We start from the raw sequence: 57,671 nt of genomic DNA on the forward strand, positions 1-57,671 counted from the left end.
AGCTCCATCGGTAGCTAATTTAAACCATTTTTTATTTCTTCTTTTCGATAGCCAAGGAGATATTATTCCAGCAGCTGCTTTTGTAGCCTGTCCATTTTCGCTATCAAAAAGATAAACACAAAGATTTTGATATTTACTTAAATAATAAGCAACAGTTGATCCAACAATTCCTCCACCGATAATTGCAATTTTTTTCATCTAATTCTCCAAACTCTAATTCCACTTTGGTTTTCCAAAATATTGAAAGTAATCTGTTCTAATTCTTCCATTATATAATTTTCTTTTTTTATTAGCTTTTTGATCATAATAATTTTCAAAATTTAATTCACTAGTTAAAAAGTATTTAGACCAAGTTTTCATTGGTTTAAATTTTTTCCCTAGATCTGAATATAAACTATTTACAGATTTTTCATTATCTAATCTAATTCCATACGGTGGATTAGAGACAACTACTCCATTAATTAACTCAGTTTGAAAATCTTGTACAGAAACTTGTTTAAAATTGATATCATGTAATAATCCAGCCTCTTGAGCATTTAATTTAGCATACTTTATCATTGTTTCATTAATATCAGAAGCAAAAATTTTAAACTCCGAATCATAATCTGCTTTAGAATCTGCTTCATCTCTTAATTTTTGAACTAAATCATCATCTACCCATTCCCATTTTTCAAAAGAAAAATCACGATTAAATCCTGGCGCTATATTTCTAGCAATCATTGCGGCTTCAATTGGTATAGTTCCAGAACCACACATTGGATCTAAAAAAGGCATATCAATAGGATTCCAATTAGTCAGTTTTATTAGAGCAGCAGCCATATTTTCTTTTAATGGTGCCTCTCCTTTTGCTACTCGATAACCTCTTTTAAAGAGACTATCACCAGTTGTATCTAAAGTCATTGTAACTTGATTTTTGTTAATCCTTGTCTCAAGATCAAATTTTGCTCCTGTTTCTTGTAATCTACCACGTTTATGATAAAAATCTGACATTTTTTGAACAATTGCTTTTTTAGTTATTTTTTGAATATCTGGTACACTATGCAAATCAGAATTTTTTGATCTTCCATTAACTGGAAACTCTGAATCAATAGATAATAATTCTTGCCAATCAATTGAATATACATTATCAAATAATTCTGTAAAAGATGTTGCTTCAAATTGATTAATAATAATTAAAATTCGATCAGCGGTTCTCAACCATAAATTAGTTTTTATAATATCTTCAATAGTTCCATTGAAATAAATAATTCCATTATCATTTTTTACTTCATAACCCATATTCTTTAATTCTTTGCTTACAATTGATTCAATTCCTGCAGCACAAGTTGCTGCTAGTTTAAAAGTTTTTAACATACATTCTTCCTTTCTATAAAAAAAGAGTGGGAAAAATCCCACTCAATCCTGAAAGTGTAGGCTCCTGTAAGCCATGTTTTGTGCTTATTATAAATTTCAGGAAATTATATAATAAGTAGTAATCATCTATCTCAAGAAGTAATAACTTCTTCCCTCACAATCAGTTCAATTCCCTATGTGAAGCTCCCCTACCAAAGTTTGGGTTTCCCGCTCGTGGGGTTTACCGCGTTCCATCGTTAAAATTTCTTTTAAACGTTCGTTTCTGTGGCACTTTTAAGGAATACTATAACTTGGTTAAAACTTTAGTTAATTTTTCCGCCGTAACTAATTTAAAATTAATCCCCCGGCTTATTTTTTCGCCGAGCACGAACACTACAAACATCTCAGTTTGTGCGAGAGTGGACTTTCCTCAGTTAATTAAAATTAACCGCGATTACTCAGAACCTACACAATTAAACACATTAATAATTATTATCTTGAGGACCAAAAACTCTTCTTTCAAGATTTGATAAACGTTTCAAAATATCCATGTTAGCTTCAACTTTCTCATTTCTTTCTGATGGATTATTCCTATACATAGGCTTTTTATCATCAACAACTTGAGTATTACTAGAACTATTTAATTTTGATGTTAAAACTTTATTATCTTCTTCAAGTTGATTAATTTGTTTTTCAAATTCATTATAATCTTTGATTATATCATCTAAAAAACTATCAACTTCAGATGGATCATATCCACGCATTTTTTGAACAAATTCCTTTTGTAGAATATCATTCGTCGTAAAATTAATATTTTCCATTAAGTATTACACCTCTTTTAAATTAGTTATTAGCTAACAATATAACCTTATTATACCAGAATAGTAAAAATATTGTAAAGTTAATTTATTTAGTTAGATTATTTTAAATAAATCATTAATTATTCATCTTCTTTGTTTATTCTTTTTTGTTCTTGAATTTGATTTGCAGCTTCTTGCAATATATCCATATCAATTAATTCATAAGAATAGACATTTGTTTCTTCGTATTTTTTTATTTTTTTAAGATCATAATTAGTTTTCCCCTCAAATTCAGGATCATATAACAATAATGCTTCATCTGAGTGTTCAATCATAAATTTTTGATAATTTTTTAACTGAACTGGTGAATTATATATTTTTTTAGATACTTCTGTTGAAAAATCTGCATAAGAAATTATTTTTTTGACTTTTGTTCTATTTTCTTCATTCCAGTTCTTATTAAATTCTAAAAAAGGAATGAAAACAGCTATTTTGAAATCATTAGGATATTTTTTTTTCAAATCATTAGCTATTTCTATAGTCCACTGTTCAACTCCAAATTGAATTCCTGTTATTATCCAATCAACCCCTGTTTCAATTTTTTGAATTAATGATTCTTTTAAAACTGACTTAATAACTTCGACTTTTTCATCATCTTCTTTAAAAATTCCTAACTCATAAGATCTATATCCAGTCACCCATAATTTACTCAAACAATTTCATCTCCAGTTAAAATTTAAATTACTTTGATGTTATAATATGTATCTAATTGTTACAATATATTTTATAAAAAATAAAAGAGGTACTACAATGGTGAACTATCCAAATGGATCACCCAACATTAAAAATAATGAAAGCATGATTTCATTGAAAAAAAACAAAATTTCCTATGGCGATCGAGGAATGAAATTAGAGAATGAAATTAATCAAAGCAATGAATTTTATTTAATTAAAGAAGAAGCAGTAATACATAAAAAACCTACACCAATTCAAATTGTTAAAGTAGATTATCCTAAAAGAAGTGCTGCAGTTATAAAGGAAGCCTATTTCCAAAAGTCTTCAACTACTGATTATAATGGTATTTATAAAGGATTTTATTTGGATTTTGATGCTAAAGAAACAAATAATATAAAATCATTTCCTTTAAAAAATTTCCATGAACATCAAATTAATCATATGAGAATGTGTGATAATCAGGGTGGAATTGTTTTTACAATTATTAAGTTTGTAAAAAGTAATGAATTATTTCTTTTAGAATTCAAATATTTAAAGCAATTTTGGGATAGAATGAATAATAATGGGAAGAAGTCTATCTCCAAATCTGAACTTCAAAAATATGGATTTCAAATAGATTATAAATTAAATCCACTAATACCCTATTTAGAAATAATTAAAGAAATTATTCAAAAGGAGAAATTAAATGAGTAAAAATAATAAAACTAGAATGCAAAGAAATAATAGAAGTAAAAAAAAGGATAGTAAAATTAAAAAGTTTTTTAAAGTAATTTTTTCGTTAATTGCAATTCTAATAATTTTTGGAGCAGGACTATTTACTTATTATGCATCATCAGCCCCATCAATTTCACAATCTGTCCTATCGAGTGATAATTCTACAAAAATATATGATTCAAAGGGAAGATTAATTTCTAGATTAGGAGCACAAAACAGAGATTATATATCTTCAGAAGATATTCCGGATGGATTAAAACAAGCTATTGTTTCTACTGAGGATCGTACTTTTTATAAAAACCATGGAATATCACCTAAAAGAATTATAGGTGCAGCATTTTCTAATTTAACTGGATCATCTCTTGGGTTACAAGGTGGTAGTACATTGACTCAACAGTTAGTTAAATTATCTGTTTTCTCTACTTCTTCATCAGATCAAACATTAAAACGTAAAGCACAAGAAGCTTGGTTAGCACTAAAAGTTGATAATAAATACAGCAAGGATCAAATTTTAGAATTCTATATAAATAAGGTTTATATGGGAAATAATATTTATGGTATGGAAACTGCTTCTCAATATTATTATGGAAAAACATTAAAAAAATTAAGTTTAAATGAATTAGCACTACTTGCTGGAATGCCACAATCACCTACGAGATACAATCCATACGAATATCCAAAATATGCAAAAGCACGTAGAGATCAAGTATTGGATTCTATGGTAAAAACTAAATCTATTTCTCAAGAAACTGCTGATAAATATAAATCCTTTAATATAAAATCAGGTTTAATTAAAAATCATAGTAAAACATTAACATCAGCAAAAAATGAAAAATATGTAGATTCGTATCTTAAAGAAGTTGTTCAAGAGCTTAAAAGTAAAGGATACAAATTAAATAGTGGTTTAAAAGTTAAAACTAATTTAAATTTGAATTTACAAAAACAGATGTATAAACTAGCTAATAATTCTAATAGTGGAATTACCTTTCCAAGTAATACCTTCCAAATTGGTGCTACTATGGTAAATTCTAATAATGGAAAAATTGTTTCAATGCTTGGAAATCGTAAAACAAAGATTTCATTTGGATTAAATCGAGCAGTACAAAAAGACAGATCAAATGGATCAACAATGAAACCATTAATGGACTATGCACCAGCAATTGAATATTTAAAATATCCGACATATCAAATGATGAAAGATACCCCTTTCACTTATCCAGGTACTAATAAAAAATTAATGGATTTTGATAATTCATATCAAGGTGATATTACAATGCGTTCAGCTTTAATCCAATCTAGAAATATACCAGCAATTAGAACTTTACAAAATGTTGGAATTGGAAAAGCGACGAACTTCCTAAGTGGTTTAGGAATGAATTTCGACAATACATTATCATTACAAAATGGAATTGGTGGTTATGTTTCATCAGAACAACAAGCGGCAGCATATGCTGCATTTGCAAACGGTGGTACTTATTATAAACCTTACATGATTAATAAAGTTGAATCTGCAAATGGTAGTGTAAAAACTTATAGTCCAAATGGTCATCGTGCAATGTCTGAATCCACAGCTTTTATGATTACCGATATGCTAAAAGGTGTAATGACTAATCCAAAAGGATCTGGAACTAGTGCAAAGATTAATGGATTACATGAAGCAGGAAAAACGGGTACAACACAATATCCAAATAGTTATTTAAGCAAGGTTCCAAATGGATCTTCAATGGATTCTTGGTTCTCTGGATATACAAAAAATTATTCATTATCTGTTTGGACTGGTTATGATCAACCTTTTAAATCTGGAAATTATATTAGTTCATCTCAAACAGCGATTGCTCAAGAATATTATAAATATATGATGCAATATGCTTCAATTAATAAAGTAAATTCCGACTGGCAAATTCCTTCAGGAGTATCAAGTACAACTATTAATGGAACTAAAGAATACTTTATTCCTGGATATGCTGGAGAATACTTTAGATCTGATAGTTATTCCAATTCATCAACACAAAATAATAGTTCAAGAAATACAACACAATCTTCAACAAATAATTATCCAAAAGAATCTAGCTCATCATCTTCACAATCTAGTGATAATTCATCAAGTGAATCAAGTAGTTTAATTAATGAAGATGATAATGATTCTAAAAATGATACACAACAGTCAACAAGTAGTAATGTAGATCAATCAAGTAGTAATGAATAAAAAAAGGAAATTCAAAATTTTGAATTTCCTTTTTTATTCATCTAACCTTGTAATTGGTATATCAATAATTTCATTTTCTTTTTGTTGACTAATGTTATTTTTTCTTTTCATCTCATCAACTTGTTGAGGAGATGTAATGTTTCTTTTACTCCAATTCAATAAAATACGATCCATATACTTTAAATTATATACTTGATTTAATACAGACTCTCTCAATGCAAGTTGAATTAAATCGTAGTTATATTGGTCAATATCAATCCATTGATTAATTGTTTCTATTTCAATTTGTGATAAGTTACGTCCAAATTCACTTTCAATAGATTTAAATACTGATTTTCTATCATTTAAATTATCACTATATTGATCATCTGTAGTATTTACTTCCTGTTGGCTTTTAGAATTAATTTTTTTTAGTAATTTTATAAAAGTTAAGTCAAGATTGAAAGAATCATTATAATTTTCTGTTTCTATTTTAATTAATTTTTTTTCAATTAAATCATGCAAAATATTAGATATTTGATCTTCCTTCATGCCAGTCAAGGTAGATATATCCTTAGGAAGTGGCATTGATATACCTTTATTCTTTAAATAAATAATTTCTAAAAATACTACCAATTCATTATTTGTCATTCCTATTTTATGATAATTAGTTAGAAGTATATTAGAAATAACTGTATTTCCATATTGATTTTGTAATCTAATAATTTCGCTTTCTTCCAATAATAATACCTCTTTTCTAAAGATTATTGATGGAGTTTAAAATTGATCCATTATGAAAATCAATAACCACATAATTTAATTTATCGTTACTATTTATAAAAGTACTTATCCAAACAGTTTTATTATTAAAAATTGAAATTTCATTTTTTAATATTTTTTTAACTTTATACTTAGAAGCTAATACTTGTTTTATTTGTTTATTATTAATTCCATTTTTAGTTTCTTCAACTCTTGTATTTCCATTATCTTTATCAATAATTACAAAAATTTGTTTATCTTTATTATTAATTCCTTCTACTGAATAGTAGGTGTGATATAAATTAGAAGAATAGAAACTTTGATAATCTTTTAAACCTGCTTTACTTTTAGCAATTGAAATTGCTTCATTTTTAGCATTGTTTTGAGGAGCTTTTGCTTTATGCAAATAAAAGCCCAAAATTAATATTAAAAATATAAACAATGTAACTAGTATATATGTATACCTTTTTGTTTTATTTTTCTTTGGACGATAAGATCTATACATTTTTTGAATTCTCCTTATTTTTTTTATTAAAAAAGCACTCTACTTCATTCTCAATATCTTTTGTATTAATATCTTTAACAAACATTGTTTTGGGCAATGAATTTAAAATCATTTTCCCATATTTTTTTGTAATTACTCGATTATCTAATAAAATGACTGTTCCAAAATCAGAATCATCTCTAATTAATCTTCCAATTCCCTGCTTTAATCTAATGATTGCTTTAGGTAGTGAAAGATTATAAAAAGGATTTTTTTTATTTTTTTTAATTAAATTAAATTGAGCAGAAATAAATGGATTATTAGGAGAATCAAAAGGTAATCGAGGAATTATAATATTTTTTAATGTGCCCTTAGGAATATTAAATCCCTCCCAGAACCTATTTGATCCAAATAAAATTGCATCCTTATTTTCTAAAAAACGATTCAATAATTTATAATTACTTCCATTTGAACTTGGAGTTATTAAATTTTCAGACTTTAATAATTGATTTTCAAAAATATAATTTGTGACTTTCTCAATTAACTTTAAAGAATTAAATAGAACAATTGTAGGATATTGATTTTTATTATGAATATTTGCAATATTAGTTGCTAAATATTCAATATACTTCTCATTAGATTCTAATTTATTTTCAGGAGAATCATTAGCAACAAATAATTTCATTTTGTCAGAATAGTCGTATCCATCATTTAATTTAAGCATTCTAGAAGTATCACGATTTAAATCTAATTGATCAAATATAAATTGAGATTTTTTTGATGTAAACATTGTAGCACTTGTAAAAGTAATATTTTCATAATATTTATAAATATTATTTTGAATTATGTCTTTTAAACTAATACTTCCTCCAACTAAATCTAAATGTGATAAATCAAATTTTTCTGATTTAGATTGTAGCCAAAATATATTATTTTCTGGATTATTAATAATTGAAAACTTTATTTTATCTAAAGATTGTAATTCATTCATAAAATCTTTTGTATGTTCGATAAATTGTTTAATTATAAATATTTCTTTTTTACTCCATTTATTTTGTTCATGTTTTATTTTATTATTCAGTTTTAAAAAATCAACAAATATTTTTTTGAAAGATAAATCAATTTTATTAAAATTAGAAGTATTATTAGATAATTGATTTTTTGTTTCATTTGTATCAAGAATGATTTTATCAGAAGAATTTTTTCTAATATTAATCGTATTTAAAATACTATTAATCATGTCTTCATAAGTTTTTCTAATATTATTAGCATTATAAATTATTTTATTAACCAGATTTAAATCATCATCATCTAATATAACATTTTTAAGATGATGTTCATGATGTTGAAAAATATCATTATTCATTCGACCATTAATTGATTTCAAATTATTTAAATTTTTAGCTTTTCTTCCTTGTTCTAAAATAACATTATTTAATTGATGAGCTTCATCAATTATCAAATAAGGTTTTTTATCAAAATATTCGCTTAATTTTTTTGAATTTGAATATAAATAACTATGATTTAAAATAACAAAATCAGCATATTTTAATTCTTGTCTTTTTCTAAAATTATAATCATATTCATCAAAGTAATTACTTATTTTTTTATTTTTTACATTAAAACTTTTAATTTCATCCAAAAAAGGAACATTTTTAGGTAATTTTAATTCAGAAAAATCACCTGTTTCTGTTGATAAAATCCATATTAAAATTTGAGCTTTTAAAAATTGTTTTTGTTGAGATTTTTCAATTATTTTTAAGCTTTCTTGAAACCTATTTAAATCTAAATAATGATTTATTCCTTTTTGGATACTAACATTTATATCAAATGGTAATAATTTCTGATAATAATTCCTAATATAATCACTAATTTGACTCTGTAAAGTTATATTTGAAGTGCTAATTATAACTTTACGGTTTGTATTTAATGCAGTTGTTAATGGTAATAAGTACCCTAATGTTTTACCAATTCCAGTTGGAGCCTCAATAATTAAATTTTTTGGATTATCAGAATTTAAATTACGATCAATAGAATTCATCATTTTTATTTGTGATTCTCTCCAACTAAATGAATCATCAAAAAACTTTTCTTTTTGTTTTTTAGTTTTTGGAAATTTAAAATTTTTATTTTCTATATAAATCTTTTTATTATCATTTAATTTTTTGAGAGCTAAATTATTTTTAATAATTAAGTCATTTTTTAAGTTTCCAGGATTATTTTTTTGATCTTTAAAAATCATTTTAATGAATCGTTCTGTTTCCATCGGTAAATGAAGGTCTAATTTTAATAATTGTTCTAATGTTATTAAAGGTACTTCTTCAATTTTATTAATAATTTCAATGAAAATACTTGCTGTAGCCTTAGCATCACTTTCAGAAGAATGAGGATGAAAATGATTAATTCCAAAATTTTCGCTCAATTTTTTTAATTGATAACTTTCAAAAGTTGGGAAAAAGATTTGTGATAAGCTAACTGTATCAATTGCTTCATTTTCTAATTTAGGATATCCAAACCTTTCTAACTCTGCATTTAAAAAAGGAAAATCAAAATTAACATTATGAGCAACAAAAATGCAATTCTTAAGTAATTTATATATTTCAGCTGCTAATGAATCAAAAGATGGTGCATTTTGAATTTTTTCATTAGTTATCCCTGTTAATTTTGTAATATCATCAGAAATATTTTGATCACAATAAACAAAAGTAGAGTAATTATCAATTATTTGTTTGTTTTGAATAAAAGTACAACTAAATTGAATAATTGAATCACCATTGTTTACATCAGTTCCGGTTGTTTCCATGTCTACAACTGCAAATTTGGATTGCTTATTCATACATTTTTCACCAATCTTCATTAATTCGTTCATTTTCTAAACATAATGATACTACAAAATGAATGATTTTAATAATTTTTTTAATTAAAATGAAAAATTAAAAAATTAGTCACTTAATATGATAAAATTAAGTTTTAGAAAGTGAGCGATTTATGATGACAAATTTTGCAATTGGTGAAAGTCATGCAAAAATTATTTTATTTGGTGAACATAGTGCAGTGTATGGAAAAGGTGCAATTACATTACCAATATTTAAACTTAAAGTTAGCGTTAAATTAACTACTAATTTGAAAAATAATGAAATTGAAAGTGATATTTATAACGGATCTTTAATCAATGCCCCATTAGAATTTAATGGAATCAAATCACTTATTTTTCACATGTTTAAAATAAATAATCTAGAAAACTATTTTATTAATATAAAATTTGAAAATAATATTCCAATTGGAAGAGGATTAGGATCTTCAGCAGCAGTATCTTGTGCAATAATTAAAGCTTTTTATAAATTCTTTAATCTTGACTTAACACATTCTAAATTAATTTCATTAATTAATATTTCAGAACAAATAATTCATGGAAACCCAAGTGGTATTGATGCTCAAACTGTTACTTCTGAATCCCCTATCTTTTTTGAAAATAATGAAATTAAAAAAGTTCCCTTTAATTTTGATGGAGATATTATCATTACTGATACTGAAAAAGTTGGCAGTACTAAAGAAGCTGTTTCAATAGTTAGAAAATTAATTGATAAAAATCCCGAAGAATACGAATTAATTAATCAACTTGGTAATATTGTCAAAAATGCAAAAAAATCAATTGATAATAAAAATATTGAAAATATTGGAAATTTAATGAACAAGTCACAAAATATTTTAAGTTATTTTGGTATTTCCACGAATGAAATTAATGACATAATTAAAATATCAAACTACAATGGTGCTTTGGGTTCTAAAATAACAGGAAGTGGTCTTGGCGGCTGTGTTATCTCTTTAAGCAAAGATTCATTCACAACAAAAAAAATTATTAAATCACTACAAAATAATGGATATAAAAAGAACTGGATTCAACCATTAAAAGATTTCGAAATGGAGTAAATAATGGATAATAATATTATAGGAAAATCAAAAGTTAGAGCATTTACAAATATTGCTTTAGTTAAATATTGGGGTAAGAAAAACGAAGGACTTATTTTACCTCAAAATGGTAGTATTTCTTTAACCTTAGATCATTTTTATTCTGAAACAGAAGTAATCTTTGATTCATCACTTAAAAAAGATGAGATTTATTTTAATAATGAAAGAGTTGAAGATAATAAAATAGTTAATTTTTTAAATATTTTAAGAAATAAAGCAGATAATGATAATTTTTGTATAGTAAAAACTGTAAACACTGTACCTACATCTGCTGGATTAGCCTCATCATCATCTGGTTTTGCTGCACTAGCTGCTGCAAGTAGTAAAGCAATTGGAATGAATTTATCAAATATGGAAATATCTAAATTAGCTAGAAGAGGTTCTGGATCAGCAACAAGATCTATTTACGGTGGACTAGTTGAATGGATTCCTGGCACTAATGATAAAAATTCATATGCACAACCTTTATCTTATGATAAAAAATTAGATTTAAATTTAATCACTGTTATTTTAAACCGTAACGAAAAAAAGATTTCAAGTAGATATGGTATGAAATCTTCAGTTGAAACTTCTCCTTATTATGATGTATGGATAAAACAAGCCAATGAAGATTTAAAAAATATGAAAATGGCAATTAAAAAAAATGATTTTACAAGTTTAGGAAGAATTACTGAAACTAATGCTATGAGAATGCATTCTTTAACCCTCAGTGCAGATCCATCATTTACCTACTTTAATGAAGACACATTAAAAACTATAAACTTAGTTAAGGACTTGAGAGAACAAGGATTAGAATGCTATTTTACAATTGATGCTGGACCAAACGTAAAAATACTCTGTCAAGATAAAAACACCAATAAAATTATGAAAAAATTATTATTACATTTTAAACATAGTGATTTAGTCATTAATCATCCTGGACCTGGTATTCAATTTATTTATTAATAAAGGAGGAATTAAAATATTGGTTACTGAAAAAGCTCCTGGGAAACTATATATTGCTGGTGAATATGCCGTCGTTGAAAAAGGATATCCTTCAATTATTGTTGCTCTGGATAGATTTGCATATGTATCAATTTCAGAAAGTGAAAATTATGGAAGCATTTTTTCTAAACAGTATCAAGAAAATTATACTTCTTGGACTAGAAATAATGGTGAAATTATTTTTAATAATCGCGATAACCCCTTTCATTATATTATTTCAGCAATTAAAATTTTTGAAACTTTTATCCAAGAAAATCAAATTAAACTTAAAAACTATCATGTACACGTCAATAGTGAATTAGATAGCCCAAGTGGAAAAAAATATGGACTTGGATCTTCAGCTGCTGTGACAGTTGCAACTATAAAAGCTCTCAATAGTTTTTATCAAACTAATTTGACTAAAGAACAACTTTTTAAATTAGCTGCTCTGGCACATTTAGACGTCCAAAGAAATGGATCACTTGGAGATATTGCAGCAAGTGTTTATGGAGGATGGATTTCCTATAAAAGTTTCGATAAAGAATGGGTAAATGCGGCTAGAAGAAACATGACGATTAATGAACTTTTAAATCAAAATTGGCCAAATTTAAATATTTCAAAATTAAAAGCCCCTACTAATTTAAAATTATTGATTGGATGGACACAATCTCCCTCATCAACTTCTAAACTAGTTGATAAAGTAGAATTAAGTAAATCAAAAAAAAGTGACGATTATCAGAAATTTCTAAAAGAAAGTTTTAATTGTGTTAATCAAATCCAAAAGGGATTTGAACTTAATGATTTTGATCTTATTATGAAAAACATTAGTAAAAATAGACAATTATTAACTTCTTTGAGTAAATTTAGTGGAATTGAAATAGAAACCCCTAAATTAAAAAAAATGATTGAAATCGCAAATAAATATAATGGAGCTGCAAAAACATCAGGTGCTGGTGGTGGTGATTGTGGAATCGTAATTATTGATAAAAATTCATTAATTAGTGATTTAATTAATGAATGGCAAGATAATGATATTGAACTTTTAAATTTAAAAATTCATAATTTAAAGCAAAAAAATGAGGTCAATAAATGATTAATAAACACTCTCACAGAAAAGATGAACATGTATCGCTTGCAATTCATACACAAAATAATAAAAAAAATGATTTTAATGAAATTAGATTTGTTCCAAATACCCTTCCAGAAGTTGACTTTAATGAAGTAAATTTAAATACTAATTTTGCAAATATTGATTTTGAATGGCCATTTTATATAGAAGCGATGACTGGTGGAAGTGAATACACAAAAAAATTAAATGATAAACTTAGTAGAGTAGCAAAAAGAACTAATATTGCAATGGCATCTGGTAGTGAAAGTGTTGCTATTAAAGATTCGTCTCTAGCTGATTCTTTTTCAATAATTAGAAAAAATAATCCTAATGGAATTATTTTTTCTAACCTTGGTGCACATCATAATATTGATAATATAAAAAAAGCAATTACTCTTTTAAATGCAAATTTAATTGAAATTCACGTTAACTCTGTCCAAGAAATAATAATGCCTGAAGGTGATCGCGATTTTCATTGGATTGATAATTTAAAAAAAATTATTAAAGAAATTAATATTCCAATCATTGTAAAAGAAGTTGGGTTTGGAATGGATTATAAATCCATTTGTAAATTAAAAGATATTGGAGTTAAATATATTAATATTGGTGGTAATGGTGGAACAAATTTTGCAAAAATTGAAAATGAAAGAAGAACTAAAGATAAATCGACTGGATTTGAGGAATTATTTGATTGGGGTTTTTCTACAGTAGAATCTCTTCTAGAAACTAAAAAAATAAATGATTCCAGTATGCAATTTGTTGCTGCTGGTGGAATAAAATCACCTTTAGATGTTATTAAATCTCTTTATTTAGGTGCAGATTTAGTTGGTATTGCTGGATACTTTTTAAACATTTTAATTAAAGAAGATGAAGATTACTTAGTTGAAGTAATTAAAGAATGGCAAAATCAATTAAAATCTATTTTTACAATTCTTGGTGTGAAAAACATTACTGAACTTAGAAATGCTGATGTTATTTATTCTGAAAAAATAATAAATTTTAAAAAACAAAGAAACATTAAATAATTTAACTGCAATTAATCATAAAAAAACTCTAAAAATGTNNACATTTTTAGAGTTTTTTTATTTGAACATTTCTGTAGACTCTACTGCTAATTTCCAACCATTATATAATTTATTTATTTTTGTTTCAGTCATTTTATTTTCAAATAATTCTTTTTTTGTAGTTAAATTTTTTATTTCTTCTAAATCATTCCAAAATCCTACTGATAAACCTGCTAAATATGAAACACCAAGGGCGGTAATCTCTGACTCTTCAAATCGACTAATTGAATTACCTAAAATATCAGCTTGAAATTGCATCAAATAATTATTTCTAGCTGCTCCACCATCAACAGATAATGATTTTAAGTTCATATTAGTATCATTTTTCATCGTGTTAATTACATCTTTTGTTTGATATGCTAATGATTCTAAAGTAGCTTTTACAAATTGTTTATTATCTGTTTTAGAATTTAATCCAAAAATTGAACCTCTTATTTCTTGATTCCAATATGGTGCACCCAGTCCTGTAAAAGCTGGAACTACATATAAATTATTTTCTTCTTGCACATCAAATGCCATTTCTTCAGATTCAGAGGCATCCGCTACCAATTTCATTCCATCTCTTAACCATTGAATTGCAGATCCTGCTGCAAATATGCTTCCTTCAAGTGCGTAATAGACTTTATTATCAATTCCATAGGCAATTGTTGTTAATAATCCTTTTTCGGATAATTTAGGTTGTTCACCAATATTCATAACGATAAAAGCACCAGTTCCATATGTATTTTTTGTCATACCTGGTTCAAATGCATGCTGTCCAAATAATGCTGCTTGTTGATCTCCAGCGATCCCGGCGATTGGAATTTGAACTCCTTGAAATGTATAACCTTCTGTATAACCATAATTATATGATGAAGGATGTACTTTAGGTAAAATATTTTTGGGAATATTTAATATTTCTAATATTTCATTGTCCCAATCTAAATTATTAATATTAAATAGCATTGTTCGACTTGCGTTTGTATAATCGGTTGCATGGACTTTGCCTTTGGTTAATTTCCATAAAATCCAAGTATCAATAGTTCCAAATAATAAATTACCTTCATCTGCTAATTCACGAACTCCTGAAACATTATCTAAAATCCATTTAATTTTAGTTGCAGAAAAATAAGAATCAATAATCAAACCTGTTTTTTGATGAATTTTGTTTAAATATCCATCTTCTTTTAGCTTATCTGCAATTTCACTTGTTTGTTTAGATTGCCAAACTATTGCATTATAAACCGGTTCTCCCGTTTTTTTATTCCATAAAACAGTTGTTTCTCTTTGATTAGTTATTCCAATGCCACGTAATTTATACGGAAGTATTTTAGTTTTTATTAATACATCAGAAATTACTGATTGAACTGTATTCCAAATTTCGTTTGCATCATGTTCTACCCAACCAGGTTTTGGAAAAATTTGATCAAATTCTTTTTGTGATTTTCCGACCACTTTACCTTCATGATCAATAATTACTGCCCTACTACTAGTAGTTCCTTCATCAATAGAAATAATGTATTGCTTATTATTCATAATTTTTTCTCCGAACTTTTAATATTTAGGTTAATTATACATTAATTTTAAATCTCTTTAAAATCATAAATAATAAATTAAATATGTTAAGATTTAAGCATGTTAAAAAAGGAGTATTAAAAAATGAATATTAATAAATTATCAGCTTGTACTAGTATTTTAATTGGTAAAAATGCAACAATTGATGGTTCAACAATTATTGGCAGAAATGAAGATGCAAAATCTTCTTGGCCAAAAAGATTTATCGTAAAAAAAAGAGAACAATTTGATGAAAAAAATATATTTAAATCAAAATATAATGAGTTAACAATCGAATTACCATCATTAAGGTATAAATATACATGCACTCCAGAATGGACTGATAATGAAGGACTTTTTGAAGAAGATGGAATTAATGAGTATGGTGTTGCTATGAGTGCAACTGAAAGTACTTACGCAAATGACATGGTTCTAGGATTTGATCCACTTCTAAAAAATGGAATTTCTGAAGAGGCAATTATTACAATTGTCTTACCTTATATTAAAAGTGCTAAAGAAGGAGTTATTCGTTTAGGTGAACTAATTGAAAAATTTGGTGCAGCTGAAACTAATGGAATTTTATTTTCAGATAAAGAAAGTGTTTGGTATTTTGAAATTGGATCTGGACATCATTGGGTAGCTCAAAGAATTCCAGATGATTCATATGCTGTTGTTGCTAATCAAATGGCAATTCAGGAGATTAATTTTAACAACGATAATTTTTTATATTCAAAAAATATTAAAACTTTTGTTCTTGAAAATAATCTAAATAAAAATAAAAATACATTTAATTTTAGAAACATATTTGGAACAAAAGACCTCATGGACACAATCTATAACACACCTAGAGTATGGTATGGTCAAAAAATGTTCAATCCTTCAGATACATTAGACAATCCTAAATCACAAAACTTTAAATTTATTCGTAAACCTGAGGAATTAATTGATATATTCGATGCAGAAAAATATTTATCGTCTCACTATGAAGGTACTGAATTTGATCCTACAATTAGTAAAAATAAGAATGTTTATCGTCCTATTAGTTTAGCAAAGACGCAAGAATCTCATTTACTACAAATAAATGAAAAATATCCGCCTGAAATTGGTTCAATCCATTGGCTCTCAATGGGTGTTTCAGCGCAAAGTACTTTTGTTCCTTTTTTTGGTGGAATTACTGATACTCCATCAGAATATAAATATGAAACTGGATTAAATTATAATAATAAATCTGCATATTGGATTTTTAAATTAACCGGTGTTTTAATGGATCCTCATTATAAGACTTTTGAAAATATCATTAATGATAATAAATCTGAACTTAGACAATTTTATTTACAAAAAATTAATGAAACCATTAAAGAATCAAATTCAGAAAAAGATTTAAATAAATTAGCAACAAAAAAATCATTTGAAATTAGTAATCATGCAATTAATGTATTTAAAAAAATAAATTCCAATTTAATTACTCAATCAACTGATTTTTCTCCTTTAAATTTTAAAACTGATGAAAATCTATAAAAAAAGCAATCCATTTGGATTGCTTTTTTTTAACGTCTACGTAATGATTCTTTAATACGAGCAGCTTTACCATGTAATTCACGTAAGTAGTAAAGTTTAGCACGACGTACTTGACCACGTCTAATTACTTCAACTTTAGCGACTCTTGGTGAATGTACTGGGAAGATACGTTCAACACCCACACCAGAACTGATTTTTCTAACTGTGTAAGTTGCTTGAATTCCAGCACCATGACGTTTAATTACGACACCTTCGAAATTTTGAATACGTTCACGACTACCTTCAACAACCTTAACTGATACTCTTACAGAGTCACCAGCACGGAATTCAGGAATATCTGAACGTAATTGTTCATTATTGATTTTACTAATCAAATTATTTTGACGCATAATATATAAACTCCTTTAACTAGCATTCATAACTTAATTTAGACAGCGGAATACCGTTTTATTTGGCTAAGCCAGCATTTATTATAACATTTTTATTTTATTAAAGTAAATAGTAAATTATTTTTCACTTTTGATTTCCGCTAATAATTTCTTTTGTAAATCAGTTAAATTATCATGATCAATTAATTCAGGTCTTAAAGTATATGTTTTTCTTAATGATTCTTTTTGACGCCATTCATCAATTTTTTGATGATTACCACTAGTTAAAACCGATGGAACTTCCATTCCATTATAATTAGCTGGTCTTGTATATTGAGGATATTCTAATAATCCATTTGAAAATGAATCTCCACTTGCTGAATCGTTATTACCTAAAACACCAGGAATTAATCTAGCAGTTGCATCAATCATCATCATTGTTGGCAATTCTCCACCAGTTACAATAAAATCACCAATTGAATACTCATCAGTAACAACACTTTTTATTCTTTCATCATAGCCTTCATAATGGCCACAAATAAAAGTAAGATGTTCTTCTTTAGATAATTTTTCAGCTTCTTTTTGATCAAACTTCTTTCCTGCCGGATCTAAAAGAATAACTTTTCCACTTGGAACACCATTATTTTTAGCTTTTTGTTTCGTATGTTCAAATGCATCTAAAACTGGTTGTGGAGTTAATAACATTCCAGCCCCTCCACCAAATGGATAATCATCAACATTATTATGTTTATTTAAAGAAAAATCTCTAAAATCAGTAACTTTAACATTAATTAATCCTTTATTAATTGCCTTATCTAAAATAGATTCATGCAGAGGACCTTCAAACATTTTAGGAAAAATACTTAAAATATCAATTTCCATTATTTATTCCAATCCTTCCATTAAATTGACAGTTACTTTTTTATTATTTAAATCAACATTTTTAATAACATCATCAATTTTAGGTAAAAATAAATCTTTACCTGAATCTCTTTTAACTACCCAAACATCATTTGGTCCTAAATCCATAATATCTTTTATTTCACCCAAATAATTATCATCTATATCAAATACTTTTAGTCCTAATATTTGAGAATAATAATATTCACCTGGCTTTAAATCGTCATTACTTTGTTGTTCATCGTTTATTTTAAGCATTGATGGTTTCAAAAATTCAACATCATTAATTGAATCTTTGTCAACAAAATGAAGTAATAAAAAATTTTTATGTTTTCTAACTCCATCTATTTCTAGCTCAATTGGTTCAGAATTATCATTTTTAAAAGCATAAATTTTATTATGTTTTTTAAATCTTTTTTCTGGAAAATCAGTTATTACTTGAACTCTTACCTCGCCTTTAATACCTTGTGTATTAACTAGTTTACCAATATTTAAATATCCCATTTAGCACCTCAAATTAAAGAAAAAGCTCTTAAATAAAACAAAAGTTTTATTTAAGAGCTTTAATTTTTTCCATCGTTAACAACTAATTTGACTCTTTTATCATCATTGACATGGACACTATAAACAATAGTTCTAACTGTTTGAATGATATGTCCTTTTTTTCCTATAATTCTTCCTAAATCTTTAGGATTAGTTGATAAAATATATTCATGAAACATATCTGTTTCACGCAAATTAATCTTAATATCATTGGGATACTTAACTAATGGATTAACAATTGTTTTAATAAGTTTTTCAAAATTATTCATAATCAATCACTTATTTTTTACTTGCTAATTTAGCTTCATGTAATTTTTTCATGATACCAGCATCAGAAAGAATGTTACGAACAGTATCAGAAGGTTGTGCACCGTTTTGTAACCAGTTCATAATTGATTCTTCTTCTAAAGTTACTTTATCAGATTCTAATAATGGGTTATAAGTACCAACATTTTCGATAAAGCGACCATCACGAGGACTACGTGAATCAGCAACAACTATACGATAAAATGGACGTTTCTTTGAACCCATACGTTTTAAACGAATTTTAACAGACATAAATACACCTCCTATTATTTCTTTAACGATAATAATCTTAACAATTAATCAATAACTTGTAAAGGGGTTTTCCTTTACAAGTTAAAATTAATTATTTTCTTTTTTTATTTCTTTTCTTTTTATTTTTTTGTATTTTTCTAGACATACGTTTCATAGCTATATTGGATAACTTTCCACCCATTCCACTACCCATACCTGAGCTATTCATCATACCTTCCATTTCAGAAAAATTACCATTTGATACTTTTGACATCATTTCTTTCATACTATTAAATTGTTTTATTAAACGATTAACTTCTTGAATTGATCTTGCTGAACCTGCCGCTATTCTTCTTCTTCTGGAAGGATTTAAAATATCTGGATTTAATCGTTCTTCTTTAGTCATTGAATAAATTATTGCTTTAATATGATCCATATCTTTTGGATCCATTTGTACATTTTGTAAAGTAGGATTATTTGCCATTCCAGGAATCATTTTAATTAAATCTTCCATTGGACCCATATTTTGAATTTGTTGCATTTGATCAAGAAAATCCTCAAAATCAAAAGTATTTTCTCTCATTTTTTCAGTTAACTTTTGTGCTTGATCTTCATCATATTCTTTTTGAGTTTTTTCAATAAGAGATAGCATATCTCCCATTCCCAAAATTCTTGAAGCCATTCTATCTGGATGAAATTTATCTAAATCAGATAGTTTCTCACCTTGTCCAACAAATAAAATAGGTTTTTCAGTTACTGATCTAATTGATAAAGCAGCTCCACCACGTGTATCACCATCTAATTTTGTTAAAACAACTCCAGTTATATCTAATGCATCATTAAATCCTTCTGCAGTTTTAACAGCATTTTGTCCAGTCATTGCATCAACAACTAAAAGAATATTATCTGGTTTAGCAACTTCTTTTACATCTTTTAATTCTTGCATTAATGCTTCATCAATTTGGAGCCTACCAGCTGTATCAATTAAAACATAATCATTTTTATCTTCTTTTGCTTGTTTTAATCCATCTTCAACTATTTTAACTGGATCTACATCTGTGCCTTCTTGAAAAACTGGTACATCAATTTGGCTTCCTACTTGTTGTAATTGATCAATTGCTGCTGGACGGTAAATATCAGCAGCAATTAAAAGAGGTCTAGCATTATTTTCATCTTTTAATTTTTTTGCTAATTTACCAGCAGTTGTTGTTTTACCAGCACCTTGAAGTCCTGACATCATAATAATTGTTGGTATTTTTTCTGATTGAATAAGATCAGTAGAATCGTCACCCATCATTTTTGTTAATTCCTCATTAACAATTTTAATGATTTGTTGTGATGGATTTAAACCTTCTAATACATCACTACCTTTTGATCTTTCTTGAACTGTTTTAACAAATTTTCTAACAACACTAAAATTAACATCAGCTTCTAATAATGCTAATCTAATTTCTCGCATCGTTTCTCTTAAATCTGCTTCAGTTATTTTACCTTTACCACGTAAATTTTTAAACGCTTTTTGTAATCGTTCAGTTAACCCTTCAAAAGCCATAAAATAAATCTCCTAATTCTCTTCAGTTTGTTCTAATTTATTTATCATTTCTAAAAGAAACTTATCGTTTTGATAATTTGATTTAATATATTTAATTATTTTATCCGTTTGTTGATTTCTAATTAAAAAATTTTTATATAAACCCATTTTATCTTCATAATTTTCTAAAGTTTTTTCAGTTCTTTTAATATTATCATAAACAGCTTGTCGACTTACATTAAAGTTTTCAGAAATTTCTCCTAATGAATAATCATCTACATAATAGAGCTTAATATATTTGTGTTGTTTGTCTGTTAATAAGGATCCATAAAAATCAAATAATGAATTGATATGATAATTTTTTTCTAATTCCATAATTTCTCCTTATTGATTACTCAACGATAAATAAATCTTTAAATAGTCCATAAATAAAGTCATTAGCATCAAATTCTTTTAAATCATCAACCTTTTCACCTAATCCAACTAATTTTACTGGTATTTTCATTTCATTTCTAATAGCAAAAATGATTCCACCTTTAGCTGTTCCATCTAGTTTAGTTAGTACAATTCCAGAAATATTAGTTACTTCATTAAATAATTTTACTTGACTAATTGCATTCTGACCAGTTGTTGCATCAAGAACTAATAAGGTTTCATGTGGTGCATCTGGAATTTCCCTTTTAATAATTTTATTTATTTTAGATAATTCATTCATTAGATTAACTTTATTTTGAAGTCTTCCAGCAGTATCAATAAACAAAGTATCATAATTTTCTTTTTTTGCCTTATTAATTGCTTCGTACACTACTGACGCAGGATCACTTTTTTCTTCTTTTTTGACTATACCAACATTATCTCTAATTGCCCATTCATTTAATTGTTCAATTGCTCCTGCACGAAAAGTATCAGCTGCTGCTAAAAGAACTTTTTTCCCATTTTTATGATATTGATTAGCCATCTTCCCAATTGTAGTTGTTTTTCCTACTCCATTTACACCAGTAAATAAAATTACAGTAGGACCATTTTTAGACTCACTAATTGATATATTATCATCAGAATTATTTTCTTCATAAATTTCAATCATTTTTTGAACAATTACATTTTGCACATCATTTGTTTTCTTTACATTTTTTAATTTAACTTCTTCTTTTAAAGAATCAACGATTTGCATTGATGTTTCAAAACCAACATCTGATTCAATTAAAGTATCTTCTAATTCTTCAAAAAAATCTTCATTAATTGTTCTGAATTTAGAAAAAATCTTATTAAGTTTTTGACCAAAAGAAGAACTTGATTTAGCTAATCCTTTTTCATAAGATTTCTCTTTTGAATCTTCAGAATCATTTTGTTCATCTGTATTTACTTTTTCTTTAACGTTATTATCAGATTCATTTTCTTCCGAATTCAATGATATTTCTTGTTGTGTATTAACGGAATCATTGCCATCATCAGGTTCTTCATCTGTATTTACTTTTTCTTCAACGTTATTATCAGATTCATTTTCTTCTGAATTCACTGATACTTCCTGTTGTGTATCATCAGAATCATTTGTGTCATCATTTTGTTCGTCTGTATCTAATTTTTCTTCAACATTATTATCAGGTTCATTTTCTTCTGAATTCACTGCGTTTTTTTGTTGTATATCATCAGAATTATTCGTAACCTCATTTTGTTCATCTTTATTTGATTTTTCTTCAACATTTGTTACTTTATTTTTTTCTTTCTCTTTCCTTTTCTTAAAAATATCAAAAAGTCCCATTAATCAATTCCTCCAATATTATTTTTAGCTGTTTCTAAATTAACTGATAAAACATTTGATATTCCAGAATTTTGCATAGTAATACCATATAAATTATCAGCATAAACCATCGTTTCTTTTCTATGAGTAATTACAATAAATTGTGTATCTTCTTTTAAACGAGACATATAACGTGCAAACCTATCTACATTAGCAGAATCAAGTGCTGACTCTGCTTCATCTAAAATAATAAAAGGAACTGTTTTAACTTGTAAAATTCCAAATAACAAAGCTAATGCAGTTAATGATTTCTCTCCACCAGAAAGTAAAGATATATCTCTTTGCTTTTTACCTGGTGGTTGAACAATTATTTCAATTCCAGTACTCAAAACATCATTTGAATCGGACATTTTCAAATGAGCGGTTCCACCTTCAAATATACTTTTAAATGTTTGAGAAAATTTATCGTTTACTTCATTAAAAGTCTTTTTAAATCTATTTTTAACTTCATTGTCTATATTTTTCATTATTTTATTAAGATTAGACTTTGAATTTTCTAAATCCTGTTTTTGATGGTTCATAAATTCATATCTTTCATTAATTTCATTAAAAATATCAATTGTACTTGTATCTACAGGACCAAGTATATTTAATTCTTTTCTTGTTATTTTTTCTAAATTATAAATTAAATCACTATCAAGAATATTTTTTTCTTCATCGAAATCTGAGATTGCTTGATTTAAATTAATATCAAAATTATCTTTCAATTCTTTTAATTGTGTTGCTATATTTTCATTATTAATTGTTAATTTACTATTTAGTTTTTCAGTTAATTTTACATTTTTCAAAGAAATACTTTGATAGGTTTCAATATTTTTATCTAAATTAAACATTTTAGATCTTTCAAAATTACTTTCTTGATTAATTTTATCAATTTCAATTTGCATATTATCAATTTCTTTTTTTAAATTATCTAATTGACTTTGATCTAATTTATGATTTTCACTATTAAGTTTTTTTAACTCAATAATTTTATTTTTCTTTTCATTTATAAAGTTATTTTCATTTTCTTTTTGACTATAAAAATTATCTAATTGAGTTTTTGTATTTTCAATATTATTTTTAACTGATTTGAGTTTCTCACTTAGTTTAAATTTATTCCTATCAAGATCAATAATTTTATTATTATTATTATCTAAATCTATTTTCAAATTATCAATTTCTTTTTTTAAATTATTTGATAAAGATTTTTTTGAATTAATTTCATCTTTAATCTTATTAATATATATTAAATAATTACTAGATTGTGAACCATCAAATTTATTTAAATTTTGTTTTTGATTTTTGATTAAGCCATTTAAATCATCAAATTCTTTTTTCTTTACTTGTAAATCAATTCTTTTTTCTTCAAGTATATTAGAAATATTATCTAATTGTTGAGATAATTCATCAATTTTATTACTGTTTTCAGATATTTTATTTTTAGTATTTTCAATAATTATATCTTTATCGTTTATTTCGTTTTTTAAATTAATTAGTTTATTTTTTTGACTTATATTTCCATTATTATTTTTTAATATTTTACCACCAGTAATAGACCCGCCAGCATTAATAACTTCACCAGCTAAAGTAACTACTTGAAATCTTTTATTAACTAAGCTACTTATTTTTCTAGCATTCCTTAAATTATCAGAAATGATTATATTTCCTAATAAATATTGTTTAATGCTATCAAATTTTTTATCTATCTTAATTAAATTAGAAGCAATATCTATAAAACCTTTAACATTTCTAATTGATAATAAAATATTTGAATTAATTACTTTTTTAGTTAAATCGCCATTAGGTAAAAATGTAGTTCTTCCTAATTTATTTTGGGATAAATATTGAATTGCATTTTCAGCTGCACTTTGATTTTTAACAATAATTTGCTGTGTACGATTTCCTAAAGCTGTATCAATTGCTAGAGCGTACTGATCATCTGTATCAATAAATTCAGATACAGCACCGTAGATTCCTTGAAGTTTATCTTTATTTTTTAAAATATTTTTTGATCCATTATAAAAATTATTATAATTTTGAAATGAATTTTTAATACTATTATATTCAGCCTTTAATTTATGAATTGTACTAACTTCTTCATACCATTTTGATTTTAATTGTTCTAATTCATCATTTAATTTATTTATTTTATTTTTTAAATCAAGGGAATTATCAGTATATTTATCAATATTTAATTTTGAATCTTCAATTTCTTTTTCAAATCTATTATATAAATCTATATTTTCGCTTAATTGTTTTTTTAAATTCTCTTTATCTTTAGCTGAAAAATTATTTTTTTGATTATTAATTTCTGTTTCGTAATTTACTTTATTTTCTAAATTAGAAATACTTTGCATTAATTGAAAATATTCATTTTGATTATTTTCAATTAATTTTTTGATTTGATCATTTTTATTTTTATAAAATTGCACATTGATATCATTTAACTTAATGTTTAACTGATTTTCTATTTTTTTGTTTTCTTGAATTGACTTTTTTAAATCATCAATATTTGTACTATAATTTTTAATCTTATTTTTATTTAAAATCAAATCATTTTCAATTTCATTAATTCTTTGCTGATTAAAATTCTCTTTTTGAAACACCAATTGTGAATTATTACTTTCATTTTGATAAATTTGAGTTTTTTCTAATAATGAATTATGCAATTTTTCTCTCTTTTTATCTAATTCATTTAATTTATTTTGTAAATTAGTTCTTTTATTTTTAACTTGGAGTAATTTATTATTATTGTTTAATTCATTTTCATTTAGTGTTTTAAGTTTATTTTCTAATTCTATTTTATTATCAGCTTGATTACTAACACCTAAAATAAGACGATTTTTATAAAAAAATCTATTATATTTATTTAAATATAAATATTTTTTTGCTTTTATAGCTTGATTTTCAAGATTATTTATTTGTGTTTTTAATTCATTTGTATGATCAGTTATTCTTAAAAGATTCTGTTTAATATCATCTAATTTTTTTAATGTTGTTTCCTTTTGCTTTTTATATTTAAAAACTCCAGCCGCAGTTTCAATTACCTGTCTTCTATTTTCAGAATTACCGTCAATGATTTCATTAACGTTTCCTTGAGAAATAATTGAAAACGAACCTTCACCTAACCCTGTATCTAAAAATAAATTTTTAATATCTTTTAATCTACAGATATTTTCATTTATATAATAAGAACTGTCACCATTTCTATATAACTTACGCTTTACTGTAACCTCTGAATATTCTGTATTTAAAAAATAATCTTCATTATCAAAATTTATACTAACTTCTGCTAAATTTAATGCACTATGATTTTTAGAACCTGAAAAAATTACATCTTGCATTTTGTTACTTCTTAAATTTTTAGAAGATTTTTCTCCTAATACCCATCTAATGGCTTCAATTACATTACTTTTTCCGCTTCCATTTGGACCAACTACCGCAGTAATACCATTATGATAATTAATTATAGTTTTATTCATAAAAGACTTGAATCCATTTATTTCAATTGATTTAAGTTTCAAATAAAAACCTCATTTTTTATTGGATTTCTTTAATAGCTTTTTGAGCAGCTTTTTGTTCTGCTTCCTTTTTGGAATGGCCAAATCCAACTCCAAGTTCTTTATTATCAACCATTAAAGATACTTCAAATTCACGATTATTTTCCGGACCTTTTTCTTCATTTAATAAATATTCTATTTTGACTGGCCCATCTTTTTGAACTAGCTCTTGTAATTCAGTTTTATGATCAAAAAATTCATCAAACCAGCCATCATCAATTTTTGGGAAAATAACAATATTACAAAAATTTACTACTTTTTCCATACCTTGATCTAAATAAACTGCACCAATAAATGATTCAAAAATATCACATAATAATGAATCACGATGTCTTGCATTAGCCTTTTCTTCACCTTTACCTAGTCTAATATAATTTTCAAATTGGCATTCTCTAGCAAATTGGCTAAAACTATGTTCATTTACCATGGCAGCTCTTAATCTAGTTAATCTTCCTTGTGGCAAATTAGGATATCTTTCGAATATATAATCAGAAACAACTAATTGATAAACTGCATCGCCCAAAAATTCTAATCGTTCATAAAACTTAAGATTTTGATTAGGATGTTCATTAACATATGATCCTTGTGTAAATGCCTCATCCAATAAAGATTCATCATTAAATTCAATATCAAATCTATTTTTTAACAATATTTTAAATTGCTTATCCAAAATAATACCTCCAAAATTTTCTAACATTATTATATCATTTTTGTACTAAAGAAATAGACTTCGTCGATAGACGAAGCCTATTTCTTTTTACTTTTTTTAGTCTTTTTTGTTCTATCAATAATTAAGTCTACTAATTGACCAAGTGTATCAATACCTTCAGCCTCAGTATTTGATATTTGTTCATCAAATTCATTTTCTAATTCAACAATAAATTCTGCTAAATCAATAAAATCAGCTCCTAAATCTTTAGTGATATTCATATTTTCACTAATAAGATTTGGATCTACATCAAAATTCTCTAAAACTATTTTCTTTATTTCTAAAAAAATAACTTCTCTATTCATAATAAAATAACTCCAATAAATATTTTTGATTTATTTTTCAGTATTATTTTGATCATTATCAAAATAATCATTAATTGAATTAGTTAATTCAGAATTAACAATATTTTTAATTTCAACTAAAGAATTTTTAACTGTTTTAGCTTTACTACTTCCATGACTTTTAACAACCGGAGCTTTTAATCCTAATAATAAGGCACCACCATATCTAGTATAATCCATCTTTTTACCAACATCTTTAAAAGAATTTTTAAGTAATAATGCACCTATTTTTGATTTCATTCCATTACTCTTGATCTCTTTTTTTATTAAATTCATCATTGATAATGCTGTACCTTCAATTGTTTTTAAAACGGCATTTCCAGTAAATCCATCTGTAACAGCAACATCTGTAACTCCATTTAATAAATCTCTAGATTCAATATTTCCAATAAAATTAATTGAATCCATTTCACTTAACATTTCGAACATTTCACGATGTTGAATATTACCTTTGTCGCTTTCAGTCCCATTGTTAATCAACCCAATTCTTGGATTATTAATTTTTTTAACATTTTCTGCATAATATTTTCCCATCAATGCATATTGTTTAACATTTAATAACTTTGTATCTGCATTAGCACCACAATCAATCATTGTGAATCCCATATCATTATCAATGACTGGTAATGTAGTAGTTAATCCTGGGCGATCAATACCTTTTATACGACCAATAATTAATAAGCCGGCAACCATGATAGCTCCTGTATTTCCAGCTGAAAATAACGCATCAGAATTACCTTCTTTAACCGATTTTGCTGCTAAAACTAAACTTGAATTTTTCTTCTTTTTAATTGCTTTAGTTGGTTCATCATCCATTGAAATATATTCTTCAGTATGGTGAATTTCTATACTATCATCATTTTTAAGATATTTTTTTATTTTATTTTGATCACCAAAAAGTTGATAAATGACATCAGAATTAATATCTCTTGCTTGTTCCACGCCTTCAATTATTTCCCTTGGTGCATAATCTCCACCCATTGCATCAATAGCTATTTTCATAATATTCTCCTTAATCCAATACATTATCTTCATTATAAAGATTAATTTGTTTTATCAATTTCAAATTATCATTATCTAATTCCCAATTTTCAGAACTAACAATTTGTTTGGCTGTTTTTTGAGCCTCAACCAAAATATTAAAATCAGAAATAGGATCTCCAATTTTAAAATGTTCAAATCCAGACTGCCTATCACCTAATATTTCTCCGGAGCCTCTTAATTCTAAATCTTTTTGAGAAATATAGAAACCATCATTAGATTCACACATCACTTGCATTCTTTTGGCAGCAATTTCATTTTTAGGTTCGGATATTAAAATACAATAAGACTGTTTAGTTCCTCGCCCTACACGACCTCTTAATTGATGTAATTGAGACAATCCAAAATGGTCAGCATCATAGATTACCATAATACTTGCATTAGAAATATCAACACCAACCTCTATAACAGTAGTAGAAACCAAAATATCTATTTCACCATTTTTAAATAATTCCATTTTTTCATTTTTTTCATTTTCTTTCATCTGTCCATGAAGAAAATCAATATTGAAATTTGAATTAATTCTGTTATTTAATTTATTAAAAATTGAATTAACATTATTCATATCTAAATTTTCAGATTCCTCAATTAAAGGAACAACCACGTATACTTGTTCTTTTTCTTCTAAATGATTTTCTAAAAATTTGACTAGATTATCAAATTGAGAAGGTCTAATCCAATTAGTTATTATCTTTTGTCTTCCTTTTGGTAATTCATCAATAATTGATAAATCCATTTGACCATAATTAGTAATTGTTAATGTTCTTGGAATCGGTGTTGCTGTCATTGCCAAGATATTATTAGATGCACCTTTTTCTCTTAATTTCTTTCTTTGATTAACACCAAAACGATGTTGTTCATCAATAATTGATAATTTTAAATCATTATAACTGATTTCATCTTGAAATAATGTATGTGTACCAATAAGTAAATCAATAGAACCATTTTCAATTTTTGGTATTAATATCTTTCTAGCACTACTTTTAGTGCTCCCAGTTAATAATGCAATATTAATTGGAAATTTTTCAAACATTTTTGATAATGAATCCGCATGCTGTTCAGCTAATATTTCGGTAGGTGCCATTAAAACAGATTGGTTTCCATCTAAATAATTAGCATAAATACTTAGAGCTGCAATAACTGTTTTCCCACTTCCAACATCTCCTTGAAGTAATCGATTCATTGAGTAAGGTTTATCTAAGTCGCTCAAAATTTCTTTTAATACTTTTTTTTGAGAATTTGTTAAAACAAATTTTAAAGAATTTTCAAAGTTAGTAATTTCATTTTCTTTTATATTAATTCTATATTTATCATTAATTTCTCTTTTTGTTTTAATTAATTGTAAACTCAATTGATATAAAAAAAATTCATTAAACTTTGCGGTTCTTTTTGCAGATAAAGCATCTTCTTTACTATCTGGAAAGTGCATATTCTTAATAACATAATTTTGATTAGCTAATTTATATTTTTTGATAATCCAATCTGGTAAGAAATTTTCAATCTTATCTTTATATAAATTATATGCTTGTTCAATTGTTTTTTTTATAATTTTATCACTAACCAGTTTGTTTGATGGATAAACTGATTCAAAAGTATCGGAATTACTTTCATCAAGTATTTTTAATCCAGTTAAACTTTTTTTCTTAGCGTCATATTTACCAAAAACAATTATCTTTTTCATTTCTTTTATTTTATTAATTAACCAAGGCTGATTGAAAAAAGTAATAAAAATAATTTGATTATCTACTTTTAAAGAGAATCTTAAAATACTTTTTTTCCTGGCAATATATCTAACCGTAGGTTCACTACTAATATCACCCATTATAGTTATTTGTTCATTATCTTGAATATTATCAAGATTTTGTACTGTAAAATCTTGATAACGATAAGGGAAATAATTTAAAAGATCATTAATAGAAAAAATATTTAATTTATTGAAACCTTGTATCCTTTTTGGACCAATTCCATTCAAAACCGAAATATTATCTCTTAAATCCAATCGTATCCCCTCCTTAATCAAAAAACTGTTAGTCATTTAGACTAACAGAATTTTATCCTTTTATTCAACAGAAACAATTAATGGATAAACTGGTTGATTTCCTTCATGCACTTCAACTTCAATTTCATCATCAATTTCAGAAATAGCATCAGATATTTTTTGTGCTTCATCCATTGAACTATCAGAACCATAGATAATGGTTACATTTTCACTATCATCATCAATCATTTTTTTTATCATTTTAATTGAGGCTTCTACTAAATTATCATCTAAAACAGTTATTTCACCATCAATAATTCCCATATAGTTACCTTTTTTAATATCTAAATTATTAAATTTAGTATCTCGAACAGCAACTGTAATCTGACCATTAGAAACATAATCTAAAGAATCTTCCATCATTGAAACATTTTCTTCAATTGATTCATCAGGATTATAAGAAAACATTGCAGACAATCCTTGAGAAATATTTTTAGAATGAACAACTAATAGTGGAATATCAGTTAACTTAGATGCTTGTTCAGCAGCTAAGAAAATATTTTTGTTATTCGGCAATATAATCGCCTTTTTAGCATTACTATTATTTACAACATCAACTATATCCTGAGTACTAGGATTCATGGTTTGACCACCATTTATAGTGTTAGTAACACCCAAACTTTTAAATAATTTTTGAATTCCTTCTCCTGAAGAAACAGAAATAATGGCAGTATCTGGTGATTCTACTTCAGTTTCTGGTTTACCATTATCATTAGGTTGATCTTTAGCCATTATTTCTTCTTGTTGTAACCTCATATTATCAATTTTAACATTGGCTAAATCACCAAAAGTTTGTGCCCATGATATAACTTTCCCTGGTTGTTCAGTATGAACATGAACCTTAGCGATTTCATCATCATTAATCACTAATAAAGAATCACCTAAATTAGATAAATAATCATAAAATTGTTGATAATCGAATTTTCTAGTAACTTGTTTTCCCTTACCAATTCTAATCATCACTTGAGTACAGTATCCATAAACAATATCTTCTGGATTTATTTTTCCTTGAACACTCTCATGTTCTTCATCAACCATTGTACTCATAGATTCATTTTCATCATTATTTTCAACAACATCATTATTTACTTCTCTATCATTAAGAATATCGGCAAAACTTTTAAGTACAAATACAAGTCCTTGACCACCTGAATCAACAACATTTACTTCTTTTAAAACAGGAAGTAAATCTGGAGTTGTTTTTAAAGCTTTATCAGCTTCTTCAGCAATTTCATCAGCTAATTTTGCAACATCATTTGTTTCTTTTACAATATCTTGTCCTTTTTTAGCAGCACATCTAATTACAGTTAATATGGTACCTTCAGTTGGCTTCATTACAGAAGAATAAGCAGTCTTAGCAGCCACCAAAACTGCATTAGCATAATCATTTGCATCAGCCTCAGATATTCCATCAAGAGAATTAGCAAATCCCCTAAATATCTGAGACAAAATAACTCCTGAATTACCTCTAGCTCCCATTAATAAGCCTTTAGCTAAAGCATTAGCTTTTTCAGAAATAGATGTTGAATTATCCTTAACAACATAATCATATCCACTTGAAAAAGATAAATTCATATTTGTTCCCGTATCGCCATCTGGTACCGGAAAAACATTTAATGAATTTATAAAGTCGGCATTATTTTTAAGATTAATTGAACCCGCTTGAACCATCTGTTCAAACTTTTTTGTAGAAATTTTTGTTAATGTCACTTTAATCAGATCCCCCTATAATAATTAAAGAATTTTTTTCTCGTTTAATACACGAACACCTTGAACAATAACATTAACAATCTTAGTATTAACACCTAACATTGATTCAAGATTATATTTAACTTTTGATTGAACGTTTTTAGAAACTTCAGAAATTTTTGTACCATAGCTAACAATAATATTAACATCGACAATTACACCTTTTTCAGAAGGCTTAACAACGACACCTTTTGAATAGCTATCTTTTCTCAAAATAACATTCATATTATCTTTTATTTGATTTTTACTTGCCATTCCAACTACACCATAATTATCAGTGGCAGCTCCACCAACAACTGTTGAGATAACTTCATTATCAATATCAATATTTCCATATTCGTTATTTAATTTAACGGCCATATTATTAGCCTCCTTATTTCATTACGAACTTACTATATCGTTAACATATTAACATAAATCAATAAAAAACCAAAATATATGTGATTAGTGTCAAGTAAAATTACTTGAGAGTAACTATTGCATTTAAATCAGGTATATGCTAAATTATTTAAGTAGATAATTCTGATTATTTTATAAAGGAGGATATTTATTATGGCTAAGGATTTCTTTAGTGGTAAGAGAACTCATTACGGTAATCGTCGTTCTCATGCCTTAAATTCAACTCGTAGAAGTTGGAAACCAAATCTTCAAAAAGTACGTATTTTAGTTAACGGTAAACCTAAAAAAGTTTGGGTAAGTACTCGTACTCTAAAATCTGGTAAAGTTACACGCGTATAATTTGATATTTTAATTAATTAATTAAAAAAGAAGACGAACAAGATATTTCTTGTTCGTCTTCTTTTTTAATCTTTCGATTGAATAACAGATAAAATACCATTATCAAAATAAAAATCGCCAAAATTTCCGACAAATTCATTACTAGATAAAGAAACCGGAAATTTAATTTTTTCATCTTTTAACGTGTATTTTTCATTAATTAATGAAATGTTCATTGGTTGAAGTGGATTAAATGATAAATATTTCATTCCATTAATTTTATTAATACGATGATCACCGGGTAAAAAATATTCAATAAAATTATTTTTATCAATAATTTTTATTTTTTCAGCATACGGTTTAATATCTTCTTTTAATACTGAAAGATAATTATTCATAAATTGATCTATTCTTCCGCCAGTTGCACCATATATATTAATCTTTTCGAAAGAATAATTTTTTATTACAAATAATAATCCTAATTCAGTATCTGTATAATCTTTAATTGGATTGGAAACTTCTATTTTTTTTATAGATTCACTAATTTGCTTAAATTCATTAACATTAATTGAATCAAAATCTCCAATTGCAGCAAGTGGATTATAGCCATACTGTAATAAATTTAATGCTCCACGATCGATACCTATAAAATCACCAGTAACTTCTCCATTTACTAATTCATCGGGTAATTCAGAAATTGGACCACCAGTGACGATATTCAAAATCATTTTAATCAGCTACCTTTTTAATAGCATTGATTCTATCTGCAGGATTATCCGCTCCAAATACATAAGATCCGGCTACTGCAACATTTGCTCCTGCTTCATAAGCATCTTTTACAGTTTCGTTATTAACTCCACCATCAATCTCAATATCAAATTTCAATCCAGAATTTTTTCTAATTTCATCTAGTTCTTTAATTTTTTTAATAGTTTCTGGTAGAAATTTTTGACCACCAAAACCAGGATTAACGGTCATAACTAATACTTGATCAACCATATATAAAATTGGTTTAATTAAATCTACTGGAGTTCCAGGATTAATTACAACTTCAGCCTTAACATTATTATTTTTAATCATTTGCAATGCACGATGAATGTGATTAGTTGCTTCAACATGAACACCAATAATATCTGAACCTGCTTCTGCAAAAGTATCAATATATTTTTCTGGATTTTCAATCATAAGATGAGTATCCAAAACCATATTACTAATCTTCTTTATCGATTTAACCCATGCTGGACCATATGAAATAGCAGGGACAAAAGAACCGTCCATTACATCAATATGTAAATATTCAGCGCCCGCTTTTTCAACAAGTTCAATATCTCTTTGTAAATTTATATAATCTGCACTTAAAATTGATGGAGCTACTTTAATCATTTTGATTACCTCACATTTAATATTTAATTTTTTTGTTTTTCAATACTTGAAATTGTTGGAGATAATTTTCATATCTCGTCCTAATAATTTTACCACTTTCTACAGCTTCTTTAATAGCACAACTTGGTTCATTTATATGAACGCATCCTCTAAATCGACAATTTTTTGCTAACCGTTTCATTTCTGGATAATAATCTTTTAATTGATCTGATGAAATATCCATTGTTTCAAAAGAAGAGAATCCAGGCGTATCAGCAATTATTCCATTATTAATTTTAATTAATGATACTTTTCTAGTTGTATGTTTTCCTCTATTCAATGCTTGTGAAATTTCATTTGTCATTAAATTTAAATCAGGTTTTACAGTATTTAATAATGTAGACTTTCCTGCACCTGTTTGTCCCATTAGAACAGATTGGTTATTTGTTAATTTATTTAAAAATGAGTCAATTGAATTTTGATCATCAGGATTAAATAAAATACAATCATATCCAATATTTTCGTATTCATCTTTAATTTTATTAAATTCAATTAATTCAGATTCACTTAATAAATCTAGTTTTGTAAAAATAATAATTGGCTGAATTTTTTCAATTTCTAATGCTACTAATTCTTTGTCTAATAAATTAAACGAAAAATCAGGTTCCTTCACTGATGTAATTACAAAAGCTTGATCTGTATTTGCAATTGGAGGTCTGACTAATGAATTTACTCTAGGTAAAATATTTAATATATAACCTGAGCTTTGATTTTCTGCTTCAAATTCAACCATATCTCCTACAATTGGCTTAATATTTTTCTTTCTAAAATTTCCACGAGCTCTAGTACGATATAATTCTCCATTACTATCTAAAACATCATAAAATCCTGCTAAAGATTGGTATATTTTACCTTGTTTCATTAATTTACCTCCTTTTTAATTGAGCTACAAAGAATCCATCGGAATTAAAATCATCAGGATAAATTGCTAAATAATCCTCTTCACGATTATCATTAATTCCTTTTCTAGTACTTACTCTTTGAGATTCAAAATCTGGATTAACATTTAAAAATTGATTAATAACATTAACATTTTCTTCAGGGGTTACAGTACATGTACTGTAAGTAATTACTCCCCCATGCTTAACTTTATCGGAAATTGAACTTAAAATTTCTAGTTGTATTTTAGATAACCTATTAATATCATCAATTGATTTTTCATATCTAATTTCTGGTTTTCTTCTCATTAATCCCAATCCAGAGCATGGAGCATCAACTAAAATTTGATCAAAACTTTCTGAATCGTATACTTCATCAATTTTTCTCGCATCTAATGCATTTAGATTAATTAATTCATTCAATCCCATTCTTTTTGCATTATTTTTAATTAATTTTAATTTTTTCTCATGTAAATCAAGTGCTTCAATTCTACCACTAGGACTAATATATTCTGCAATTTGTGTTGTTTTACCACCAGGAGCTGCACATGCATCTAAAATAACTTCACCTGGTGTTAAATTCATACTTTGAACTGGTAACATTGCACTTTCATCTTGAATGGTAAATAAACCTAATTCAAAATATTGACTATGAATTGCTGGTTTTTTAGTTAAAATTAGCGCATTATCAGCTACTTTACTTTCTTCAACTTCAAATCCTTCTTCAACTAACTTAGCTTTTAAATCAGTCATACTAATTTTACTAGTATTTACACGAATACTTTGATTAGAATTATCATTAATTGAATTTAAAATAGTAATCATTTTTTCATTACCAAAATCATGTGCAAATTTTTCAATTAACCATGTCGGTACACTATATTGGATGCTTAATTTTTCAAAATTATCATTAATCTTATCTAAACTTGGTAAACCATCCCTTTGAATATGATGTAAAACACCTGTAACTAATTTTCTAGTACCATCATGTCCCAATTTTTTTGCAATATTAATTGATTCATTAAAAATAGCACGATCAGGGATTTTATCTAAATATTTAATTTGATAAATTGCTGTATATAAAAGTTCTTTTACCCAATTATCTAATTTTTTTGTATTTTTAACTAAGTTTTCAACATAATATTCTAATGTAATTCGATGTTGAATAACTCCATAAACAATATTAGTAAATAATGAAACATCCCTTGGATCCATTTCACTTCTTTGTATTATATTATTTACTTGTAAATTAGAATATGCTCCATCAGAAACTCTAGTTAATGCCTTTACAGCAAGTAATCTTGGATTTTTACTATTCAATTACTTGTTCTCCTATCTTAATGTTATTACCGACTCCATTTAAGTAGTCAGTTATCTTTTGTTTTGGTTTTCCTGAAGGTTGTAATGACAATATTTCTAATACATCATTATTTCCTGTGACAATTTTTAAACTATGCTTAGTTTTATCATAAACAGTTCCTGGCTCATTTTCTGATTTTAGCTCTGTTAACTTAGTATCCCATATCTTAGTCCTTTTACCATTCATTGTAAGATATGCACCTGGATTAGGTCTTAAAGCTCTAATTTTAGCATTTATCAAGAACGCACTTTGTTTAATATCTAATTTTTCTTCTCCTGGTTTAATATTAGGAGAAAAAACAACTTTTGTTTCATCTTGCTTTTTAGGCATTATTTCTTGTCTGAGTAATTTTGGTAATACATCGATTAATAAATCACTACCTATCAAACTTAACTTTTCAAACATTGTACTTGTATCATCGTCAATTGTAATTGGAATAGATTTTTGAGCTAAAATATCTCCTGCATCCATTTTATTTACCATGTACATGATTGTAATCCCTGTTTCTTTTTCACCATTCATAATTGAATACTGAACTGGAGCACCCCCACGATATTTTGGTAATAAAGATCCATGAACATTTATTGCTCCAAATTTAGCACTGTTTAATAATTTATCAGGTAAAAATTGACCATAAGCAGCTGTGACAATAAAATCTGGTTCTAATGAAATGATTTCTTCCATTTCTTCACTACCATTAATCTTTTCTGGTTGTAAAACATCAATTTGATGTTTTTGTGCTTCTTCTTTTACAGGAGAAGCGGTTAAAATTCTTTTTCTACCTACTGGACGATCTGGTTGAGTAACAACTTTTTTTATTTCATAATTATGATTAATTAATTCTTGCAAAATTGGAACAGCAAAAGATGGTGTTCCCATAAATACGATTGAAGTCATATATTTTTCTCCTCTACATAAAATTTAAAGGCTCAGGATCAATGGATATTCTTAATCCTTTTCTAGTTTCTTTTTGTGACTCATTTAAGATATTATTTAATGCCTCATCAATTAGTTTATCTTTTTTATATTTAATAATTATCTGATAATAGTATCTATTTTTCATTCTAGCAATTGGTCTAGGTGTTGGACCTAAAATAATTGTATCAGATGATAAATGGTTACTTAAATAATCATGATATTTAAATGCATATTTAGCAGCTTTATCTTCTTGCTCAGAGCTAATTGATAATCGAACACTAAAAAAATAAGGTGCATAGTCTGAAAAATGTCTTCTTTTCATTTCTTCGAAAAAGAATTTTTCATAATTTTGTTCTTTAGCAAGCTGAATTGCATAATTATCTGGATTAAAGGTTTGAATAATTACCTTTCCTTCTTTTTCTGCTCTTCCAGCTCTTCCTGACACTTGGGTCAATAATTGATATGTTCTTTCACTAGATCTAAAATCTGGTAAATCCAATCCAGTATCTGCATTTAATACACCTACTAACGTTACATTAGGGAAATCTAATCCTTTCGCAATCATTTGAGTGCCTAATAAAATATTAGCTTCTTGATTTCCAAATTTATTTAACAACTTTTCATGTGAACCTTTTTTCCTAGTTGTATCAACATCCATTCTAATTATACTTGCATCTTGAATAATTTCTTTTAATTCTTGTTCAACTTTCTCTGTTCCAGTTCCATAATACCTTATTCTAGAACTACCACAATTATGACAAGTATTTGGAATTGCTTCTTCATGTCCACAATAATGACACTTCATTGTATGAGTATCTAAATGCATTGTTAATGATATGTCACAATTAGGACACTTTAATACATAACCACAATCACGACACATAATAAAAGAAGAAAATCCTCTTTTATTCAACATTAATACAACCTGCTCATTTTTAATAATTCGTTGCTTAATTTCATTAATTAGAAAATCAGAGAAATTAGTTTCACCTTTATTTTGTAATTCTTCTTTCATATCAATAATGCTTACTTCAGGCAATGTTTGATTATTAATTCTATTTGGCATTAATAATAATTTATAAATTCCTTTTTCCGCTCTGGCACGACTTTCAAGTGATGGTGTAGCACTTCCTAGAATTAGTGGAGCTTTATAAAACTCAGCTCTTTTCTTAGCTACTTCCTTTGTATCATACCTAGGTGATTCATTTTGTTTATAACTACCATCGTGTTCTTCATCAATAATAATTACACCAATATTTTTTAATGGTGAAAAAATAGCTGACCTAGCTCCAACAACCACGCTAACTTCACCACGATTAATTCTTCGCCATTCATCAAACTTTTCGCCTTTTGATAAACCACTATGCAAGACCGCGACATTTTTACCAAAACGATTTTTTACACTTCTAACCATTTGAGGAGTTAATGAAATTTCAGGCACTAACATTAAAGCAGTTTTCTCTAAACCAATTGCTTTAGAGATTACCTGAAGATATACTTCAGTTTTACCTGATCCTGTTACTCCTTCTAACAAGAAAACATTATTATTTTCATCTTCAATTGATTGGTTGATTTGTTTAACTGCATTATCTTGTTCCTTATTTAATTTTTTCGGTAAATCTTTTTGAATTTCTTTTTCATAAGGATCACGATACTTTTCAATTGTCTGTTTTTCAATCCAATTATTTTTTTCAAATAAATTAATCGTTGAAAGATTAATTCCATAATTTTGAGTTAACTTAGATTGAATAAATTTTTTATCTTGATTATCACGTAGTACATTAATTAACTTAATCTGATTCGTTGCATTTTTTCTAACTTTTCCTAATAAATCATCATATGATTTTATCTTATCTACTATGAGTAACTCTTTTTTTACTTTGGCTTGATTATTAACTTGATAAATCATTTCAACTAAATTTTTTTCTTTTAATTTAAGTAATTGTGTCATTTCTTCATTAGAAAAATGTTCATTATCAAATAATATAAATTCATTTTTTTCAAATTTTTGCTTTAAATTATCACTTAACGTTTTCATATCTCCTATGAAATGAACAAATTTTTCATATTTTGCTTTCATTACACTTGGCAACATCGTTAATAAGCAATTAATTCTAAAAGAATAAGTTTTTTTTGCTAGCCAATCGGATAAATTCAACAATTCATCATTAACTACCACATCAAGATCCATTAGTGAATCAATGCTTTTTAACGTTTCATCATTTTCAGACTGTTTTAATTCAATTACAAAGCCTTCGATTTTGCGATTACCTTTTCCAAAAGGAATCACTACACGCATCCCTATTTTAATTTGCTGTTCTAAGAAAGAAGGAACTATATAAGAATAAGGAATATTTGTCTGCATAGTAGGAACATCAACAATCACTTCTGCTATTTTCACATAATCCCTTCTTTTAACTTATTTTTTTTAATTGTTCCAAAATAACCTTAGCAATTTCAGTTTTTTTCATAACTTCAGTTTCAACATAATCTTGATTTTTAAATAAAATTGTAACCTTATTATCATCACTGTTAAATCCAATGTTCTTTTTTGAGACATCATTTAAAACTAACATATCAACATTTTTTTCTTTTAATTTTTTTTCTGCATTTTTTAAAATATCATTTGTTTCAGCAGCAAATCCCACAACAATTTGATTATTATTTTTGTGAGTTCCAAAATATTTTAAAATATCATTTGTTTTTTCTAATTCAATATTTATGGAATTAATATTTTTATCTTTTTTGATTTTTTGATCAGTATACTTTTGAGGTTTAAAATCGCTTACAGCAGCTGACATAATTAAAACATCACAATTAGCAAAATTATTACTAATCTCATTATATAATTCGTCACTAGTTTCTACGTCAATCGTAGTGACACCATTTATTTTTTCTAGCTTAGAATTTGCACTAATTAAAGTTACATCTGCTCCTTGTTCATTAGCATAATCAGCCAGTGCATAACCCATTTTCCCAGAAGAATTATTTCCAATAAATCTAACTGGATCAATTTTCTCTCTAGTTCCACCAGCAGTAATTAGAATTTTTTTACCAGATAATTCATTATTTTGATAAAACAAAGTATTTATTATCTTTTGAGGTTCCATCATTCGACCATTTGCTTTATAACCTTCTGCTAAAAATCCATATTCAGAATTAAATATTTGCATATTATCATCTTTTAATCGTTGAATATTTCTCTGAGTTACCGGATTATTTAGCATTTCATCATTCATTGCTGGAAATACATATTTTTTTTCATTCTTAATTGCCATTAAAGAAGTAGAAGCAAAATCATCTGCAATTCCATTAGCCATTTTACCAATAAAATTTGCAGTTGCAGGTGCAATAATTGCTAAATCAGTCCATTGCGCTAACTCAACATGATCTACTCCTGCAGAATTTAAATTATAATCAAATAAAACTTGCTTTTTAGATAAAGTTGAAAAAGTTAAAGGTGTAACAAATTTAGTAGCATTACTAGTCATAACTACTTGTACCTCTAAATTTAGTTTAATTAATTCTCTTAATAAGATTACAGACTTATAAGCTGCAATTCCACCAGTTACATATAAAGCAATATTTTTTTTTAACATTTATCATCAAATCCTTTATTAATAGATAAAAAGCCTTTGTGTAATCACAAAGGCTTTTTAATTATTTATCATCAATTTTTACAACACCAGCAACAACTTCTTCAAGTGCTTGTCCAACAGATTTATTAGAATCATAACTAGATAATAATGGCTTGGCACCTTTATCTAATTCTTCTGCACGCTTACTTGCAAGCATTACTAATGAATATCTTGAGTCTACTTTTTCAAGTAGTTTATCAACAGATGGATAGATTAACATTAATTTTCATCTCCTAACATTGATAGGTAATCAGGCATTACTCGATTAACTTTTAGTCGTTCAGTTTTAACAATATTTTTAATTCTATCAACAGCATTCTCAACTTGATCATTTAAAACTGCATAGTCATAATTTCTCATCATTTTAATCTCATTAACAGCTTGTTCAATTCTCTTATTGATAATGTTCATATTATCAGTTCCACGACCAATCAATCTATTTTTTAAGGCAATTAAGTCAGGCGGCGTCAAGAAAACAAAAATTCCATCAGGACAATTTGCTCTTACTTGAATTGCACCATTTACTTCAATTTCTAAGAAAACATCATGACCAGAATCAAGCGTTTCATTTACATATTTTAAAGGAGTTCCATAATAATTGTCAACGTATTTAGCGTACTCTAGCATTTCACCATTTTTGATATTTTCTTCAAATTGTTCTTTTGAAACAAAGAAATAATCAACTCCATCAACTTCGCCTTCTCTAGGTTCTCTAGTAGTCATTGAAATAGAATACTTAAAATCAACATCATTTTGCTTAAATAATTCCTTTCGAACAGTTCCTTTTCCCACACCAGATGGACCAGAAAGTACGATTAACATTCCTCTTTTTGACATTTAATATGCTCCCTTATTACTATTTTAATACTATTATGAAGGGTTTTCATAAATTTATCAATATAAATATAAATAAAAATAGATAAGATTTGCAAAAATGAACATATGTTCATATAATATAAAAGTAAACATATGTTCGAGAAAGGATGTCATACCATGGAAAAAATTAATAACTTATTAAATTACAATAATTACACTGAAATCTTTAGGACTATCAAAGAATCATTATTATCAACTAAACAACTTCAAATGCCTGAAAATCAAATTGATTTATTTTTAAATACGTCAATAAAAAATCATTATTTAATCAATGTTCAATATTTTAACAAAATTAATAATAACTTTGATGTAATTAGTGGAACTGCTAAAAAAATTAATGAAAACAAATATTTATTTGTTAATTCAACAAATATTTCGACTATTCTTAATAAAAATCAAATTAGATATATAGAAAAAGTGGGATAATTATTTTATCCCACTTTTTTGTTGATCAGCTAAAACCAATAATTCTTTAGCATGGTCTAAAGTTAACTTAGTAACTGTATTTCCGGCTAACATTCTTGCTAACTCATTAATTCTTTGATCACTTTTTAATTTTTTAACTGATGTCTCAGTTCTCTTATTTGAATCAACATTTTTTTCAATAAAATATTGATTATCACTCATTGCTGCAACCTGTGGTAAATGAGTAATACATAATACCTGAGATTTTGATCCGATTGTATAAATCTTTTCTGCAATAGCTTGTGCAACTCGACCACTGACTCCTGTATCTACCTCATCAAAAATAATAGAAGTTAATCCTTGAACCCGAGTAAAAATTGTCTTCAATGCAAGCATAATTCTTGATAATTCACCACCAGAAGCTATTTTAGATAGTGGTTTCATATCTTCACCAGGATTAGTCCTAATATAAAATTCGACTGTTTCAATTCCATCTTCACCAAATTGATTTTTATCTAAATTTTGATAACGAACATCAAATTTTGTTTTATCCATGTATAAATCTGAAAGCTGAGTATGAATATCTTTAGTTAAAGTATTAGAAGCATCATGTCTAATTTTTTTCAACTTATCTCCAAGTGAATTTAATCTGTTAATTGATTCATTTAATTTATCTTCAATATTTTCACTATTTTGTTCATTAGTTTTCATTTGATTTAATTCATTACTAATTTCATTATAATAATCTAAAATATTACTAATTGAATCACCATATTTTCTTTTTAACTCATAAATCAAATTCAATCTTAATTCAATCTCATTTAAACGTTCTTGATCAAACTCTAAATTATCTAATTCCGATGAAATTTCACCTGATGCATCTTGTAATGAATAGTAAGCATTTCTAATACTTTCAGCGATATTTTTAAAAGAGTCATCAATTCTTTCGATTGATTCAATAGAAGACATTGCCTCACCAATCATTGTTAATGGACTCAACTCTTCATCACCATCAATACTTGCGAAGCCTTTTTTCAAATTGTCATTAATAATTTGAAAATTATTTAATCTATCTCGTTCAGAAATTAATTGTTCTTCTTCCTCAACCTTTAAATCAGCTTCTTGAATTTCATTAGTTTGAAATTCAAGCATATCAATTCTTTGAGCCCATTCTTTCTCATTATTATGTTTCTTATTAACTGCATTTTTTAATTTTTTATAATTTTTTAATTCATTATGATAACTTTCAAGAGTATCTTTAATTTTATTATGAGCATATTCATCAAGTAATTTAATATGTTTTTCTGGTTGCATTAAAGCTTGATGTTCATTTTGACCATAAATATCAACTAATGTCTCACCAACTCTTTTCAAAGAAGAAGTATTTACTAACATTCCATTAATACGACAAATATTTTTACCATTACGATAAATTTCTCTTTGAAGAATTAAACTATCATCTTCATAATCAATTCCTAAATCATCTAAAATTAATTTAGTAAATCTACTATTTGAAATTGAAAATAATCCCTGTAAAACAGCCTTACTTTCTCCTGTGCGAATATAATGCTGTGATCCACGTCCTCCAGCAAGAAGCCCTACTGCATCAATAATAATTGATTTACCTGCTCCAGTTTCACCAGTTAAAACTGTCATCCCTTTTGAAAAATTAACCTCTAACTGATCGATGATAGCAAAATTTTTAATAGAAATTTCTTCTAGCAAATTTCTTCCTCCTTTCAAATAAGTTTAATTATTTAAACTTTTATATGCTTTATCTAATACGTTTTCAATCGTAACTTTTGAATTATTATTAGGCTCATCAGATGATTTAAGATGAATCAAAAATTCAATGTTTCCATATCCACCCTTAATAGGCGAATAATCTAAATTTTCTATTGAAAATCCACTTTCTAATGAAAAATTAATTACTTTATCAATTACGTCATAATGAACTTGTCTATCATTTACAATTCCATGTTTACCAATTTTATCTTTTCCTGCTTCAAATTGAGGCTTAATTAAAGCAACAACACTTCCCTGATTTTTAATAATATTTTTTAGTGGCGGTAAAATTAATGATAACGAAATAAAAGAAACATCAATTGATGCAAATTCCGGTTGTCCTATTTCAAAATCAGATAATTTGCTATATCTAAAATTAGTATTTTCCATCACAGTTACTCTACTGTCATTTCTTAATTTCCAAACTAATTGATTAGTTCCAACATCTAAAGCATAACTATGTTTAGCACCATTTTGTAACATAACATCAGTAAATCCACCAGTTGATGATCCAATGTCCAAAACATTTAAATCTTTAACTGAAATATCAAAATTTTTTAAAGCTCGTTCTAACTTTAATCCACCTCGACTTACATATGGCATTTTAGTTCCTTTAAAATGAAGTTTAGTATCTTTACTAATCTTAACTCCTGGTTTATCCAGTCTTTCTTCATTATCACCTAGAATTTGGCCTGCCATTACTGCTCTTTTAGCTTGTTCTCTAGTATCAAATAGACCATTATTTACTAATAATACATCTAATCGTTCTTTTTCCATTCTTTTACCTACCATTCAAATCAAAATAACTATAAAAAGATTTCAATAAATCTGTATCGATGTCTAATTCATTTAAACTATCCAGTCCATCTTTAATAGTATTATCTAATAATTCATAAGATTTTTTTATTCCATATAAATTAACATAAGTATTTTTATCAGCATCGTCATTAACAGGTTTCCCCAAATCTTTTTCATTTGAAACAACATCTAATATATCATCATAGATTTGAAATGCTAAACCAAAACTATCAGCAAATTTCATCATAAACTTGATTTCATTATCAGAGGCTTCACTAATAATCAAACCCGCCATAACGGAATATCTAATTAATTCTCCAGTTTTTAATGAATGTAGTTTAATTAGTTCTTGTTTAGTTAATTTTTTACCAGAATTATTAACGTCAATTGACTGACCTGCAACCATTCCATTTGATCCAGAAGATTTAGATAATTGTTTAATTAATTTTACAATTTTTTCATTTCCAATATTACTTTCAGAAACCCATTCAAATGCTAAAGTTAATAATCCATCTCCTGCAAGAATTGCTGTTGCTTCATCAAACTCTTTGTGATTAGTAGGTTTTCCCCTTCTTAAATCATCATTATCCATTGCTGGTAAATCATCATGAATTAATGAATAAGTATGGATGAGTTCAATAGCACTAGCTAATTTAATCATTTCATTTGTTAAATTCACATTATATGTTTTTAGAATTGCTAAAGTTAATAGTGGTCTTAATCTTTTACCACCAGCATTAACTGAATAACTCATTGAATTTGATAATCTATCATCAGATACATAATTAGGAAGTTCTAATTTTAAAACATTATTAATTTGTGGAACCAAGTCTTTTTCTAACTGATTTAATAATTCTCTATTAATTTGATCCATTTTCATCTTCATCTCTACTAAATTTTACTTCTTCGCCAGATTCAGTCATTGTTTTAGTTAAAGTTTTTTCAGCATTGTTCAAAATATCTTGTAATTCAGTACTTAAATTTATTCCCTTTTTATATTGTTCCAATGCTTCTTCTAATGGAACATCACCTTTTTCTAACTGATTAACAATTTCTTCCAAATTACTCATTTTACTTTCAAAAGTTTCATCTTTAGACATTACGAATCTCCTTTAGGGTTGATTTTTAAAATTTTAGCATCTACATCTCCATCTGAAAAATTCAATTTAATGTCATCCCCAGTATTAATTTTACTAATACCTTGAACAACTTTTCCATTTTTTGATGCATAAGTATAACCTCTAGACATAATTTTTAACGGACTTAAATACTCCAAAGAATTGATATTATTCAAGAACAATTCTTTTTTGCTAGAATATAATACTTTAATATTTCGATTCAGATTCTTTTTAGTATTATTTAATCGATTTTTTTGTTCTTCAATTAAATACTTAGGTGAATTTATTGCTAATTTATTTTCTAAAGTAACAAGATTATTTAATTTATTTTGTAAAAGTATTTTAATAATATTTTTCATTTTTTCATTATAAGTATCAATTTGTTGAATATATGATTCATATAATCTTTCTGGTTGAGTAAATATATAACTACTTTTAGTATTATCTAAACGCTTTTGATATTGATTTAAAATAACTTTTAATGAATTAGATAATCGATTTTTGTTTTTACTGATTTCTAATATTACATCATTAAGTACAGGAACCGCTAATTCAGCGGCTGCAGTTGGTGTTGCAGCTCGTACATCTGCTACTAAATCAGCAATTGTAGTATCTGTTTCATGACCAACTGAAGATATAATTGGAACCTTACTAGCATAAATAGATCTTGCTACAATTTCTTCATTGAATGGCCATAAATCTTCAATTGATCCACCACCACGACCAATAATTAGTGTATCAAAATCACCAATTTCATTAACTCGATTAATTTGTCTAGTTATATCTTCAGCTGCACTTTCACCTTGAACTTTAGCTGGAAATAAAACAATTTGAGCAATCGGATATCGTCTTCTAACTGTTGTAATAATATCTTTTATTACAGCACCACTTTCAGAAGTAACAACAGCTATTCGTTTAGGAAACTTAATCAAATTTTGCTTATTTGTATTAAATAGATTTTCTTGACTTAGTTTTTCTTTTAATTGCTCATATGCTTTATAAAGTTGACCAATTCCATCTGGTTCCATTTGTTCGATATAAAACTGGTAATTTCCAGTTTTTTCATAAAGAGAAATTCTTCCTGTAACTAAGACCTTCATTCCTTCTTCTGGTACAAATTTAACTTTATTAAATTGGTTTCTAAACATAATTACATTTATTTTAGAATCATCATCTTTTAAACTAAAATATTGACTTGAATTTTGACGTAACCTAAAATTTGAAATTTCACCAGTCAAATAAACTTTTTTTAAATATGGATCCAAATCAAATTTAGATTTCAAATATTTAGTTAAAGTGGTAACACTTAAATATTCATTAGTCACTGATTTCATCATCCTTATACCATTTTGTTAGTTCAACAGTTTGTTGCATTAAAGTAGCAATAGTCATTGGACCAACTCCTCCAGGAACTGGTGTAATTAAACTAGCCTTAGTTTGAACATCTTCATAATTAACATCACCACATAATTTACCATTTTCATCTAAATTTTGACCTACATCAATCACGACTGCTTCATCTTTTAAATAAGTTTCATCAATCAAATTAGCTTTTCCAACTGCACTAATTAAAACATCAGCATCTTTTGTATATTCTTGCATATTCTTAGTATGACTATGTACGACTGTAACAGTAGCATTAGCATTAATTAATAATGAAAGCATCGGTTTTCCAACGATTGAACTTCGTCCAACAACAACAACTTTGGCACCATCTAAATCAATATTATAATAATCTAATAATGTCATAACACCTTTTGGAGTACATGCTACTGGATAATTAATATTTTTATTTAAAAATAAATTTCCAACATTTACGGGATGAAAACCATCAACATCTTTTTTAGGATTAATTGTATCAATTACTACATTTTCATCAATATGTTTAGGTAATGGTGATTGAACTAATATTCCATTAATAGAGTCATCTTGATTATATTGTTCAATAACTTTTAATAATTCCTCTTGAGAAGTACTTTCATCCATTAAATTAACGATTGATTTAATTCCTAGCTCTTCAGCCTTTTTATGCTTACTTCTAACATATCTTTGACTAGCTTGATCAGTTCCAACTAAAATAACTGCTAAACATGGATAAATTCCTTTATTATTTAACTCTATAACTTCATTTTTTGTTTCAGCATTTAATTTTTTTGCAACGCTTCTTCCATCAATAATATTTGCCATCAAAATCACCATTACCTTCCTTTTATATAATGCTTATTTTAGCATACTAATAATAAAGTATCGACAAAATAAAAAAGCCTATAAATAGGCTTTATAAAACGTTACCTAAAACACCATTAATAAAACTTTTAGACTTATCATCAGTATATTCTTTTGATAACTCAAGTGCCTCATTAACTGAAACTGCATTAGGAATTTCATCTTGAAATTTAATTTCATAAATTGCTAATCTTAAAATTGATAGATCAACTTTATTTAATCTAATAACTGACCATTTTTCAATCAGATTATCTTCAATGACTTTGTCGATAGAATCTTTATTATCAATAACACCATCAATTAATTCATTTAAATAGCTTGGAACTTCTTCATCACCAACAAATGAATTAATAAAATATTGTCTATCAATATCTTCATTATTTTCTCTTGCAAAAATAAATTTAAAAGCAATTTCTCTAATTTGATGTCTTGTTAAACTCAATCTTTATCACCATTATCAAATAATTTTTCGGTATCTACTTTTTCATTCTTTGGTGCAACCATACCTTGCACATGAACATTAACAGAACCAACCTTTAAGTCAGTCATAAATAGTAATTGTTGTCTAACTTGTTTTTGAATTTCTAAAGCAACATCTGGAACTGAAATTCCATAATCTAAAAATAAAAAAACATCAACATTTAATTTATTCTGATTAAATTCTAATTTGACACCTTTGCCTCGTTCTTTTTTTCCGAATAATTCATTTACACTATTAGTAAATGAGCCATGCATTCTATTTACACCTTTTACTTGCACAGACGCAATTCCAGCGATAATTTCAATCACTTGTGGAGAAATGTCAATTTGTCCATCATTTTGTTCTGCTTTTTTAAGAGTAATATAATTTAATTCTGCTGGCATACTTATCCTCCAATCTCAATCGCTAACTAAGCTCTAGAAATATATGAACCATCACTAGTATTAACAACTATTTTATCGCCTTCATTAACAAAAAACGGTACTTGAGTTGTTAACCCTGTGTCCATTGTAGCAGGTTTTGATCCACCAGATGCAGTATTTCCTTTGATACTTGGTTCAGTTTCTACTACTTGTAATTCAACAGTATTAGGAACTTCAACACCTAGAGTCTCACCATGGTATTGTACAACACTTACTTCCATATTTTCTTGTAAGTAATTTAAAGCATCAGAAACTTGGTCTCTTGGAATACTAATTTGATCATAAGTATCCATATCCATAAATACCAAACCATTACCATCATCATAAAGATATTGCATTTTCATTGTATCAATAAGTGCTTTTTCCATCTTAGCACCTGATCTAAATGTTTTTTCTTGAACAGCGCCTGTTCTTAAGTTTTTTAAAGTGGATCTTACAAAAGCTCCACCTTTTCCTGGTTTAACATGTTGGAAATTAATAATTTTCCAAATTGAATTGTCTACTTCAATAGTTAAACCTGTTTTAAAATCAGCAGTTGAAATTGCCATTATTATTATGCCTCCTAGAATAAATACTATTTATATAATAGCAAGTTATTACATATAAAAGCAAGATAAATCATTATAAAATAAAAAAAGAATCCTAAACAGGATTCTTTTTATTTTGCTACCTTTTCTGATTGTGGGTATACAGAAACTTGACGTTTACTACGACCTAAACGTTCAAAACGTACAACACCATCAGTTACAGCAAATAATGTATCATCATTACCACGCTTAACGTTATTACCTGGATAAATATGAGTACCACGTTGACGATAAATAATTGATCCACTAGTAACAGATGATCCATCTGCTGCTTTAGTACCAAGACGACGACCAGCAGAATCACGACCGTTAGATGAAGATCCTCCAGCTTTATGCTTTGAGAATAATTGTAAATTCATTTTTAACATTACATTACACCTCCATTTATTTTTTTATTTTTATATAATCATTATATTCTTTTTCAATTTCAGATATCCCTAATTTAAAACTATCAAGAATAGTTTTAACCTCAGGAATAGATGCATCAACTTTATTAAGCTCTACGGAAAGAAAACCACCTTGTTCATTATCATTAACTACTTTAGGAATAACTTTAGCAATTTCAGTTAGTGAATTAGTTGCATTAATTGCAAGTGCTGAAACACCAGCACAAACAATATCTTTACCGTACTCTCCAGAGTTTGCATGACCTTTTAAAGTATAACCTAATATATTATTATTATTATAATTAAACTTTATATAAATCATAATTAAGCGTTAATTTTGTCAATAACAACTTTAGTATAAGGTTGACGATGACCCTTTTTAGAACGTGAACCCTTCTTAGGTTTGTATCTAAAAATAGTAATCTTTTTACCCTTACCTTGTTTTTCAACAGTTCCTTCAACAGAAGCACCGTCTACTAATGGAGTTCCAACTTTAGTTGAATCTCCACCAACAAAAACAACATTATCAAATGTTACTTTATCACTTTCAGCAGCATCTAATTTTTCAACGTAAATTGCTTCACCTTGAACAACTTTATATTGTTTTCCACCAGTTTCAATAATTGCGTACATTATGCGCACCTCCTTATTTATATGCTTAGACTCGCCAAACTTAAGCGCCTTTAGATTAAAGAACTTAAATACTTAGAATGAGCGGTTGTAGCTGTGGAGACCACAAATACAACAGTAAAATTATAACCAATAATTCTACACAAGTCAAATTATAAAAAAAGATTAGCAAAAATTTGCTAATCTTTTTTTATGTCGCAGAGGCGATTCGAACGCCTGACCTACGGTTTAGAAGACCGTTGCTCTATCCAGCTGAGCTACTGCGACATAACTAAGCAACAAATATAATTATATGGTATGAAAGATAATAAGTCAACAGTATTTCAAATAAAAATTTATTTTTTTTCAAATTTGTCTAAATAGTTATCAACTAACGAATCTATCTCTTTTAAATTAATTCCAAAATCAGAAACTATTACTTTTAAGAACATTTTCCAGGCATGAAAAAAATGGTTCTCATTTTTTTCATAATAACTCTTTAACAACATATTTTTTATTCCTAAATTAAATTTATAATTTTTATTTCCTAATTTTATAGAACTTAATTTATATATCTTATCCATATCAAAATTTAGTCCCTTTGACCAGTTTTGTCGACTTGCTACTAGTATGAAATCAATAAATATTTTTACACAATTATCTTCTAAATTATAACTTTTATTTTTTTTTCGATTTACATCAATACAAAAATTATTGATTGATAAAATTGATAAATCATTATCTAAAATTAAATACAAATTTTCTAAACTAGACTTAACATTATTTATTTGCTCTTCTTTAATATTCTGGTTAACTACCTTAACACCTATTTCATCTAAATTAATAATAATTATTCCTCCATCCATTTTTCGATATCTAAAAAGATATCATTTTTTTTACTATCATCTTTAACTATATCAAACCAGTCTGCATTCATTTTATTTCTAAACCAAGTTAATTGTCTTTTAGCATAATGCCTTGAATTTTGTTTCACTAAATTAATTGACTCTTCCAATGATTGATTTCCTTTGAAGTATTCATTAAATTCTTTATATCCAATTCCCTTACCAGATTGATAGTCATATCCTCTATGATCATATAACCATTTAGCTTCCTTTAATAACCCTTCATTAATCATTTTATCAACTCTTGTATTAATTCTTTCGTATAAAATATTTCTGTCTGTATTCAAAATAATATTTTTTTCGTCCATACTGTTATCATTTTTATCATTTTGATTAGAAAATAATTCTCCCGTATTTTCAAAAACCTCAATTGCTCTTTTAACTCTTCTCGTATTATTTTCTGGTATATTGATTGCTGCCTTAGGATCTATTTTAAATAAATAATTCCATAATTTATGTTTACCATTTTTTTCTAAATAATCTTCGATTTTATCCCTTTTATCTTGATTAAAACTATCATTACCTAATTGATAATTATTCAATAAAGATGATAAATAAAATCCAGTACCACCAACAATTATTGGTAATTTTCCTCTTTTATTTATTTCTTTAATCAATTTTTTTGCAACTTCAATAAAATCTGAAACAGAAAATCTTTCATTAAAGTTTCTAACATCAATCAAATGATGGGGGATATTTTCCATTTCATTTTCTTGGATTTTTGCGGTCCCAATATTAAGGTTTCGATAAACCTGCATTGAATCACCTGAAATTATTTCACCATTAAATTTTTTTGCTATTTCAATTGATAATTTTGTTTTGCCAACTGCAGTTGGACCTGCAATAACTAATAATTTATCCAAAACTCAAACTCCTACTTATTCATAAATGTGTTTACTGGATATATTATCTCAAATATCGCATAATAGACAAGTGAAAATATTATTTATGGAGGTTTTAATATGAATAAATTTAGCAAAGGATTAATTTCAGGAGTTGCACTTACTTTAGGAACAGTAGCAGGTGCCGTATTTTCTTTTAAAAAGGCTGTAATTGATCCAAAAGATGAAGAAGAAGCAAAAATTGAAGAAAATAGAAAAAAAGCAGTTAGAAAAAGTAGATCAGCACACAATGGTTAAAAAAAACTATGTACATAGTTTTTTTTAACTTTTTTTAATTTTTCCATCCCACTTTTGATATCCATTATTTAGAATTGAAATATCTGTAAAACCTTGCTTATTTAAAAATTTAGCAGCACGTAAACTTAAAGTTTTATTTTGATCATATAAATAAACAGGTAAATCAGGTCTGAGTTCTGTATAGAATGTCTTAAAAGTTGAATAAGCAATATTTCTTGCACCTAAAATATGTCCGGTGTTAAAAGGACTTTTTTCACGAACATCTATTACTTGTGCCCTTCTCATTCCTTTTTTGAATTCTTCATCACTCAAAAAATTAATATATTTTTTGGCTCTATAAATATTAATATATCTATAAATTACAAATATGAATACTAAAACTAATAACGTTATTAATGAGAAAATTAAGTTAGACATTATAAATTCTCCTTAAAAATAAAATTATTTGAATTGTAAAGCAAGTGAAGCAGCGCCAAGCATACCAGCATCATTACCTAATTGTGCTAACTTAACTTTAGTACTATCTCTTACTGCTGGGAATGCATTTTGTTGGAAATATCTTGTTGTTGGTTGTAACAAGGTATTTCCTGCCGCTGAAACACCTCCACCAATAACAATACTTCCTGGGTTTAATACGTTACCAATATTAGATAAAGCTAATCCTAAGTAATAACATACTCGATCTACAACTTTATTTGCTAAAATATCACCATTATCAGCTAAATAAAATACCATTTTTGAAGTAACTTTTTCTTCATTTTTAAATAAATCTTTTAATTGTGATTCTCCGTTAAATTCTTTAGAAAAATCCTCAGCTAATTGAACTACTCCTGTAGCTGAAGCATATCTTTCAAGACAACCTCTTTTACCACAAGTACATAAGTATCCATTTGGTTCTACAGTAATATGTCCAATTTCACCAGCTGCACCATTAATACCATGTAACAACTTACCGTTAGCGACAACTCCACCACCAACACCAGTTCCTAAAGTAACTAATACAACATCTTCTTCTTTACTTCCAGCACCTTTCCAAAATTCACCAAGTGCTGCAACATTAGCATCATTATCAATTTGGAATGGTAGTCCAATTCCTTTTTGAATTTGTTCTCTAATTGGTTGTTCAGTTTTCCAATTCAAGTTAAAAGCTTCAGATACACTTCCACGTTCACGGTTAACTGATCCTGGAGTTCCCATACCAATCCCTGCAAAATCATCAATAGTATAGTCTGATTCTTCAATATGTTGATTAATTGATTCAACCATATTATCAACTATATGACTTCCATCTTCACTGATATCAGTTAAAATTCTCCATTTATCTAAAACTTCACCATTTTGATCAAGGAATGCCATTTTTGTAGTTGTTCCACCTAAATCAATTCCTATTAAATTTTTTGCCATGATAAAGACCTCCAAATTTTATTATTCATTTTTTTCTTCGATTCTATGTTCGTGATTCAATACTAATTTTGCATTTAAAAAATCATTTTTGCTAATAACTTTAGCTTTATAAAGATGGTCTATTTCCATTGCCATAACTTCAATATCCCAAAGTCGTTTGCCTACATAAACATATATACCAAACTTTTTTAATAATTGTTGAACATCATATAAATTTTGCATTAATTACACACCTTATAATGACAATTAAAAAGTCAAAAAACTAACTTTTAATAATATTATTATAACAGCAATTAATACAAAAGTAGAGATAAGCCGCTTGATTCTTATTTTTTTATTTATTTCTTTTAATCCAACAACATAACTAATTAAAAATCCAGCTATAATTCCACCTATATGCCCCCATAAATCAATACCAGGGATAAATAAATCATAAATAAAATTAAAAGCTAAAAAGTAAAAAAAACTTTTTGCAGTATTTCTAATATATGTGTTCTCTTTATAGGATTCATATACCATAAAAAAAGATCCAAATAATCCAAAAATTGAAGTACTAGCTCCAGCACTAAGTCCACTTGTAAAAGATAGACTAGTTAAATTACCTAAAATTCCTGAAATTATAAAAATCAATAAATACTTAAAATGACCAAATTCTCTTTCAATAATAATGCCAATAAAATATATAGTAACTAAATTTAAAATTAAATGGGTAATCCCAATATGAATAAATATTGGAGTAATTAACCTCCACCATTCACCGTTCATGATAGCTGGTGGATATAATGCTCCAAATTTAACTAACGTCTGCGGATTCTCGCTTCCACCATTTAAAGACATTAGTAAATATACAAATAACATTATAACAATTAATGTGTAGGTAATGAAAGGGCTATCATAAATTTTTTTAGTTATTTTCAATAATTGAATCCTTTAAAATTAATTCATCAACTTTAATATCAAAACTATCAATATTCCATTCAATATTATCAATTAACTGAAATTGTCTAACTAATGAAATAGTTTTTCCTTTAAAATCAGAAAGATATTTATCATAAAAACCGCCACCGTAGCCAATTCGATAATTATCAGAATTAAAAACTAATCCTGGAACTAATAATAAATCAATATTATCTTTAAAAATTAATTGAGCATCTACTGGCTCTAAAACACCAAATTTAGTTTTTTCAAGAATAGTATTATTATTAAATTCATAAAATTCCATTTCACGATTAGAAAAAGTTTTTGGAATAACAACTTTTTTATTATGATCTAAAGAAAATTGAATTAATTTTGATGTATCTAGTTCATCCCCCATGCTAATACTTATTCCGACTGTATTAGCATTTTTAAATTTTTCACTATTAATAAATTTTTTAATTAATATATTATCTTCATCTAAATTAATTTTTGATAACATAGTATTCTGAACACAATTTCTAATTTCTTTTTTATTCATAAATTAATATTTCAACATACAAAAAAGATTTTGGGTAAATACCCAAAATCTTATTTTGTTTCGCGATGTAAAGTAACTGTTCTTTCACGAGGACAATATTTCTTTAATTCTAAGCGATCAGGATTGTTTTTACGACTCTTAGAAGATAAGTAATTACGTTCGTGACATTCAGTACATTCCATTGTAATATTAACGCGCATGTTGTTACCCTCCTTCATTAATCAAATTAAGTTTAATGAACAACTTCGACTTTACCATATTATCATTTTTTAAAACATTTTTCCACTATATTATTATTTATTATTTGGTTTTGCTTCAACATACTTCCAATAAGCAGAATATATTTGCTTAGCTAATGTCATATTATTACTTTCTGCATCTGTTGGTAAATTAGGTATTGCTAAAGCAATTGCAACTTTAGGATTTTTAGATGGTGCAAAAGATACAAGACTTAAAGTAACTGTTTGTTTACCATTATAAAAAGTTTGTGCTGTACCAGTTTTAGCAGAAACTTCAGGTTTTATACTTGATAGCATTCCACCTGTTTTATATCTATTACTACCATGAACAACTTGATACATACCTCTTTTTACAACATTTTTTTGTTCTTGTGTCATTGGAATTCTATTCAATAAAGTTGGAGTAGTTGTACTTTCAATTTTACCTAATTTACCTTTATTATTACTTGATCTAATATTTTGAACTAAATATGGTTTCATTCTATTACCATTATTAGCAATTGTAGAAATATATTGAGCAATTTGTAAGGTTGTATATGAATCATAGTTACCGAATGATAAATCAAGTGCATTTCCTAAATTACTTGCTGTACCAACACCGGTAATACCGGTTGTTTCACCAGGTAAATCTATTCCTGTTTTAACACCCAATCCAAATTGATTAAAATATCCTCTTTCAATATTAAAAATATCCGGATTCATAGATCCAATAGATTGTGATGGGTAATTTAATTTAGCTTCTTTCATTGCTAATTGCATCATATATGAGTTAGAAGAAACTTCAAGTGCACCTTCAGCATTAACTGAAATATTAGCGTTACCACTATGATTAAACCATGAAGACTTATTTAAACCAGCAGATTTAATTGGTCTATCTAATAAGGTACTATTATTTGGAGTAATAACATTATCCATTAAAGCACCTGAAACTGTAGCTCCTTTTACAACTGATCCCATTGTAATTGAACTATTCATTGTTCCTAATTCATCATTAATTAATTTTCCAGTTTCTGGATTTCGTTTAACTCCACCCATCCCAATAACTCCACCAGTTTTAGGATTCATGACAACAGCATAGGCACCGGTTGAATTACCAACTCCGCCCTTCATAGAATTCGTAACTAAGCTTTGCAATTTCTTTTGGAATTTAGAATTAATTGTTAATTGAAGATTATCACCTTTTTTACCAGCATACTTTTTAGTTTCTTTAACAAGATTATCAGTTCCACCAGTTTGAACTTCAGTTTGTGACTTAGTTCCCTTCAAAACAGATTCATATTGTCTTTCTAAGAAACTTTGACCAACAGAATCACTTCTTGAATATCCCTTTGTAATTAGCTCATTAATTCGATCACTTGGTAATCCAGCACGTTCAGAAGAAACTGTCCCTAAAATTGATTGAATTGATTTACCATAAGGATAATTTCTTGACCAGCTGGTTCCTACCTGTACACCTTTTATATCATTTAAATGTTCACCTACTTCTGCTATTTCCTTATTAGAAACATCAGAACTTTTAATATAAGTAGTTGATAATTGGTATGCTCCACTCATCTTTGCAAAAATAGTTGCTGCAGTTTTTGTCTTCTTAGAAAACTTAATAGATTTATTATTTTGAATATATTCAAGTGCTTTATT

At 26.8% G+C, this 57,671-nt stretch carries 63 protein-coding genes, 1 tRNA gene, 1 other RNA gene and 1 other annotated feature (2 of these 66 running past the window's edge); of the genes, 10 read left to right on the plus strand and 55 right to left on the minus strand.

What is annotated here, in order from left to right:
• From GSH19_RS02640 to GSH19_RS02660, 5 genes are all read right to left on the minus strand, one after another.
• Positions 1–198 carry the 5' end (the start) of an FAD-binding oxidoreductase gene (locus GSH19_RS02640; RefSeq protein ID WP_237026365.1) on the minus strand. It extends 906 nt beyond the left edge of the window, so the window shows 198 of its 1,104 coding nt (coding positions 1–198); its start codon is at positions 196–198; its stop codon lies off the left edge, out of view.
• A gap of 15 nt (positions 199–213) precedes the next feature.
• On the minus strand, positions 214–1,353 hold the full coding sequence (locus GSH19_RS02645; RefSeq protein WP_237026366.1) for a class I SAM-dependent RNA methyltransferase: 1,140 nt from the start codon (positions 1,351–1,353) through the stop codon (positions 214–216).
• A gap of 62 nt (positions 1,354–1,415) precedes the next feature.
• An RNA gene (gene rnpB / locus GSH19_RS02650) (RNase P RNA component class B) lies at positions 1,416–1,798 on the minus strand.
• A 16-nt stretch (positions 1,799–1,814) separates the two neighbouring features.
• Positions 1,815–2,153, minus strand: a complete 339-nt coding sequence (gene gpsB, locus GSH19_RS02655) for a cell division regulator GpsB (RefSeq protein ID WP_237026367.1) — start codon at positions 2,151–2,153, stop codon at positions 1,815–1,817.
• Positions 2,154–2,272: 119 nt separating this feature from the next.
• Positions 2,273–2,845 carry a DUF1273 domain-containing protein gene (locus GSH19_RS02660; protein WP_237026368.1) on the minus strand — a complete coding sequence of 191 codons (573 nt, stop codon included), beginning with the start codon at positions 2,843–2,845 and terminating at the stop codon, positions 2,273–2,275.
• 97 nt (positions 2,846–2,942) lie between these two features.
• On the opposite strand from GSH19_RS02660, the gene recU reads away from it, so the two are divergent.
• Positions 2,943–3,560, plus strand: coding sequence for a Holliday junction resolvase RecU (gene recU / locus GSH19_RS02665; RefSeq protein WP_255700237.1), 618 nt, complete (start codon positions 2,943–2,945; stop codon positions 3,558–3,560).
• The gene (locus GSH19_RS02670) at positions 3,553–5,787 is read left to right on the plus strand and encodes a transglycosylase domain-containing protein (protein WP_237026369.1); all 2,235 of its coding nucleotides are present in this window, start codon (positions 3,553–3,555) and stop codon (positions 5,785–5,787) included. The genes recU and GSH19_RS02670 overlap by 8 nt, the downstream gene beginning before the upstream one ends.
• Positions 5,788–5,820: 33 nt before the next feature.
• Here the strand turns inward: GSH19_RS02670 and GSH19_RS02675 are convergent, their stop codons facing one another.
• The 3 genes from GSH19_RS02675 to GSH19_RS02685 are packed head-to-tail and all read right to left on the minus strand — an operon-like array spanning position 5,821 to position 9,878.
• Positions 5,821–6,507, minus strand: coding sequence for a DnaD domain protein (locus GSH19_RS02675; protein ID WP_237026370.1), 687 nt, complete (start codon positions 6,505–6,507; stop codon positions 5,821–5,823).
• Between the two features lie 16 nt (positions 6,508–6,523).
• Entirely contained in the window at positions 6,524–7,030 is a 507-nt protein-coding gene (locus GSH19_RS02680) for a DUF5590 domain-containing protein (protein WP_237026371.1), read from the minus strand.
• The gene (locus GSH19_RS02685) at positions 7,023–9,878 is read right to left on the minus strand and encodes a helicase C-terminal domain-containing protein (protein WP_237026372.1); all 2,856 of its coding nucleotides are present in this window, start codon (positions 9,876–9,878) and stop codon (positions 7,023–7,025) included. Before GSH19_RS02685 ends, GSH19_RS02680 begins: the two co-directional genes overlap by 8 nt.
• Before the next feature lie 119 nt (positions 9,879–9,997).
• Between GSH19_RS02685 and mvk the strand changes: the two genes are divergently transcribed.
• The 4 genes from mvk to fni are packed head-to-tail and all read left to right on the plus strand — an operon-like array spanning position 9,998 to position 14,074.
• Positions 9,998–10,939 carry a mevalonate kinase gene (mvk, locus tag GSH19_RS02690; protein WP_237026373.1) on the plus strand — a complete coding sequence of 314 codons (942 nt, stop codon included), beginning with the start codon at positions 9,998–10,000 and terminating at the stop codon, positions 10,937–10,939.
• 3 nt (positions 10,940–10,942) lie between these two features.
• Positions 10,943–11,923, plus strand: a complete 981-nt coding sequence (mvaD, locus tag GSH19_RS02695) for a diphosphomevalonate decarboxylase (protein WP_237026374.1) — start codon at positions 10,943–10,945, stop codon at positions 11,921–11,923.
• Positions 11,924–11,942: 19 nt separating this feature from the next.
• Positions 11,943–13,034, plus strand: a complete 1,092-nt coding sequence (locus GSH19_RS02700) for a phosphomevalonate kinase (RefSeq protein ID WP_237026375.1) — start codon at positions 11,943–11,945, stop codon at positions 13,032–13,034.
• On the plus strand, positions 13,031–14,074 hold the full coding sequence (gene fni, locus GSH19_RS02705) for a type 2 isopentenyl-diphosphate Delta-isomerase (RefSeq protein WP_237026376.1): 1,044 nt from the start codon (positions 13,031–13,033) through the stop codon (positions 14,072–14,074). Before GSH19_RS02700 ends, fni begins: the two co-directional genes overlap by 4 nt.
• 57 nt (positions 14,075–14,131) lie before the next feature.
• Here the strand turns inward: fni and glpK are convergent, their stop codons facing one another.
• Positions 14,132–15,628, minus strand: coding sequence for a glycerol kinase GlpK (gene glpK, locus GSH19_RS02710; RefSeq protein WP_237026377.1), 1,497 nt, complete (start codon positions 15,626–15,628; stop codon positions 14,132–14,134).
• Positions 15,629–15,751: 123 nt separating this feature from the next.
• On the opposite strand from glpK, the gene GSH19_RS02715 reads away from it, so the two are divergent.
• Positions 15,752–17,164, plus strand: coding sequence for a C69 family dipeptidase (locus GSH19_RS02715; RefSeq protein WP_237026378.1), 1,413 nt, complete (start codon positions 15,752–15,754; stop codon positions 17,162–17,164).
• A gap of 29 nt (positions 17,165–17,193) precedes the next feature.
• On the opposite strand, the gene rplS is transcribed toward GSH19_RS02715, so the two are convergent.
• The 15 genes from rplS to GSH19_RS02790 form a co-directional block, all read right to left on the minus strand.
• The gene (rplS, locus tag GSH19_RS02720) at positions 17,194–17,553 is read right to left on the minus strand and encodes a 50S ribosomal protein L19 (RefSeq protein WP_237026379.1); all 360 of its coding nucleotides are present in this window, start codon (positions 17,551–17,553) and stop codon (positions 17,194–17,196) included.
• A gap of 117 nt (positions 17,554–17,670) precedes the next feature.
• The gene (gene trmD / locus GSH19_RS02725) at positions 17,671–18,414 is read right to left on the minus strand and encodes a tRNA (guanosine(37)-N1)-methyltransferase TrmD (RefSeq protein WP_237026380.1); all 744 of its coding nucleotides are present in this window, start codon (positions 18,412–18,414) and stop codon (positions 17,671–17,673) included.
• Positions 18,415–18,417: 3 nt separating this feature from the next.
• Positions 18,418–18,936, minus strand: a complete 519-nt coding sequence (gene rimM / locus GSH19_RS02730) for a ribosome maturation factor RimM (protein WP_237026384.1) — start codon at positions 18,934–18,936, stop codon at positions 18,418–18,420.
• A 59-nt stretch (positions 18,937–18,995) separates the two neighbouring features.
• Positions 18,996–19,244, minus strand: coding sequence for a KH domain-containing protein (locus GSH19_RS02735; RefSeq protein WP_237026385.1), 249 nt, complete (start codon positions 19,242–19,244; stop codon positions 18,996–18,998).
• A gap of 10 nt (positions 19,245–19,254) precedes the next feature.
• Positions 19,255–19,533, minus strand: coding sequence for a 30S ribosomal protein S16 (gene rpsP, locus GSH19_RS02740; protein ID WP_237026386.1), 279 nt, complete (start codon positions 19,531–19,533; stop codon positions 19,255–19,257).
• 91 nt (positions 19,534–19,624) lie between these two features.
• A complete protein-coding gene (gene ffh / locus GSH19_RS02745) occupies positions 19,625–21,064 on the minus strand; it encodes a signal recognition particle protein (protein WP_237026387.1) in 1,440 nt (479 codons plus the stop codon).
• 12 nt (positions 21,065–21,076) lie between these two features.
• Positions 21,077–21,418 (minus strand): putative DNA-binding protein, encoded by a 342-nt coding sequence (locus GSH19_RS02750; protein WP_237026388.1) that lies wholly within the window; start codon positions 21,416–21,418, stop codon positions 21,077–21,079.
• A gap of 16 nt (positions 21,419–21,434) precedes the next feature.
• Positions 21,435–22,802: a signal recognition particle-docking protein FtsY gene (gene ftsY / locus GSH19_RS02755; RefSeq protein WP_237026389.1), complete on the minus strand. Its 1,368-nt coding sequence runs from the start codon at positions 22,800–22,802 to the stop codon at positions 21,435–21,437.
• Positions 22,802–26,347 (minus strand): chromosome segregation protein SMC, encoded by a 3,546-nt coding sequence (gene smc, locus GSH19_RS02760; RefSeq protein WP_237026390.1) that lies wholly within the window; start codon positions 26,345–26,347, stop codon positions 22,802–22,804. Before smc ends, ftsY begins: the two co-directional genes overlap by 1 nt.
• Before the next feature lie 16 nt (positions 26,348–26,363).
• Positions 26,364–27,053: a ribonuclease III gene (gene rnc / locus GSH19_RS02765; RefSeq protein WP_237026391.1), complete on the minus strand. Its 690-nt coding sequence runs from the start codon at positions 27,051–27,053 to the stop codon at positions 26,364–26,366.
• Between the two features lie 77 nt (positions 27,054–27,130).
• The gene (locus GSH19_RS02770; RefSeq protein ID WP_237026392.1) at positions 27,131–27,397 is read right to left on the minus strand and encodes an acyl carrier protein; all 267 of its coding nucleotides are present in this window, start codon (positions 27,395–27,397) and stop codon (positions 27,131–27,133) included.
• A gap of 30 nt (positions 27,398–27,427) precedes the next feature.
• Positions 27,428–28,438, minus strand: coding sequence for a phosphate acyltransferase PlsX (gene plsX / locus GSH19_RS02775; RefSeq protein WP_237026393.1), 1,011 nt, complete (start codon positions 28,436–28,438; stop codon positions 27,428–27,430).
• Between the two features lie 10 nt (positions 28,439–28,448).
• Positions 28,449–30,476 (minus strand): ATP-dependent DNA helicase RecG, encoded by a 2,028-nt coding sequence (gene recG, locus GSH19_RS02780; protein ID WP_237026394.1) that lies wholly within the window; start codon positions 30,474–30,476, stop codon positions 28,449–28,451.
• 60 nt (positions 30,477–30,536) lie between these two features.
• Positions 30,537–32,225, minus strand: coding sequence for a DAK2 domain-containing protein (locus GSH19_RS02785; RefSeq protein WP_237026395.1), 1,689 nt, complete (start codon positions 32,223–32,225; stop codon positions 30,537–30,539).
• A gap of 24 nt (positions 32,226–32,249) precedes the next feature.
• Complete coding sequence (locus tag GSH19_RS02790; RefSeq protein ID WP_237026396.1) at positions 32,250–32,624, minus strand: Asp23/Gls24 family envelope stress response protein; 375 nt, start codon at positions 32,622–32,624, stop codon at positions 32,250–32,252.
• A gap of 192 nt (positions 32,625–32,816) precedes the next feature.
• Between GSH19_RS02790 and rpmB the strand changes: the two genes are divergently transcribed.
• Entirely contained in the window at positions 32,817–33,002 is a 186-nt protein-coding gene (gene rpmB / locus GSH19_RS02795; protein WP_237026397.1) for a 50S ribosomal protein L28, read from the plus strand.
• A 65-nt stretch (positions 33,003–33,067) separates the two neighbouring features.
• Here the strand turns inward: rpmB and GSH19_RS02800 are convergent, their stop codons facing one another.
• The 9 genes from GSH19_RS02800 to gmk all read right to left on the minus strand — a co-directional run bounded on the left by GSH19_RS02800 (position 33,068) and on the right by gmk (position 42,034).
• Entirely contained in the window at positions 33,068–33,709 is a 642-nt protein-coding gene (locus tag GSH19_RS02800; RefSeq protein ID WP_237026398.1) for a thiamine diphosphokinase, read from the minus strand.
• Between the two features lies 1 nt (position 33,710).
• The gene (rpe, locus tag GSH19_RS02805; protein ID WP_237026399.1) at positions 33,711–34,364 is read right to left on the minus strand and encodes a ribulose-phosphate 3-epimerase; all 654 of its coding nucleotides are present in this window, start codon (positions 34,362–34,364) and stop codon (positions 33,711–33,713) included.
• A 16-nt stretch (positions 34,365–34,380) separates the two neighbouring features.
• On the minus strand, positions 34,381–35,265 hold the full coding sequence (gene rsgA, locus GSH19_RS02810) for a ribosome small subunit-dependent GTPase A (protein WP_237026400.1): 885 nt from the start codon (positions 35,263–35,265) through the stop codon (positions 34,381–34,383).
• 4 nt (positions 35,266–35,269) lie between these two features.
• On the minus strand, positions 35,270–36,601 hold the full coding sequence (rsmB, locus tag GSH19_RS02815; RefSeq protein ID WP_237026401.1) for a 16S rRNA (cytosine(967)-C(5))-methyltransferase RsmB: 1,332 nt from the start codon (positions 36,599–36,601) through the stop codon (positions 35,270–35,272).
• The gene (gene fmt, locus GSH19_RS02820) at positions 36,594–37,538 is read right to left on the minus strand and encodes a methionyl-tRNA formyltransferase (protein WP_237026402.1); all 945 of its coding nucleotides are present in this window, start codon (positions 37,536–37,538) and stop codon (positions 36,594–36,596) included. Before fmt ends, rsmB begins: the two co-directional genes overlap by 8 nt.
• A gap of 13 nt (positions 37,539–37,551) precedes the next feature.
• Positions 37,552–39,960 carry a primosomal protein N' gene (gene priA, locus GSH19_RS02825; protein ID WP_370636133.1) on the minus strand — a complete coding sequence of 803 codons (2,409 nt, stop codon included), beginning with the start codon at positions 39,958–39,960 and terminating at the stop codon, positions 37,552–37,554.
• A 13-nt stretch (positions 39,961–39,973) separates the two neighbouring features.
• Entirely contained in the window at positions 39,974–41,158 is a 1,185-nt protein-coding gene (gene coaBC, locus GSH19_RS02830; RefSeq protein WP_237026403.1) for a bifunctional phosphopantothenoylcysteine decarboxylase/phosphopantothenate--cysteine ligase CoaBC, read from the minus strand.
• 61 nt (positions 41,159–41,219) lie between these two features.
• Positions 41,220–41,417: a DNA-directed RNA polymerase subunit omega gene (rpoZ, locus tag GSH19_RS02835; protein ID WP_237026404.1), complete on the minus strand. Its 198-nt coding sequence runs from the start codon at positions 41,415–41,417 to the stop codon at positions 41,220–41,222.
• Positions 41,417–42,034, minus strand: coding sequence for a guanylate kinase (gene gmk / locus GSH19_RS02840; RefSeq protein ID WP_237026405.1), 618 nt, complete (start codon positions 42,032–42,034; stop codon positions 41,417–41,419). Before gmk ends, rpoZ begins: the two co-directional genes overlap by 1 nt.
• 156 nt (positions 42,035–42,190) lie before the next feature.
• Here gmk and GSH19_RS02845 point away from each other — a divergent pair, with 156 nt between their 5' ends.
• Entirely contained in the window at positions 42,191–42,499 is a 309-nt protein-coding gene (locus tag GSH19_RS02845; RefSeq protein ID WP_237026406.1) for a hypothetical protein, read from the plus strand.
• Here the strand turns inward: GSH19_RS02845 and recN are convergent, their stop codons facing one another.
• The 15 genes from recN to miaA form a co-directional block, all read right to left on the minus strand.
• Entirely contained in the window at positions 42,500–44,203 is a 1,704-nt protein-coding gene (recN, locus tag GSH19_RS02850) for a DNA repair protein RecN (protein ID WP_237026407.1), read from the minus strand.
• Between the two features lie 24 nt (positions 44,204–44,227).
• Positions 44,228–45,040 carry a TlyA family RNA methyltransferase gene (locus tag GSH19_RS02855; RefSeq protein ID WP_237026662.1) on the minus strand — a complete coding sequence of 271 codons (813 nt, stop codon included), beginning with the start codon at positions 45,038–45,040 and terminating at the stop codon, positions 44,228–44,230.
• 4 nt (positions 45,041–45,044) lie between these two features.
• On the minus strand, positions 45,045–45,935 hold the full coding sequence (locus GSH19_RS02860; RefSeq protein ID WP_237026408.1) for a polyprenyl synthetase family protein: 891 nt from the start codon (positions 45,933–45,935) through the stop codon (positions 45,045–45,047).
• The gene (locus tag GSH19_RS02865; RefSeq protein WP_237026409.1) at positions 45,922–46,161 is read right to left on the minus strand and encodes an exodeoxyribonuclease VII small subunit; all 240 of its coding nucleotides are present in this window, start codon (positions 46,159–46,161) and stop codon (positions 45,922–45,924) included. Before GSH19_RS02865 ends, GSH19_RS02860 begins: the two co-directional genes overlap by 14 nt.
• Positions 46,161–47,513, minus strand: coding sequence for an exodeoxyribonuclease VII large subunit (xseA, locus tag GSH19_RS02870; RefSeq protein ID WP_255700238.1), 1,353 nt, complete (start codon positions 47,511–47,513; stop codon positions 46,161–46,163). Before xseA ends, GSH19_RS02865 begins: the two co-directional genes overlap by 1 nt.
• Positions 47,497–48,366, minus strand: a complete 870-nt coding sequence (locus GSH19_RS02875) for a bifunctional 5,10-methylenetetrahydrofolate dehydrogenase/5,10-methenyltetrahydrofolate cyclohydrolase (RefSeq protein ID WP_237026411.1) — start codon at positions 48,364–48,366, stop codon at positions 47,497–47,499. The genes xseA and GSH19_RS02875 overlap by 17 nt, the downstream gene beginning before the upstream one ends.
• A 91-nt stretch (positions 48,367–48,457) precedes the next feature.
• Positions 48,458–48,847, minus strand: a complete 390-nt coding sequence (nusB, locus tag GSH19_RS02880; RefSeq protein WP_237026412.1) for a transcription antitermination factor NusB — start codon at positions 48,845–48,847, stop codon at positions 48,458–48,460.
• Complete coding sequence (locus GSH19_RS02885) at positions 48,844–49,269, minus strand: Asp23/Gls24 family envelope stress response protein (RefSeq protein WP_237026413.1); 426 nt, start codon at positions 49,267–49,269, stop codon at positions 48,844–48,846. The genes nusB and GSH19_RS02885 overlap by 4 nt, the downstream gene beginning before the upstream one ends.
• A 26-nt stretch (positions 49,270–49,295) precedes the next feature.
• On the minus strand, positions 49,296–49,856 hold the full coding sequence (gene efp / locus GSH19_RS02890) for an elongation factor P (protein WP_237026414.1): 561 nt from the start codon (positions 49,854–49,856) through the stop codon (positions 49,296–49,298).
• Positions 49,857–49,966: 110 nt separating this feature from the next.
• On the minus strand, positions 49,967–50,263 hold the full coding sequence (gene rpmA, locus GSH19_RS02895) for a 50S ribosomal protein L27 (RefSeq protein WP_237026415.1): 297 nt from the start codon (positions 50,261–50,263) through the stop codon (positions 49,967–49,969).
• 16 nt (positions 50,264–50,279) lie between these two features.
• Complete coding sequence (locus GSH19_RS02900; protein ID WP_237026416.1) at positions 50,280–50,603, minus strand: ribosomal-processing cysteine protease Prp; 324 nt, start codon at positions 50,601–50,603, stop codon at positions 50,280–50,282.
• Positions 50,604–50,605: 2 nt separating this feature from the next.
• Positions 50,606–50,914: a 50S ribosomal protein L21 gene (gene rplU, locus GSH19_RS02905; protein WP_237026417.1), complete on the minus strand. Its 309-nt coding sequence runs from the start codon at positions 50,912–50,914 to the stop codon at positions 50,606–50,608.
• Between the two features lie 17 nt (positions 50,915–50,931).
• Positions 50,932–51,011: a sequence feature (ribosomal protein L21 leader region), on the minus strand.
• Between the two features lie 93 nt (positions 51,012–51,104).
• Positions 51,105–51,178 (minus strand) — tRNA-Arg (locus GSH19_RS02910).
• Between the two features lie 68 nt (positions 51,179–51,246).
• A complete protein-coding gene (locus tag GSH19_RS02915; RefSeq protein WP_237026418.1) occupies positions 51,247–51,756 on the minus strand; it encodes a hypothetical protein in 510 nt (169 codons plus the stop codon).
• A complete protein-coding gene (miaA, locus tag GSH19_RS02920; RefSeq protein ID WP_237026419.1) occupies positions 51,741–52,658 on the minus strand; it encodes a tRNA (adenosine(37)-N6)-dimethylallyltransferase MiaA in 918 nt (305 codons plus the stop codon). The genes GSH19_RS02915 and miaA overlap by 16 nt, the downstream gene beginning before the upstream one ends.
• 99 nt (positions 52,659–52,757) lie before the next feature.
• Between miaA and GSH19_RS02925 the strand changes: the two genes are divergently transcribed.
• A complete protein-coding gene (locus GSH19_RS02925) occupies positions 52,758–52,934 on the plus strand; it encodes a DUF3042 family protein (RefSeq protein ID WP_237026420.1) in 177 nt (58 codons plus the stop codon).
• Positions 52,935–52,958: 24 nt separating this feature from the next.
• Here GSH19_RS02925 and GSH19_RS02930 read toward each other — a convergent pair whose 3' ends face one another.
• The 7 genes from GSH19_RS02930 to GSH19_RS02960 all read right to left on the minus strand — a co-directional run.
• Entirely contained in the window at positions 52,959–53,351 is a 393-nt protein-coding gene (locus GSH19_RS02930) for a rhodanese-like domain-containing protein (RefSeq protein WP_237026421.1), read from the minus strand.
• A 24-nt stretch (positions 53,352–53,375) separates the two neighbouring features.
• Positions 53,376–54,338: an ROK family glucokinase gene (locus GSH19_RS02935; protein WP_255700239.1), complete on the minus strand. Its 963-nt coding sequence runs from the start codon at positions 54,336–54,338 to the stop codon at positions 53,376–53,378.
• Between the two features lie 21 nt (positions 54,339–54,359).
• Positions 54,360–54,560, minus strand: coding sequence for a YqgQ family protein (locus GSH19_RS02940; protein ID WP_237026422.1), 201 nt, complete (start codon positions 54,558–54,560; stop codon positions 54,360–54,362).
• Positions 54,561–54,584: 24 nt separating this feature from the next.
• Positions 54,585–55,196 (minus strand): rhomboid family intramembrane serine protease, encoded by a 612-nt coding sequence (locus GSH19_RS02945; RefSeq protein ID WP_237026423.1) that lies wholly within the window; start codon positions 55,194–55,196, stop codon positions 54,585–54,587.
• A gap of 46 nt (positions 55,197–55,242) precedes the next feature.
• Positions 55,243–55,794 (minus strand): 5-formyltetrahydrofolate cyclo-ligase, encoded by a 552-nt coding sequence (locus GSH19_RS02950; protein ID WP_237026424.1) that lies wholly within the window; start codon positions 55,792–55,794, stop codon positions 55,243–55,245.
• A 50-nt stretch (positions 55,795–55,844) separates the two neighbouring features.
• The gene (rpmG, locus tag GSH19_RS02955) at positions 55,845–55,994 is read right to left on the minus strand and encodes a 50S ribosomal protein L33 (protein WP_237026425.1); all 150 of its coding nucleotides are present in this window, start codon (positions 55,992–55,994) and stop codon (positions 55,845–55,847) included.
• Positions 55,995–56,087: 93 nt separating this feature from the next.
• Positions 56,088–57,671, minus strand: the 3' portion of a protein-coding gene (locus GSH19_RS02960) for a penicillin-binding protein 2 (RefSeq protein ID WP_255700240.1). The gene runs 492 nt beyond the window's last position; 1,584 of the gene's 2,076 nt are visible here — the last part of the coding sequence; the start codon falls outside the window, past its right edge; the stop codon is at positions 56,088–56,090.

The sequence above is a fragment of the Lactobacillus sp. S2-2 genome, assembly GCF_021698855.1.
Lineage (GTDB): Bacteria > Bacillota > Bacilli > Lactobacillales > Lactobacillaceae > Fructilactobacillus.

Coding starts and splice junctions, on each gene's coding strand:
- GSH19_RS02645 (WP_237026366.1), bottom strand. CDS start 1,353: ATGTTAAAAACTTTTAAACTAGCAGCAACTTGTGCTGCAGGAATTGAA.
- gpsB (WP_237026367.1), bottom strand. CDS start 2,153: ATGGAAAATATTAATTTTACGACGAATGATATTCTACAAAAGGAATTT.
- recU (WP_255700237.1), top strand. CDS start 2,943: ATGGTGAACTATCCAAATGGATCACCCAACATTAAAAATAATGAAAGC.
- GSH19_RS02670 (WP_237026369.1), top strand. CDS start 3,553: ATGAGTAAAAATAATAAAACTAGAATGCAAAGAAATAATAGAAGTAAA.
- GSH19_RS02680 (WP_237026371.1), bottom strand. CDS start 7,030: ATGTATAGATCTTATCGTCCAAAGAAAAATAAAACAAAAAGGTATACA.
- GSH19_RS02685 (WP_237026372.1), bottom strand. CDS start 9,878: ATGAACGAATTAATGAAGATTGGTGAAAAATGTATGAATAAGCAATCC.
- mvk (WP_237026373.1), top strand. CDS start 9,998: ATGATGACAAATTTTGCAATTGGTGAAAGTCATGCAAAAATTATTTTA.
- mvaD (WP_237026374.1), top strand. CDS start 10,943: ATGGATAATAATATTATAGGAAAATCAAAAGTTAGAGCATTTACAAAT.
- fni (WP_237026376.1), top strand. CDS start 13,031: ATGATTAATAAACACTCTCACAGAAAAGATGAACATGTATCGCTTGCA.
- glpK (WP_237026377.1), bottom strand. CDS start 15,628: ATGAATAATAAGCAATACATTATTTCTATTGATGAAGGAACTACTAGT.
- GSH19_RS02715 (WP_237026378.1), top strand. CDS start 15,752: ATGAATATTAATAAATTATCAGCTTGTACTAGTATTTTAATTGGTAAA.
- rplS (WP_237026379.1), bottom strand. CDS start 17,553: ATGCGTCAAAATAATTTGATTAGTAAAATCAATAATGAACAATTACGT.
- trmD (WP_237026380.1), bottom strand. CDS start 18,414: ATGGAAATTGATATTTTAAGTATTTTTCCTAAAATGTTTGAAGGTCCT.
- rimM (WP_237026384.1), bottom strand. CDS start 18,936: ATGGGATATTTAAATATTGGTAAACTAGTTAATACACAAGGTATTAAA.
- GSH19_RS02735 (WP_237026385.1), bottom strand. CDS start 19,244: ATGAATAATTTTGAAAAACTTATTAAAACAATTGTTAATCCATTAGTT.
- rpsP (WP_237026386.1), bottom strand. CDS start 19,533: ATGTCTGTTAAAATTCGTTTAAAACGTATGGGTTCAAAGAAACGTCCA.
- ffh (WP_237026387.1), bottom strand. CDS start 21,064: ATGGCTTTTGAAGGGTTAACTGAACGATTACAAAAAGCGTTTAAAAAT.
- GSH19_RS02750 (WP_237026388.1), bottom strand. CDS start 21,418: ATGGAATTAGAAAAAAATTATCATATCAATTCATTATTTGATTTTTAT.
- ftsY (WP_237026389.1), bottom strand. CDS start 22,802: ATGGGACTTTTTGATATTTTTAAGAAAAGGAAAGAGAAAGAAAAAAAT.
- GSH19_RS02770 (WP_237026392.1), bottom strand. CDS start 27,397: ATGAATAGAGAAGTTATTTTTTTAGAAATAAAGAAAATAGTTTTAGAG.
- plsX (WP_237026393.1), bottom strand. CDS start 28,438: ATGAAAATAGCTATTGATGCAATGGGTGGAGATTATGCACCAAGGGAA.
- GSH19_RS02790 (WP_237026396.1), bottom strand. CDS start 32,624: ATGGCCGTTAAATTAAATAACGAATATGGAAATATTGATATTGATAAT.
- rpmB (WP_237026397.1), top strand. CDS start 32,817: ATGGCTAAGGATTTCTTTAGTGGTAAGAGAACTCATTACGGTAATCGT.
- GSH19_RS02800 (WP_237026398.1), bottom strand. CDS start 33,709: ATGATTTTGAATATCGTCACTGGTGGTCCAATTTCTGAATTACCCGAT.
- rpe (WP_237026399.1), bottom strand. CDS start 34,364: ATGATTAAAGTAGCTCCATCAATTTTAAGTGCAGATTATATAAATTTA.
- rsgA (WP_237026400.1), bottom strand. CDS start 35,265: ATGAAACAAGGTAAAATATACCAATCTTTAGCAGGATTTTATGATGTT.
- fmt (WP_237026402.1), bottom strand. CDS start 37,538: ATGACTTCAATCGTATTTATGGGAACACCATCTTTTGCTGTTCCAATT.
- coaBC (WP_237026403.1), bottom strand. CDS start 41,158: ATGTTAAAAAAAAATATTGCTTTATATGTAACTGGTGGAATTGCAGCT.
- rpoZ (WP_237026404.1), bottom strand. CDS start 41,417: ATGTTAATCTATCCATCTGTTGATAAACTACTTGAAAAAGTAGACTCA.
- gmk (WP_237026405.1), bottom strand. CDS start 42,034: ATGTCAAAAAGAGGAATGTTAATCGTACTTTCTGGTCCATCTGGTGTG.
- GSH19_RS02845 (WP_237026406.1), top strand. CDS start 42,191: ATGGAAAAAATTAATAACTTATTAAATTACAATAATTACACTGAAATC.
- GSH19_RS02855 (WP_237026662.1), bottom strand. CDS start 45,040: ATGGAAAAAGAACGATTAGATGTATTATTAGTAAATAATGGTCTATTT.
- GSH19_RS02860 (WP_237026408.1), bottom strand. CDS start 45,935: ATGGATCAAATTAATAGAGAATTATTAAATCAGTTAGAAAAAGACTTG.
- GSH19_RS02865 (WP_237026409.1), bottom strand. CDS start 46,161: ATGTCTAAAGATGAAACTTTTGAAAGTAAAATGAGTAATTTGGAAGAA.
- xseA (WP_255700238.1), bottom strand. CDS start 47,513: ATGAAATCAGTGACTAATGAATATTTAAGTGTTACCACTTTAACTAAA.
- GSH19_RS02875 (WP_237026411.1), bottom strand. CDS start 48,366: ATGGCAAATATTATTGATGGAAGAAGCGTTGCAAAAAAATTAAATGCT.
- GSH19_RS02885 (WP_237026413.1), bottom strand. CDS start 49,269: ATGCCAGCAGAATTAAATTATATTACTCTTAAAAAAGCAGAACAAAAT.
- efp (WP_237026414.1), bottom strand. CDS start 49,856: ATGGCAATTTCAACTGCTGATTTTAAAACAGGTTTAACTATTGAAGTA.
- rpmA (WP_237026415.1), bottom strand. CDS start 50,263: ATGTTAAAAATGAATTTACAATTATTCTCAAAGCATAAAGCTGGAGGA.
- GSH19_RS02900 (WP_237026416.1), bottom strand. CDS start 50,603: ATGATTTATATAAAGTTTAATTATAATAATAATAATATATTAGGTTAT.
- rplU (WP_237026417.1), bottom strand. CDS start 50,914: ATGTACGCAATTATTGAAACTGGTGGAAAACAATATAAAGTTGTTCAA.
- GSH19_RS02915 (WP_237026418.1), bottom strand. CDS start 51,756: ATGGATGGAGGAATAATTATTATTAATTTAGATGAAATAGGTGTTAAG.
- GSH19_RS02925 (WP_237026420.1), top strand. CDS start 52,758: ATGAATAAATTTAGCAAAGGATTAATTTCAGGAGTTGCACTTACTTTA.
- GSH19_RS02930 (WP_237026421.1), bottom strand. CDS start 53,351: ATGTCTAACTTAATTTTCTCATTAATAACGTTATTAGTTTTAGTATTC.
- GSH19_RS02935 (WP_255700239.1), bottom strand. CDS start 54,338: ATGGCAAAAAATTTAATAGGAATTGATTTAGGTGGAACAACTACAAAA.
- GSH19_RS02940 (WP_237026422.1), bottom strand. CDS start 54,560: ATGCAAAATTTATATGATGTTCAACAATTATTAAAAAAGTTTGGTATA.
- GSH19_RS02945 (WP_237026423.1), bottom strand. CDS start 55,196: ATGTTATTTGTATATTTACTAATGTCTTTAAATGGTGGAAGCGAGAAT.
- GSH19_RS02950 (WP_237026424.1), bottom strand. CDS start 55,794: ATGAATAAAAAAGAAATTAGAAATTGTGTTCAGAATACTATGTTATCA.
- rpmG (WP_237026425.1), bottom strand. CDS start 55,994: ATGCGCGTTAATATTACAATGGAATGTACTGAATGTCACGAACGTAAT.